The 56926-nt window shown below is 60.4% G+C and carries 55 protein-coding genes (1 of these 55 running past the window's edge); 17 read left to right on the top strand and 38 right to left on the bottom strand.

Annotation, left to right across the window (positions count from 1 at the left end; all coding sequences use genetic code 11):
• Nucleotides 1-149: 149 nt before the first annotated feature.
• From AC1Z36_RS07790 to pdhA, 3 genes are read right to left on the bottom strand one after another with little or no spacing between them, the layout of a single operon-like run.
• Nucleotides 150-1559, bottom strand: coding sequence for a dihydrolipoamide acetyltransferase family protein (locus AC1Z36_RS07790; protein ID WP_483561916.1), 1410 nt, complete (start codon nucleotides 1557-1559; stop codon nucleotides 150-152).
• Nucleotides 1560-2642 carry an alpha-ketoacid dehydrogenase subunit beta gene (locus tag AC1Z36_RS07785; RefSeq protein ID WP_105656918.1) on the bottom strand — a complete coding sequence of 361 codons (1083 nt, stop codon included), beginning with the start codon at nucleotides 2640-2642 and terminating at the stop codon, nucleotides 1560-1562. It lies immediately after the preceding gene.
• 1 nt (nucleotide 2643) lies between these two features.
• On the bottom strand, nucleotides 2644-3807 hold the full coding sequence (gene pdhA / locus AC1Z36_RS07780) for a pyruvate dehydrogenase (acetyl-transferring) E1 component subunit alpha (RefSeq protein WP_105656919.1): 1164 nt from the start codon (nucleotides 3805-3807) through the stop codon (nucleotides 2644-2646).
• Nucleotides 3808-4033: 226 nt separating this feature from the next.
• On the opposite strand from pdhA, the gene AC1Z36_RS07775 reads away from it, so the two are divergent.
• A complete protein-coding gene (locus AC1Z36_RS07775) occupies nucleotides 4034-4486 on the top strand; it encodes an Lrp/AsnC family transcriptional regulator (protein ID WP_013349765.1) in 453 nt (150 codons plus the stop codon).
• 76 nt (nucleotides 4487-4562) lie between these two features.
• On the opposite strand, the gene AC1Z36_RS07770 is transcribed toward AC1Z36_RS07775, so the two are convergent.
• The 9 genes from AC1Z36_RS07770 to AC1Z36_RS07730 form a co-directional block, all read right to left on the bottom strand.
• Nucleotides 4563-5348 (bottom strand): enoyl-CoA hydratase/isomerase family protein, encoded by a 786-nt coding sequence (locus tag AC1Z36_RS07770; RefSeq protein ID WP_332595042.1) that lies wholly within the window; start codon nucleotides 5346-5348, stop codon nucleotides 4563-4565.
• An 18-nt stretch (nucleotides 5349-5366) separates the two neighbouring features.
• Nucleotides 5367-6527 (bottom strand): 1,2-phenylacetyl-CoA epoxidase subunit PaaE, encoded by a 1161-nt coding sequence (paaE, locus tag AC1Z36_RS07765; protein ID WP_105656922.1) that lies wholly within the window; start codon nucleotides 6525-6527, stop codon nucleotides 5367-5369.
• Nucleotides 6524-7021, bottom strand: a complete 498-nt coding sequence (gene paaD, locus AC1Z36_RS07760) for a 1,2-phenylacetyl-CoA epoxidase subunit PaaD (protein WP_332489069.1) — start codon at nucleotides 7019-7021, stop codon at nucleotides 6524-6526. The genes paaE and paaD overlap by 4 nt, the downstream gene beginning before the upstream one ends.
• A 37-nt stretch (nucleotides 7022-7058) precedes the next feature.
• Entirely contained in the window at nucleotides 7059-7919 is an 861-nt protein-coding gene (paaC, locus tag AC1Z36_RS07755) for a 1,2-phenylacetyl-CoA epoxidase subunit PaaC (protein ID WP_483561915.1), read from the bottom strand.
• Nucleotides 7916-8206 carry a 1,2-phenylacetyl-CoA epoxidase subunit PaaB gene (paaB, locus tag AC1Z36_RS07750; RefSeq protein ID WP_105656924.1) on the bottom strand — a complete coding sequence of 97 codons (291 nt, stop codon included), beginning with the start codon at nucleotides 8204-8206 and terminating at the stop codon, nucleotides 7916-7918. Before paaB ends, paaC begins: the two co-directional genes overlap by 4 nt.
• A 1-nt stretch (nucleotide 8207) precedes the next feature.
• Entirely contained in the window at nucleotides 8208-9194 is a 987-nt protein-coding gene (gene paaA, locus AC1Z36_RS07745) for a 1,2-phenylacetyl-CoA epoxidase subunit PaaA (RefSeq protein WP_105656925.1), read from the bottom strand.
• A gap of 141 nt (nucleotides 9195-9335) precedes the next feature.
• A complete protein-coding gene (locus AC1Z36_RS07740; RefSeq protein WP_332489071.1) occupies nucleotides 9336-9785 on the bottom strand; it encodes a DoxX family protein in 450 nt (149 codons plus the stop codon).
• Nucleotides 9786-9980: 195 nt separating this feature from the next.
• Nucleotides 9981-10736, bottom strand: a complete 756-nt coding sequence (locus AC1Z36_RS07735; protein ID WP_105656927.1) for an amino acid ABC transporter ATP-binding protein — start codon at nucleotides 10734-10736, stop codon at nucleotides 9981-9983.
• Nucleotides 10733-12199 carry an amino acid ABC transporter substrate-binding protein/permease gene (locus AC1Z36_RS07730; RefSeq protein WP_483561914.1) on the bottom strand — a complete coding sequence of 489 codons (1467 nt, stop codon included), beginning with the start codon at nucleotides 12197-12199 and terminating at the stop codon, nucleotides 10733-10735. The genes AC1Z36_RS07735 and AC1Z36_RS07730 overlap by 4 nt, the downstream gene beginning before the upstream one ends.
• 202 nt (nucleotides 12200-12401) lie before the next feature.
• Between AC1Z36_RS07730 and AC1Z36_RS07725 the strand changes: the two genes are divergently transcribed.
• The 6 genes from AC1Z36_RS07725 to AC1Z36_RS07700 all read left to right on the top strand — a co-directional run bounded on the left by AC1Z36_RS07725 (nucleotide 12402) and on the right by AC1Z36_RS07700 (nucleotide 19083).
• Entirely contained in the window at nucleotides 12402-14555 is a 2154-nt protein-coding gene (locus AC1Z36_RS07725; RefSeq protein ID WP_483561913.1) for a S9 family peptidase, read from the top strand.
• A gap of 20 nt (nucleotides 14556-14575) precedes the next feature.
• Entirely contained in the window at nucleotides 14576-15589 is a 1014-nt protein-coding gene (locus tag AC1Z36_RS07720) for a GNAT family N-acetyltransferase (RefSeq protein WP_483561912.1), read from the top strand.
• Between the two features lie 116 nt (nucleotides 15590-15705).
• Nucleotides 15706-16152 carry a hotdog fold thioesterase gene (locus tag AC1Z36_RS07715; protein ID WP_134779684.1) on the top strand — a complete coding sequence of 149 codons (447 nt, stop codon included), beginning with the start codon at nucleotides 15706-15708 and terminating at the stop codon, nucleotides 16150-16152.
• 32 nt (nucleotides 16153-16184) lie between these two features.
• Complete coding sequence (locus tag AC1Z36_RS07710) at nucleotides 16185-17504, top strand: phenylacetate--CoA ligase family protein (RefSeq protein ID WP_483561911.1); 1320 nt, start codon at nucleotides 16185-16187, stop codon at nucleotides 17502-17504.
• Nucleotides 17505-17535: 31 nt separating this feature from the next.
• Nucleotides 17536-18153: a TetR/AcrR family transcriptional regulator gene (locus AC1Z36_RS07705; RefSeq protein WP_013349779.1), complete on the top strand. Its 618-nt coding sequence runs from the start codon at nucleotides 17536-17538 to the stop codon at nucleotides 18151-18153.
• A gap of 216 nt (nucleotides 18154-18369) precedes the next feature.
• Nucleotides 18370-19083 carry a nicotinamide mononucleotide transporter gene (locus AC1Z36_RS07700; protein WP_402470411.1) on the top strand — a complete coding sequence of 238 codons (714 nt, stop codon included), beginning with the start codon at nucleotides 18370-18372 and terminating at the stop codon, nucleotides 19081-19083.
• Between the two features lie 57 nt (nucleotides 19084-19140).
• On the opposite strand, the gene AC1Z36_RS07695 is transcribed toward AC1Z36_RS07700, so the two are convergent.
• From AC1Z36_RS07695 to AC1Z36_RS07685, 3 genes are all read right to left on the bottom strand, one after another.
• Nucleotides 19141-20916 carry a carbohydrate-binding module family 20 domain-containing protein gene (locus tag AC1Z36_RS07695; RefSeq protein ID WP_483561910.1) on the bottom strand — a complete coding sequence of 592 codons (1776 nt, stop codon included), beginning with the start codon at nucleotides 20914-20916 and terminating at the stop codon, nucleotides 19141-19143.
• 325 nt (nucleotides 20917-21241) lie between these two features.
• On the bottom strand, nucleotides 21242-23365 hold the full coding sequence (paaZ, locus tag AC1Z36_RS07690; RefSeq protein ID WP_483561909.1) for a phenylacetic acid degradation bifunctional protein PaaZ: 2124 nt from the start codon (nucleotides 23363-23365) through the stop codon (nucleotides 21242-21244).
• A 115-nt stretch (nucleotides 23366-23480) separates the two neighbouring features.
• Nucleotides 23481-24203: a tyrosine-protein phosphatase gene (locus tag AC1Z36_RS07685; RefSeq protein WP_483561908.1), complete on the bottom strand. Its 723-nt coding sequence runs from the start codon at nucleotides 24201-24203 to the stop codon at nucleotides 23481-23483.
• A gap of 139 nt (nucleotides 24204-24342) precedes the next feature.
• On the opposite strand from AC1Z36_RS07685, the gene AC1Z36_RS07680 reads away from it, so the two are divergent.
• Nucleotides 24343-25245, top strand: coding sequence for a serine protein kinase RIO (locus tag AC1Z36_RS07680; RefSeq protein WP_483561906.1), 903 nt, complete (start codon nucleotides 24343-24345; stop codon nucleotides 25243-25245).
• 80 nt (nucleotides 25246-25325) lie between these two features.
• On the opposite strand, the gene AC1Z36_RS07675 is transcribed toward AC1Z36_RS07680, so the two are convergent.
• The 3 genes from AC1Z36_RS07675 to AC1Z36_RS07665 are packed head-to-tail and all read right to left on the bottom strand — an operon-like array spanning nucleotide 25326 to nucleotide 28220.
• Nucleotides 25326-26198, bottom strand: a complete 873-nt coding sequence (locus AC1Z36_RS07675; RefSeq protein WP_013349785.1) for a 3-hydroxyacyl-CoA dehydrogenase family protein — start codon at nucleotides 26196-26198, stop codon at nucleotides 25326-25328.
• A gap of 2 nt (nucleotides 26199-26200) precedes the next feature.
• Nucleotides 26201-26995 (bottom strand): enoyl-CoA hydratase/isomerase family protein, encoded by a 795-nt coding sequence (locus AC1Z36_RS07670; RefSeq protein ID WP_441717902.1) that lies wholly within the window; start codon nucleotides 26993-26995, stop codon nucleotides 26201-26203.
• Between the two features lies 1 nt (nucleotide 26996).
• Complete coding sequence (locus AC1Z36_RS07665; protein ID WP_483561905.1) at nucleotides 26997-28220, bottom strand: thiolase family protein; 1224 nt, start codon at nucleotides 28218-28220, stop codon at nucleotides 26997-26999.
• A 336-nt stretch (nucleotides 28221-28556) separates the two neighbouring features.
• On the opposite strand from AC1Z36_RS07665, the gene AC1Z36_RS07660 reads away from it, so the two are divergent.
• Complete coding sequence (locus tag AC1Z36_RS07660; RefSeq protein WP_483561904.1) at nucleotides 28557-29984, top strand: MFS transporter; 1428 nt, start codon at nucleotides 28557-28559, stop codon at nucleotides 29982-29984.
• Nucleotides 29985-30056: 72 nt separating this feature from the next.
• Here AC1Z36_RS07660 and AC1Z36_RS07655 read toward each other — a convergent pair whose 3' ends face one another.
• Nucleotides 30057-31496, bottom strand: a complete 1440-nt coding sequence (locus AC1Z36_RS07655; protein WP_483561902.1) for an amino acid permease — start codon at nucleotides 31494-31496, stop codon at nucleotides 30057-30059.
• 185 nt (nucleotides 31497-31681) lie between these two features.
• On the opposite strand from AC1Z36_RS07655, the gene AC1Z36_RS07650 reads away from it, so the two are divergent.
• From AC1Z36_RS07650 to AC1Z36_RS07640, 3 genes are all read left to right on the top strand, one after another.
• Nucleotides 31682-32644, top strand: a complete 963-nt coding sequence (locus AC1Z36_RS07650) for a 1,4-dihydroxy-2-naphthoyl-CoA synthase (RefSeq protein WP_181148809.1) — start codon at nucleotides 31682-31684, stop codon at nucleotides 32642-32644.
• Nucleotides 32645-32671: 27 nt separating this feature from the next.
• On the top strand, nucleotides 32672-33799 hold the full coding sequence (locus tag AC1Z36_RS07645; protein WP_332728230.1) for an AMP-binding protein: 1128 nt from the start codon (nucleotides 32672-32674) through the stop codon (nucleotides 33797-33799).
• A gap of 75 nt (nucleotides 33800-33874) precedes the next feature.
• Nucleotides 33875-34759: a 1,4-dihydroxy-2-naphthoate polyprenyltransferase gene (locus AC1Z36_RS07640; protein WP_332502785.1), complete on the top strand. Its 885-nt coding sequence runs from the start codon at nucleotides 33875-33877 to the stop codon at nucleotides 34757-34759.
• A gap of 134 nt (nucleotides 34760-34893) precedes the next feature.
• Here the strand turns inward: AC1Z36_RS07640 and AC1Z36_RS07635 are convergent, their stop codons facing one another.
• On the bottom strand, nucleotides 34894-35184 hold the full coding sequence (locus AC1Z36_RS07635; RefSeq protein ID WP_105656947.1) for a DUF4229 domain-containing protein: 291 nt from the start codon (nucleotides 35182-35184) through the stop codon (nucleotides 34894-34896).
• A 53-nt stretch (nucleotides 35185-35237) separates the two neighbouring features.
• Between AC1Z36_RS07635 and AC1Z36_RS07630 the strand changes: the two genes are divergently transcribed.
• Nucleotides 35238-35681, top strand: coding sequence for a PLD nuclease N-terminal domain-containing protein (locus tag AC1Z36_RS07630; protein WP_332502784.1), 444 nt, complete (start codon nucleotides 35238-35240; stop codon nucleotides 35679-35681).
• A 265-nt stretch (nucleotides 35682-35946) separates the two neighbouring features.
• Here the strand turns inward: AC1Z36_RS07630 and ccsB are convergent, their stop codons facing one another.
• The 5 genes from ccsB to AC1Z36_RS07605 are packed head-to-tail and all read right to left on the bottom strand — an operon-like array spanning nucleotide 35947 to nucleotide 40688.
• Nucleotides 35947-37011, bottom strand: coding sequence for a c-type cytochrome biogenesis protein CcsB (ccsB, locus tag AC1Z36_RS07625; protein WP_105656949.1), 1065 nt, complete (start codon nucleotides 37009-37011; stop codon nucleotides 35947-35949).
• On the bottom strand, nucleotides 37004-38632 hold the full coding sequence (gene resB / locus AC1Z36_RS07620) for a cytochrome c biogenesis protein ResB (protein ID WP_483561900.1): 1629 nt from the start codon (nucleotides 38630-38632) through the stop codon (nucleotides 37004-37006). Before resB ends, ccsB begins: the two co-directional genes overlap by 8 nt.
• On the bottom strand, nucleotides 38632-39387 hold the full coding sequence (locus AC1Z36_RS07615; protein WP_105656951.1) for a cytochrome c biogenesis CcdA family protein: 756 nt from the start codon (nucleotides 39385-39387) through the stop codon (nucleotides 38632-38634). Before AC1Z36_RS07615 ends, resB begins: the two co-directional genes overlap by 1 nt.
• 8 nt (nucleotides 39388-39395) lie before the next feature.
• On the bottom strand, nucleotides 39396-39989 hold the full coding sequence (locus AC1Z36_RS07610; RefSeq protein ID WP_332485937.1) for a TlpA family protein disulfide reductase: 594 nt from the start codon (nucleotides 39987-39989) through the stop codon (nucleotides 39396-39398).
• A gap of 36 nt (nucleotides 39990-40025) precedes the next feature.
• Entirely contained in the window at nucleotides 40026-40688 is a 663-nt protein-coding gene (locus tag AC1Z36_RS07605) for a histidine phosphatase family protein (protein ID WP_483561899.1), read from the bottom strand.
• Between the two features lie 173 nt (nucleotides 40689-40861).
• Here AC1Z36_RS07605 and AC1Z36_RS07600 point away from each other — a divergent pair, with 173 nt between their 5' ends.
• Nucleotides 40862-41638, top strand: coding sequence for an AI-2E family transporter (locus AC1Z36_RS07600; protein WP_105656954.1), 777 nt, complete (start codon nucleotides 40862-40864; stop codon nucleotides 41636-41638).
• Nucleotides 41639-41744: 106 nt separating this feature from the next.
• Here AC1Z36_RS07600 and AC1Z36_RS07595 read toward each other — a convergent pair whose 3' ends face one another.
• Nucleotides 41745-42419 (bottom strand): redox-sensing transcriptional repressor Rex, encoded by a 675-nt coding sequence (locus AC1Z36_RS07595; protein ID WP_483561898.1) that lies wholly within the window; start codon nucleotides 42417-42419, stop codon nucleotides 41745-41747.
• Between the two features lie 27 nt (nucleotides 42420-42446).
• Complete coding sequence (locus AC1Z36_RS07590; protein ID WP_332485935.1) at nucleotides 42447-42692, bottom strand: glutaredoxin family protein; 246 nt, start codon at nucleotides 42690-42692, stop codon at nucleotides 42447-42449.
• Between the two features lie 62 nt (nucleotides 42693-42754).
• Here AC1Z36_RS07590 and AC1Z36_RS07585 point away from each other — a divergent pair, with 62 nt between their 5' ends.
• Nucleotides 42755-43561: an HAD family hydrolase gene (locus AC1Z36_RS07585; protein WP_105656956.1), complete on the top strand. Its 807-nt coding sequence runs from the start codon at nucleotides 42755-42757 to the stop codon at nucleotides 43559-43561.
• Nucleotides 43562-43663: 102 nt separating this feature from the next.
• On the opposite strand, the gene AC1Z36_RS07580 is transcribed toward AC1Z36_RS07585, so the two are convergent.
• The 5 genes from AC1Z36_RS07580 to AC1Z36_RS07560 form a co-directional block, all read right to left on the bottom strand.
• Nucleotides 43664-43762 carry a 30S ribosomal protein bS22 gene (locus AC1Z36_RS07580; protein ID WP_005504750.1) on the bottom strand — a complete coding sequence of 33 codons (99 nt, stop codon included), beginning with the start codon at nucleotides 43760-43762 and terminating at the stop codon, nucleotides 43664-43666.
• 139 nt (nucleotides 43763-43901) lie between these two features.
• Complete coding sequence (locus AC1Z36_RS07575; RefSeq protein WP_013349804.1) at nucleotides 43902-44126, bottom strand: helix-turn-helix domain-containing protein; 225 nt, start codon at nucleotides 44124-44126, stop codon at nucleotides 43902-43904.
• A 256-nt stretch (nucleotides 44127-44382) separates the two neighbouring features.
• Nucleotides 44383-45726, bottom strand: a complete 1344-nt coding sequence (gdhA, locus tag AC1Z36_RS07570; protein ID WP_105656957.1) for an NADP-specific glutamate dehydrogenase — start codon at nucleotides 45724-45726, stop codon at nucleotides 44383-44385.
• Nucleotides 45727-45916: 190 nt separating this feature from the next.
• Nucleotides 45917-46360 (bottom strand): ArsR/SmtB family transcription factor, encoded by a 444-nt coding sequence (locus AC1Z36_RS07565; RefSeq protein WP_353615988.1) that lies wholly within the window; start codon nucleotides 46358-46360, stop codon nucleotides 45917-45919.
• Between the two features lie 95 nt (nucleotides 46361-46455).
• A complete protein-coding gene (locus AC1Z36_RS07560) occupies nucleotides 46456-47625 on the bottom strand; it encodes an acetoin utilization protein AcuC (RefSeq protein ID WP_181148815.1) in 1170 nt (389 codons plus the stop codon).
• Between the two features lie 205 nt (nucleotides 47626-47830).
• Between AC1Z36_RS07560 and AC1Z36_RS07555 the strand changes: the two genes are divergently transcribed.
• Nucleotides 47831-49264 (top strand): TrkH family potassium uptake protein, encoded by a 1434-nt coding sequence (locus tag AC1Z36_RS07555; RefSeq protein ID WP_105656958.1) that lies wholly within the window; start codon nucleotides 47831-47833, stop codon nucleotides 49262-49264.
• Nucleotides 49265-49289: 25 nt separating this feature from the next.
• On the top strand, nucleotides 49290-49928 hold the full coding sequence (locus AC1Z36_RS07550) for a potassium channel family protein (protein ID WP_105657082.1): 639 nt from the start codon (nucleotides 49290-49292) through the stop codon (nucleotides 49926-49928).
• Nucleotides 49929-50003: 75 nt separating this feature from the next.
• Here the strand turns inward: AC1Z36_RS07550 and proC are convergent, their stop codons facing one another.
• From proC to AC1Z36_RS07520, 6 genes are all read right to left on the bottom strand, one after another.
• Nucleotides 50004-50846, bottom strand: a complete 843-nt coding sequence (proC, locus tag AC1Z36_RS07545) for a pyrroline-5-carboxylate reductase (RefSeq protein WP_426733754.1) — start codon at nucleotides 50844-50846, stop codon at nucleotides 50004-50006.
• Nucleotides 50847-50850: 4 nt separating this feature from the next.
• Nucleotides 50851-51675: a sugar phosphate isomerase/epimerase family protein gene (locus tag AC1Z36_RS07540; protein WP_105656960.1), complete on the bottom strand. Its 825-nt coding sequence runs from the start codon at nucleotides 51673-51675 to the stop codon at nucleotides 50851-50853.
• Nucleotides 51676-51729: 54 nt separating this feature from the next.
• Nucleotides 51730-52749, bottom strand: coding sequence for a Ppx/GppA family phosphatase (locus AC1Z36_RS07535; RefSeq protein WP_105656961.1), 1020 nt, complete (start codon nucleotides 52747-52749; stop codon nucleotides 51730-51732).
• Between the two features lie 32 nt (nucleotides 52750-52781).
• Nucleotides 52782-55571: a type I DNA topoisomerase gene (gene topA / locus AC1Z36_RS07530; RefSeq protein WP_105656962.1), complete on the bottom strand. Its 2790-nt coding sequence runs from the start codon at nucleotides 55569-55571 to the stop codon at nucleotides 52782-52784.
• A 149-nt stretch (nucleotides 55572-55720) separates the two neighbouring features.
• Nucleotides 55721-56371, bottom strand: a complete 651-nt coding sequence (locus AC1Z36_RS07525) for an ArsR/SmtB family transcription factor (protein WP_105657083.1) — start codon at nucleotides 56369-56371, stop codon at nucleotides 55721-55723.
• A 23-nt stretch (nucleotides 56372-56394) separates the two neighbouring features.
• A protein-coding gene (locus AC1Z36_RS07520; protein ID WP_483561896.1) for a DUF7059 domain-containing protein crosses the window boundary here: on the bottom strand, nucleotides 56395-56926 show its 3' portion. The gene runs 1058 nt beyond the window's last position; the window shows 532 of its 1590 coding nt (coding positions 1059-1590); its start codon lies beyond the right edge, outside the window; the stop codon is at nucleotides 56395-56397.

The following is a 56926-nucleotide window of genomic DNA, read 5'->3' as shown; positions in this document are numbered from 1 at the left end:
GGTTCAATTCTAGCAACCTATATTTGACATGCTGATAAATGATCGAACATAGAGGAAATATCAGCAAAAAGGGTGATGCCCGTCGATCCTCGTGAGGTTCGACGGGCATCAAGATCACTCGTGAGAGCGAGCACTGCGCACAGTAGGCGCTAGAGCGAAGCCAGCGCAGTCTTTGGATCCGTCATCGCGTCAGAAACATAGCGCATGAAGCCGGCAGCGGTTCCGCCATCGCAGACCCGGTGGTCAAAGCTCAGTGTCATCTCGCAGATGGAACGGACCTTGATCTTGCCATTGACCACCCACGGCTTCTCGATGATGCGCCCCAGCCCCAGAATGGCCGCTTCCGGGTAGTTGATGATGGCCGCGGAGCCATCAACATTGAACACGCCGTAGTTATTGATGGTGAAGGTGCTGCCGGACAGGTCGGCGACACCGGCCTTGCCCTCGCGGGCCACCGTAGCCAGTCGAGCGAACTCGGCTGACAGTTCCTTGGCGTTCAGCATGTGGGCGTTGCGCACATTCGGCACAACCAGGCCGCGATCGGTCTGGGCTGCGAACCCGAGGTTCACGCCCTCGAAGAGGGTATGGCGCAAGCCCCCATCAGCTTCAGCCTCAATGCGGCTGTTCAGTTCAGGGAAGCGCCGCAAGCCGGCCACCGCGAAACGGGAGATCAGTGCCATGACGCTTGGAGCTTGGCCTTCGGCTTCCTTGATCTTCGATCGCAGCTTCAGCAGCTTGGTGACATCGACATCCACCCACACGGTAGCCTCGGGGATCTCGCGGCGCGAAGTGCTCATCGCGGTGGCGATGGTCTTGCGCACGCCCGAGAGCACCTGGGAAGATGCGACCGGCAGGCCGGTCTTCGAATCCGCCTCGCCAGCCTGGGCTGGTGCAGCGGGCGCCGCGGCTGCGGAAGCCGGGGCCGGTGCTGCCAGTGCAGCGGCCGCCGCAGCTGCAGGCAGCCCCGCATCAGCCGACAAGGCAGCTTCCACGTCGGTGCGCAGAATCAGCCCTTCTGGACCAGAGCCTCGAACCGTTGTGATATCCAAGGCGTTATCCCGCGCCAGCTTTCGTACCAGCGGGTTGATCACGCGGGCCGCTTCGGCCGGTGCCTGTGCCGCTGGCGCGGCTACCCCGCCGCGCGGCTTGCGCCGACGGCTGGTCTTGCGCTGGGCAGAGGAAGTGCCGTAGCCAATGAGCACATTGCCGCTACCCTCATCGGCTTCTGCTGATTCTTCGGCAGGAGTCTGGGTGCCAGCACGCTCTTCCTCGCGGTAGGACTGCGCACGTTCGGCTTCAGGCGCTTCACCTTCTTCGCCGCCGGTGTTCACGGAGATGAAAGGCTCATCCACCAGCATCATCTGGCCGGCGTCCCCATGCAGGGTCGAGACTACGCCTTCAAACGGGCAAGGGATCTCCACCAGCGACTTCGCGGTTTCCACCTCCGCTATGGGCTGGTCAACTGCGACAACGTCACCGGCGGCAACCATCCAGCGCACCAGCTCGGCTTCGGTCAGGCCTTCGCCAAGGTCTGGCAAGAGAAAAGTCTTGATGCTCATTTACGCCTCCCACTGAAGCTGGTCAACCGCGTCGAGAATGCGTTCGGCGCTTGGAAGATGGAACTTTTCCAGCGTTGGGGCCGGGTATGGAATGTCGAATCCGGTCACGCGAAGCACTGGAGCGGCCAACGAGTGGAAGCAGCGTTCCTGCACCCGGGCCACGATTTCACTGGCTACCGAGGCGAAGCCCTGGGCTTCGGCAACCACGATAGCGCGTCCGGTCTTGCGCACCGATGCGCAGACGGTCTCGTCATCAAAGGGCACAATGCTCCGGATGTCGAGAACTTCCAGGCTGATGCCTTCCTCGGCTGCCAACTTGGCAGCTTCCAATGCAGTGGAAACGCTTGGACCATAGGTAATCAGCGTGGCATCGCTGCCCGGACGGGCGATGCGCGCCTGGCCCTCGGTCCTAGCGCTCTTCTTGGCCTCGTACTGCTCGGCCAGCTGCGCCAAGTCCACCTGCTCCTTGGACCAGTACAGCTTCTTCGGCTCGAAGAAGACCACCGGATCATCCGAATCGATGGCTTCGCGCAGCATCAGGTAGGCATCCTCTACGCACGAGGGCGTGAAGACCTTCAGCCCTGGAGTGTGGGCATAGTAGGCTTCCGAGGAATCGCAGTGGTGCTCCACGCCGCCCACGCCGCCGGCGTACGGAATGCGGATGACCATCGGCAGGTTCAGCTTGCCCTGGGTTCGGTTGCGCATCTTGGCGACATGCGAAGCGATCTGCTCGAACGCCGGGTAGGCGAATGCATCGAACTGCATCTCGATAACCGGGCGCATGCCGTTGATGGCCATGCCCACGGCCATGCCGACAATGCCGGATTCGGCCAGCGGGGTGTCAAAGCAGCGTTCGGAACCAAAGCGTGCGGTCAGCCCGTCGGTGATGCGGAAAACGCCGCCAAGGGTTCCCACATCCTCGCCGAAGATCACTACCGAGTTGTCGGCAACCAGCGAATCAGCCAGGGCGGTATTCAGCGCCTTGCCGAAGGTCACCGGCTGGTGCTCATTGGCGGCCTTGGCTGCGGCTCGTGCGGTGGCGGCGCTGACGTTCGGGTTCAAGCGCGAAGTAGTGGCAGTCATCCTAGGCCTCCTCACGGTCTAGTTCGTCGACGAGCATGGCTTGCTGTTCAGCCAGCTGCGGGGTCTTGGCCGAGTACACGTGCTCGAACAGCTCACGTGGATCGGTGTTGGCTTCCTGGTTCATGCCATCACGCAAGGTCTTGGCGACCGACTCGGCGTCTGCGGTGATCTTGGCGACGGTGCTATCGGTCAAGAGCCCGGCATCGTCCAGGTACGCCTTCATGCGGGTCACCGGATCCTTGGCGATCCATTCCTGGACCTCGGAGTCCTCGCGGTAGCGCTTGTCGTCATCTGCGTTGGTGTGCGCCTGCATGCGGTAGGTGTGGGCCTCGATCAGCAGCGGGCCGTTGCCTTCGCGGGCCATGCGCACCGCACGGGTCATGATTGCCATCAAGGCCATCAGGTCATTGCCATCCACGCGCTCGCCGGCCATGCCGTAGCCAACAGCCTTGTGGGCCAGGGACGGGGCGGCACTTTGCTGCGAGAGCGGAACCGAGATGGCGTACTTGTTGTTCTGCACGAAGAAGATCACCGGAAGGTTGAAGACCGCGGCGAAGTTCAGCGCTTCGTGGAAGTCGCCCTCGCTGGTGGCGCCATCGCCGCACATGGCCACCACTACGGTGTCTTCGCCGCGCAGCTTGGCAGCGTGGGCGACACCCACTGCGTGCAGCAGCTGGGTCGTGAGCGGGGTGGACATCGGTGCGCAGTTATACGCCTTCGGGTCATAGCCGCAGTGCCATTCGCCGCGGAAGCTGGTCATGACTTCCATCGGGGCTACGCCCTTGGTCAGCACCGCTACGGTGTCGCGGTAGGTTGGGAAAAGCCAGTCGTTCTCGCCCAGGCACAGGGCTGCTGCGATTTGGCAGGCTTCCTGCCCGTGGCTGGAGGGGTAGACAGCCATGCGGCCCTGGCGGACCAGTGCGGAGTTCTGGTCGTTGACGCGGCGGCCGGTGACCAGAGCCGCATAGGCTTCCAGCAGCCGGGCCGGGCTTGGCAGCGGGTACTCGTGGCCAGGTTCAGTGCCCTGCTGGTCCTCTGGGCGCAGGGTTCCGTCCGGGTTCAACAGGTTGATCATGTGGCGTGCTGGCAGCATGTAGTCTTCGGGGGTAATCCCGAATTTCTTGCTGACATCAGAGATGCGATCTGCATGCGCTTCAGTGCTCATGTTCTCCCACCTTTCGTGGTTCTGGCTCGGTCCATGAGCACAACTGCTTGTGACTCACTTCACCTAAACATCATTTGCAATCAATTATGGGTATGCGTGGCATTCTGTATCCAGTCCGGCGTGGAATCGTGGAAAGTTGCGATTGGTATCCTTATACTCGTAGACGAAAAGTTTCGATAGATTGTGTTTGGAACAGAGACGTCCGACACGTCAACAAGGAGTACCAATGGCCGCGGAAGCGGAGTTAAAACTCGATGATGTCGACCATGCGATCCTCGCTGAGCTAACCAGCGACGGGCGCCAGTCGGTCACCACCGTGGCACAAAAGGTGCATGTATCGCGTGCCCACGCCTATTCCCGTATCGCAAAGCTCCAAGATGCCGGGGTGATCACTCGTTATACGGCGGTGATTGATCCGGTGAAGGCAGGGCTCAAGGCCAGCGCCTACGTGACTTTGAAACTCCGCCAGCATTCCTGGCGCGAACTGCGCGATCACTTGGCGTCCATTCCCGAGGTGCATCATGTGGGCTTGGTCGGAGGCAATTTCGATGTGATCCTGCTGGTGCGAGCCAAGGACAATCTGGATCTGCGCCGCGTGGTCTTCGAGCAATTGCAGTCTTTGCCAACGGTCCTGGATACGCAGACCCTGCTGATCTTCGAAGACACCGATACCCGATAGGCAGTGATTCACCGGAAGACACGAGAAGAGCACCTGGATACCATTTCCAGGTGCTCTTCTCGTGTCTGCTGGGAAACTACTTCTGGCCGGTGAACACCGGCTTGCGCTTCTCCTGGAAGGACTTGAAACCTTCGGCGTAGTCAGCGGTGTCGCACAGGGCTGCCTGCGCCCGGTTCTCGGTACGCATCGATTCCCACAGCCCCGCACGCTGGTCACGGATTTCCTTGACCAGCTGCTTGGAAGCGATGAATGCCTGAGTTGCACCCTGGGCTACCTTGGCAATGATTTCTTCGCTGCGCTCCACCAGTTCCCCGGGCGCGAACGCACGCGAGAACAATCCCGAACGCACCGCTTCAGCACCGGAGATCAGTTCGGCGGTGTAGATCAGATCCAGCGTGCGGTGTGCCCCGAGACGCTCGGTGAACAGCCAGTGCCCGCCCGAGTCCAAGGTGGCACCGAGGTTCGCGAACGGCGAGCCGATCTTGGCGTTTTCCGCGACGTAGACTACGTCGGTAGCGATCGCCAGCCCCAATCCCACGCCCAGGCAGGCCCCCTGCACCAGCGCGAAGGTTGGCGCAGGGAAGCTGGACATCTTTTCCAGCAGCGGCTGGACCTTGCCGTCAAGATAGCCGATCACGTCATCGTCCGCGGGATCTACCCCGGAGATGTCGCGACCTGCGCAGAATCCGCGTCCCTCGCCGGTCAGCACCAGCGCGCGCACGGTGCCCGCAGCCACGGCGGCGGCCGCTTTGTCATAGGCTTCCGAGAGCTGCGCCAACGCAGCTTCATCCAGCGAGTTCATCTTCTGTGGAGCGTTGAGCACCACCCGCGCGATGGAATCTTCAATCGTCAGTTCGATCATGGATTCGTCCTGGCCTTTCTAGGCGTCGAAGTCGACGCTCAGCTTTTCGCTGGTTGGGTGCGACTGGCAGGTCAGTACGTAGCCGGCTTCGACTTCGTCGGGTTCCAGCGCGTAGTTCTCGGCCATGGTGACCGTACCGCAGGTGACCTTGGCACGGCAGGTGCCGCACACGCCGCCAGCGCAAGCGAACGGCACATCCGGACGCACGCGCAAGGCAGCGTTCAGCACGGTTTCGTTGGCCCGCACCGGCGACTTGACCTCGCCCTTCAGGCCGTCGAGGTTGAAGCTGATCTCGTAGCTTTCCTCATTCTCGTCCGCCACCACGGGACGGCCGATATGCCCTTGCGGCTTCGTCGGCTCGCCGGTGGTGAATAGCTCGAAACGGACCTTCTCGGCGGGAACGTCCAAGCTGGCCAGCTGGTCGCGGACCAACTGGACGAGCTCGAATGGGCCGCAAAGGAACCACTCGTCAACATTCGGTGCCTGGACCACGCTGGTCAGCAGCGTGGTGAGCTTCTCGGCGTCGATGCGGCCCGAAAGCAACGGCGAAATGCGCTGTTCGCGGCTGAGCACGTGGTGCAGTGCCAGCCGGGATGTGTAGCGGTCCTTCAGGTCGGCCAGTTCCTCCAGGAACATGACGTCCATGGCGGCCTTGTTCGCGTAGATCAGGTCGAAACGGGTGTGCTCATTGGCTTCGAGGATCGTGCGGGCAATGGCCAGCACCGGGGTAATGCCCGAGCCGGCGGCGACGGCCACGAAACGGTCCTGCGCTTTGGTGTCGATGGTCGACGGGTTATTGATCTGGGTGAGCTTGTGCTTGGAGATGAAAGCGCCGGCAGGGCTCATCACATCGATCTGGTCCCCTGCGGCCAGGGACTCGTTGGCCCAGGTGGAGAACAGGCCGCCCAGGTCGCGCTTGATCGCCACCTTGATCTCGTCGCCCGTCGGGGCGGCGCAGATCGAGTACGAACGGCGCAGTTCGACCAGCTCGCCTTCGGCGTTGGGGATTTCCTTGCGCAACGCCACGTACTGGCCTGCGACGTAGTCGTATTCCTCGCTCAAGTCGCCAGGGATGGCGAAGCTGACTTCAATTGAGTCCTTGGTCAACCGGCGCACGTTCGAGACGGTGAGCCGATGGAAGGAGGCCCGGCGTCGGGTGGGAGTGGTTTTTTCGGTCATGAGAGCACCTTGAAGTAGTCGAAGGGTTCCAAGCAGTCTTTGCAGGTGTAGAGCGCCTTGCAGGAAGTCGAGGCGAAGCGGGCCAACTCCCGGGTGTTCAGCGAGTGGCACCGCGGGCATTTCACGCTCATGCCCAGGGTGACGCGGCCTGCGTGGCCCTGGCCGGTCGGTGGGGCAATCCCGTACTCTTCGAGCTTGGCCTTGCCTTCCGCGGTCATCCAGTCCGTTGACCACGCCGGGCTCAGTACCAGCTTGACGTCAACCTTTTCATATCCGGCGTCTGCGAAAGCGGTGTACAGGTCGCCATTGATGGCATCCATCGCCGGGCAACCTGAATAGGTCGGGGTGATGACTACCTGCACGGTTCCGTCCTCGGCCATGTCCACCTCGCGCAGGATTCCCAGGTCCGCGATGGATAGCACCGGAATTTCCGGGTCGGTCACCTGGGAGGCGATAGCGAACAGGTCCTTGGCGCCAGCGATCGTCTTGCTCAAGACTGCTTCCCCCTTTTCGGGCAAAAATGTTGCGTAGTTACCAGCTGGCACCGGGATGCTTGCGGGCGAGAACTTGCATCTCTGCCAGCAGGTAGCCCAGGTGCTCCGAATGCTCGCCGCGGCGTCCGTAGGCCATGGCCTGTCCGGTAGCAGGAATCTCCAGTCCGGCGTCGGCCAGTACCGCAGTGATTTCTTCATCCCATGCAACGCGCAGGGTGGAGGGCAGCACGGCGATGCCCGCAAGGTCTTGGTGGACTTCCTCATCGCGGAACATCTCATCGACGTACGGCCAGAGGATTTCCAGGGCATGGCGCATCCTGGACGCTGATTCCTCGGTCCCCAGGCCCAGGCGGATGGTCCACTGGATGGCGTGGTCGCGGTGGTAGTCAACTTCCTTGACTGCCTTGGCCGAGATGGCGGCCAGGGTTTCGTCCTTGGACTGCGCCAGCTGCTTGTAGAGCAGGTTCTGGAAGATCGAAACGATCAGCTGGCGGATGATCGTCACGCCGAAGTGGCCGTTAGGCTGTTCGACAATCCACAGCGAAGTGAATTCTTCTTCCTCGCGCCAGTAGGCCAATTCGTCTTCGGTCTTGCCCCAGGCCAGTCCGGCGTAGGTCAGGAACGAGCGGGCGTGGCCCAGGATATCCAGGGCGATATTGCCCAGGGCAACATCTTCTTCCAGTTCCGGAGCCCGGGAAATCCAGTGCGACATGCGCTGCGCCAGGATCAGGGCATCGTCGCCCAGGGTCAGCGCGTAGCGCGCAACCTCTTCACTTGGCTTGACGCCGTCCACGGCGATGTCCTCCGGACGGAGGGCATTGCCCGGGGTGACGCGGGTGGCCGAGGCCAGCGCGTCGCCGAAGCTATCGAGCGCTTCGTCGAGTTCTTCGTGCTTCACAGGTGCTTCACTCCCTCGCTGGCCTTGTAATAGGTCGCGTGGCGGTAGTCCTTGCCCTGCGGGGATTCGAAGAAGGAATCCTTTTCACCGGGGTCGGAGCTGATGATGTCCGAGGACTTTACGACCCATAGCGAGACGCCTTCATTGCGGCGGGTGTACAGATCGCGGGCGTTGCGCAGTGCCATCTGCTGATCCGGTGCATGCAGGGATCCGGCGTGGACGTGCGAGAGTCCTCGGGACGAACGGACGAATACTTCCCACAGGGGCCAATTGCTCTGTTGGCTCATGCTAGGCGACCTCACTTCGTGCTTGTTTTGCTGCGTATGCTGCGGCGGCTTCTCGGACCCAGGCACCTTCGCGGTGCGCTTCACGGCGGCGTTCCAGCCGCTGCGCGTTGGCCGGGCCATTGCCCTTGATCACTGCCATGAATTCATCCCAGTTCAAATCCTTGTGGATCCACTGCTTCTTTTCTTCATCGAAGTGCAGCTGGGGATCCGGCAGGGTCAGGCCCAGGACCTTGACCTGCTCGGCGATCATGCCAACGAAGCGCTGGCGCAGTTCGTCATTGGAGAAACGCTTGATCTTCCAGGCCATGGACTGCTGGGAGTTCGGCGACTGGTCATCTGGCGGACCGAACATCATCAGCGAGGGCTCGTAGAAGCGGTTGATGGCGTCCTGGGCCATCTTCTTCTGCGCCTCGGTGCCACGGGAGAGCGAGAGCAGGATTTCGAAGCCCTGGCGCTGGTGGAAGGATTCTTCCTTGCACACGCGCACCATCGCACGGCCGTAAGGGCCGTAGGAGGCGCGGCACAGCGGAACCTGGTTGGCGATGGCCGCACCATCGACCAGCCAGCCGATAGCACCCATATCCGCCCAGGTGCGTGCAGGGTAGTTGAAGATCGAGGAGTACTTGGCCTTGCCGGAGAGCAGCTGCTCGTTGTACTCGTCGCGGGTGGTGCCCAGGGTCTCGGCAGCCGAGTAGAGGTAGAGCCCGTGCCCGGCTTCATCCTGCACCTTGGCCATCAGAATGGACTTGCGCTTCAGCGAGGGAGCGCGGGTGATCCAGTTGGCCTCAGGCTGCATGCCGATGATTTCGGAGTGCGCGTGCTGGGAGATCTGGCGGCTGAGGGTCTTGCGGTACTTCTCAGGCATCCAGTCGCGTGGCTCGACGCGGGAGTCCTGATCGATCAAGGCGTCGAAACGCGCTTGGGACTGCTCTTCTTCGTAGCTCGGGACGGCACTCAGTCCCGGCTCCTGCGGTGTGGTCGGGGCCATGGGTTCACCTCATCGAAAACAAATTACATACTGACCGTTCGTTCAGTATGTCAGAGTGCGCTCGATCACGTCAACACCAACCCCCTCCAGGCACAACAAAACCCCGGGAAAGAATTCCCGGGGTTTCCTTGAAGCTGGGGATTAGGCGTTAGCCAGCGCCTTTTCCGAGTTCTTGCCCTTGAATATCAGCGCATCAAGCGAGATGCGGCCTGGGCCAGTCAAGAGCAGTGCCAGCGCGCCGGCAGCCAGTGCCAGGACAAGCTCGAAGCCGCCATTTTCCACGAACACGCCACCTGAGGCATGAACCATGAACAGGGCGGCAATCATCTGCAGGCCCAGCAGGCCAGCGAAGACGCGGGTCAGCAGGCCAAGGATGATCGCGGCGCCGCCGGCGATCTCCAGGGTTGCCGCCACTGGAGCAATCAAGCCGGCAGCAGGAACGCCCATTTGACCAAAGGCCGCAGTGGTGCCCTCGATGGTGAACTGGAAGTACTTCTGCCAGCCATGAGCCAGGAAGAGGAAGCCGAAGGCCAAGCGAAGCAGGGTACGCGCAGCGGTCTGCAGACCCGGGTTGTTTTCCAGAGCGGACATATTTTAACTCCTAGGGATTGGGGCACGGGAAGATCCCGTGTGGCTACTGCTCCAACCCTACAAGGGAATAAGTTGAACCTTCAAGCATATGAAGGTTTTTGTCCCGTAAGCTTCGTCACGAAAAAACCGTGCTGCCCGCAACCAGTTTCATCTGGTCGTGGACAGCACGGTTTTCCGCTGGCTTGGCGGTACGGCTCAGAGAACCTTGGACAAGAAGTCCTGGGTACGCGCCTGCTGCGGGTTGCCGAACAGCTGTTCGGGCGCACCCTGCTCGCAGACAACACCATCAGCCATGAAGACCACGCGGTCAGCGACTTCGCGTGCAAAGCCCATCTCGTGGGTCACCAGAACCATGGTCATTCCGGTGTCGGCCAGCTCCTTGATAACCTGCAGCACTTCTCCGACCATCTCCGGGTCAAGAGCGCTGGTAGCCTCATCGAAGAGCATGATGCCCGGGGCCATGGCAAGCGCGCGGGCGATGGCCACACGCTGCTTCTGGCCGCCAGAGAGCGAGGCCGGACGGGCGTTGGCCTTCTCGCGCAAGCCCACGCGTTCCAGCAGCTCAAGTGCGCGCTCCCGGCCTTCCGCCTTGCTCATCTTCTTGAGCTCGACCGGCGCCAGCATGATGTTCTCTGCCACGCTCATATGCGGGAACAGGTTGAAGTGCTGGAACACCATGCCTACATGGCGGCGCACCTCATTGATGTCCACCTTGGGGTCGGTGACATCAAAGCCATCGACAACCACCTTGCCCGAGGTAATGTCCTCAAGCTTGTTCAGGCAACGCAGCAAGGTGGACTTGCCGGACCCCGAAGGGCCGATCACGCACACCACTTCGCCTTCGCGGACATCCATGTCGATGCCCTTGAGGACATTGTTGGAGCCAAAGGACTTGTGCAAGTCCTTGACCTGGATCTTCACGTTGGAGCTTTGCTCAGTTACGGTGCTCACTTGTTGAACCTCCGATCGGCATAATTTGCCAATTTGGTCAGCGCCATAATGGCAATGAAGTAGATAATGCCCACGATCAGCAGGGTCTCAGTGACACGGAAGTTCGCCGCGTAGATCTGCTGGCCCTGGTAGAGCAGCTCGGTGAAGCCGATAGCCAGCAGCAACGAGGAGTCCTTCAGGCTGATGATCAACTGGTTGATCAGCGACGGGGTCATCATCTTGAAAGCCTGCGGGATCACGACCTTCTGCATCGACTTGCCATAGCCCAGGCCCAGCGAACGGGATGCTTCAAGTTGCCCTGGATCCACCGACTGGATACCGCCGCGAACGATTTCGGCGACATAGGCACCGGCGTTCAGCGACAGCGTCAGCACGCCTGCGGTCCAGACGCTGATCTCCCAGCCGGTCAGCTGCGGCAGGCCGAAGTAGAACATGAAGGCCCAGAGCAGCAACGGGGTGCCGCGGAAGATGTTCACGAAGGTCGTGGCGATGCCGCGCAGCACGATGTTCCCGGAGATCTTCATGAAGCCGAAGACCAGGCCCAATGCCATGGCAATGGCGAAGGAAATCGCGGTCACCAGCAGGGTGTGCCACAGACCGGTCATCAATGCGGGAATGGACTTGACCAGCAGGTCGAAGAAGTTGCTTGGCGCCGCTGCGGTCGGGTCGGCAAGGTAGGAGTCCAGGATCTGCTGGTACTCGCCGTTGGCCTTCAGCTCGGCCAAGCCGTCGTTGAACGCTGCCAGCAGCGCGGTGTTCTCGCCCTTGTTCACGGCGAAGCCATAGGAACCGCCCGGGACCTTGTCGGTGACGGTCTTCAGGCCATTGCCCTGGGCAATGCCGTAGGCCAGCACCGGGTAGTCGTCGAAGACGGCAACTGCAGAACCGGCCTTGACCGATTCGTACATGGTGGCCGACTGGTCCAAGGACTTGACCTCGAAGCCGTATTCCTTGGCGATGGACTTTGCATAGCTTTCGCCCTCGGCGCCGGTCTTGGCGACAACGGTCTTGCCTTCCAAGTCCTCGTAACCGGTGATCTCGTCATTGCCGGCAGCGACAGCCATCTGCACGCCGGACTCGAAGTACGGCTCGGAGAAGTCGTAGATCTCCTTGCGCTCGTCGGTAATCGACATGCCGGCGATCACGCCATCCACCTGGTTGGAGGAAAGGGCGGCCAAAGCGGCGTTGAAGCCCAGGGACCTGATCTCGACTTCAAAACCCTGGTCTTCGGCAATGGCGCGCAAAAGATCCATGTCGATACCGGTCAGTTCGCCGTTCTGGCGGAACTCGAAGGGCGCGAAAGTCGTATCCGTGCCGATGACGTAGGTCTGGCCCTCGACGCTTTCACTGCCTTGGGCCACGGCCGAGGGTGCCCCGACGACCAGGGCCATCAAACCGATGGCAGCCGCGGCTATCCATCGGGCCAGGCGCCCTGTGGGGGCAGCTGTTCTTTTCTTTTCCACTGATGTATCGCTTTCTCGTACTGAAGGGCGAATGGCCCAAGTTGCAGATGATACGTTCTGCCTGCAAGCCTAGGACTTATAAAGCCTAGCCGGTACCCCGCGACTCGCCTGCACTTGCATCGTTATCGGTTTGAAACCGCTGTTCTGTCCGCGCTGAGCATAGCTGCACCCGCATAGCACGGTAGTGGGATTGAATAGGGGTATGACTCCAGAATCGTTGACCGCCAATGCACCGCGTGCCGCAAAGCTGCCCACCACCCGCAGCTTCCACGGCGATGACTTCATCGACAACTACGAGTGGCTGCGGGAGAAAGCCAACCCGGATGTCATCGCGCATCTGACCGCAGAAAACGAGTACACCGACACCATTACCGCTAGCCAGCAGCCGCTGCGCGATGCCTTGTTCAGCGAGATCAAGGCACGCACCGTTGAAACCGACTTGTCGGTTCCAGTGCGCCGCCGCGGCTGGTGGTACTTCACCCGTTCGGCCGAAGGCAAGCCCTACACCATCCAGTGCCGCGTCAAGGCATCGGACACCGGGGACCTTGTTGCCGACTGGACTCCCCCGGTCATCGACGCGGAAACTGCATTGCCTGCCGAAGAGGTGCTGCTTGATGGCAACGCCTTAGCCGAAGGGCAGCCGTTCTTCTCGCTCGGCGGCATGGCGTTGAATGAAGCAGGCAACTTGCTTGCCTACTGTGTCGATAATGCGGGCGATGAGCGATTCACCCTTTTCATCAAGGACCTGGACACCGGCCTGCTGCTGAGCGACACCATTGAAGGAGTGTTCTACGGCCTGGCCTTCTCCCCCGATTCTTCAACTGTCTTCTACACGGTGGTTGACGAAACCTGGCGGCCACACCAGATTCGTGCTCACCTGCTGGGGACCCTCCCAACGCAGGACAAGATCATTTTCGAGGAAAATGATCCTGGCATGTGGCTCGGCTTCGATCTGAGCCCGGACCGCAACACCCTGATGATCTCCAGCGGCAACTCCGAATACGCCGAAACCAGCATGCTGGATCTGGCCGATCCTTCGGCTGCCGTGACCTTGCTGGTGCCGCGCTCCTTGCGCCTGCTGCACGGAATCGACCTGATGCCGGGCGCCGGCCAGGCCTTGATCACCCACGACCACCAGGCACCGAACAACATGGTGTCGCTGGCATCCCTGGACCAGCTGGGCGAAAACGCCGCCCCGGCGCACTGGCAGACCGTGGTGGCCCACGAGGACACGGTCAAGATCGAAGGCACCGCGCTGACCGGTTCGCACGTGGTGCTCTCGGTGCGCCGAGATACCTGCGAGCGCGTGCAGCTGATCGCCTTGGACGGATTGGGCACCAAAGCCCAGCAGCCGGCCATTGAACCGGATTTCGATGATGAGCTGTTCACTGCCTCGGCGACCTTTGCCGAGCTGGATGCTCCGTTGATCCGCATCGGCTACACCGCAGACTTCACCCCGGCCCGCGTATACGACCTGTGGCTCCAGAACCAGTCGCTGGTGCTGCGCAAGCAGACCCCGGTGAACAACTTCGATCCTGCCAAGTACCTGTCCACCCGCGAGTGGGCCACCGCGGCCGATGGCGCCAAGATCCCCTTGACCATCATGCGCCGTGCCGACCTGGATACCTCGGTTCCCCAGCCGGTGCTGATCTACGGCTACGGTTCCTACGAGGCCTCCATGGATCCTGGTTTCGGCATCCCTCGCTTGAGCGTGCTGGATCGCGGAGTGGTCTTTGTCATTGCCCACGTGCGCGGCGGCGGCGAGCTGGGCCGCAACTGGTACCTGCAGGGCAAGAAGCTGCACAAGAAGAACACCTTCACCGACTTCATTGATTCCACACAGTACCTGCTCGATTCCGGGTGGGCCGATCCGCAGCGCATCGCCGCCCTGGGCGGTTCGGCCGGCGGACTGCTGATGGGCGCTGTCGCGAACATGGCTCCGCAGCTGTATACCGCGATCATCGCCCAGGTGCCGTTCGTCGATGCCTTGACCTCCATCCTGGATCCAGAGCTTCCGCTCTCGGCACTGGAATGGGAAGAATGGGGCAACCCGATCGAGAGCAAGGAGGTCTACGACTACATGAAGTCCTACACTCCCTACGAAAACGTCACAGCACAGGATTACCCGAAGATCGCTGCGGTCACCTCGCTCAATGACACCCGTGTACTGTATGTGGAGCCAGCCAAATGGGTGGCCAAGCTGCGGGAAGTCGGTACCGGACAGGCCCCGATTGTGCTGAAGACCGAAATGGATGGCGGTCACGGCGGCGCTTCGGGACGTTACGAGTCCTGGAAGGCCCGCGCGTGGGACTACGCCTTCGCCTTGGACGCCCTGGGATGCACCGACGAAATCTAAGTAGCAAAGGAACGGCGGCCATGCACCACATCAAGATCAGCGACTACCGCAATGACCCTGCGATTCGCCGCTTGCTGGTGCTGGCCGCCGAACCTGCCAACGAGCAGGCGCTCGAAGCGCTGCTCGATGAATGCGAAGGCCTTGAGGTGCTTTCCATCGCCACTGCCGCGGGCGATATTGCGGCACTGGCCGCCTACCGGCACAGCGGCAAATACGCGGTGTGCGTTGAATACCTGGCCGTGAAAACATCCCACCAGGGCCGGGGGCTGGGCTCGAGGCTGCTCGCTGAGCTGCGCGACTGCCATGAGAAGAACGTTTGGGCCACCACTGCAGAGGATGCGGTGGGTTTTTACCGCTCGCTGGGTTGCGTTGTTTCGCAGTCTTCTGCCGACCCGCGCTGGCCGGATGCCCGGCGGTACCTGTGCACCTTGCCCTTCTACCCGCTGCTCACCGGCCAGCCAGATGAAGATCCGGAATACGAGGCCGTGGGTGGAGAGCTGATGCGCGGCCTCATAGAGATTGCCGAGCCATCGAAGCAATGGGCCAGGGACTTCCACCGCCTGCACCATCGAATCGCCAGTGTCCTGGGGGCCACCGCGTTGGCCATTGAACACACCGGCTCGACATCCGTTCCGGACCTGCCCGCCAAGCCGATCATCGACATCGTCTTGCTGGTCCCCGACGCGGATCAGGAAGCGTCCTACGTTCCGGCGCTGGAATCCAGCGGCATGCTTCTTTGGCACCGTGAACCTGGCTGGTATGGCCACCGCATGCTCAAGCCCGCTGCCGGTTCGCGGCTCCCCGAGGCCAATATCCATGTCTTCAGTGCAGGAAGCCCCGAGTATCTGCGGCTCGTGCTTTTCCGCGAGCATCTGAAACACCATGAAGCCGACCGTTTGGCATACGCCGCGGTAAAGCGGGAAGCCGCCCGCGCACTGGCTGCAAGCGACGGCGAGAACGGCCTGGTCATGGACTACAACCGGATCAAGGAACCTTTCATCCTTGACGTCCATCAAGGGATATTCACTGCCTGAATCCGCTGCGCTTCATCGCTGAAACAGTACCGCCAATACGGTCGCATAACTTGACTTAGCTCACATAATGTTATTACCTAATGATCGTTCGGTAAATAATTCGGCGAAGGAAGACGATGAGCGAAACGCAGGTAGGGAATACGGTCCCACACGCCATTCTCCACAATGACTACGCGACCCAGTGGATGGGAATCGAAGTCGTCGAGGTCTCCGATGGGCACGCAGTCATCACGATGACGCTGCGCCAGGAAATGCTCAACGGCTTTGGTATTGGCCACGGTGGCATGATCTTCGCTTTAGCAGACACGGCATTTGCGTTGACCTGCAATCCGCAGGAGGGCTCCGATGAGACCATCACGGTCGCTTCGGGCGCTGACGTCAACTTCCTCAAGCCAGCAATACCCGGACGAGTGCTGACCGCCACCGGCAACCGAGTCTCGCAGCAAGGACGCAGCGGGATCTATGACATCACGGTGACCCAGCCAGCGGCCGACGGCTCAATTGAAACCGTGGCGCAGTTCCGCGGACGTTCGCGCACGGTCCCAAAGCCTCAAAGCCGCTAAGCACCCAGCCCACTCCACACGAAAGTTTCAGCATGTCTCAGAACACCGACCGCGACAGCCTTCCGAATCCGCTTGATCCAGAAGAGACCATGAGCCGCGAGCAGATCGAAGCGATCCAGCTGACCCGCCTGAAGGAAACGCTGCACCATGCTTATAACAACGTTCCGTACTACAAGGCGAAGTACGATGCCGCTGGGGTGCACCCGGATGATCTGAAAGAACTGGCCGATCTGGCCAAGTTCCCGTTCACCGACAAAGAAGACCTGCGCAAGAACTACCCCTTCGGCATGTTCGCGGTACCGCAGCATGAGATCGCCCGCATCCATGCCTCCTCTGGCACCACCGGGCAGCCGACCGTGGTCGGCTACACCAAGCAGGACCTGGAGGACTGGGCCAAGCTCGGTGCCCGCTGCCTGCGCATGGCCGGCGTGAAGCCAGGCTGGAAGGTGCACAACGCCTACGGCTACGGCCTGTTCACCGGCGGCCTCGGTGCCCACGCGGCAGCTGAATACCTCGGTGCCACCGTCATTCCGATGTCCGGCGGACAGACCGATAAGCAGATTTCCCTGATCCAGGACTTCGAGCCGGATGCTATCTTGTGCACCCCGACCTACCTGCTGACCATTGGCGATGCCATGCAGCGCAAGGGCCTGGACCCTCGTGCCACCTCGCTGAAGGTTGCCGTGCTCGGCGCGGAACCGTGGACCGAGGAAATGCGCCACGAGCTGGAAGAGATGTTCAACATCACCGCTTGCGACATCTACGGCCTGTCCGAAGTCATGGGCCCTGGCGTGGCTGGCGAGAACGGCGAACACAAGGACGGCAGCCACATCTGGGAAGACCACTTCCGCCCAGAAATCATTGACGCCTTCGACGAGACCAAGGTGCTGCCGGACGGCGAACACGGCGAGCTGGTCTTCACCTCGCTGACCAAGCAGGCACTGCCAATCATCCGCTACCGCACCCATGATCTGACCCGCCTGATGCCAGGTACCTCCCGCCCAGGTCACCGTCGCATGGGCCGGATCACCGGACGCAGCGATGACATGATCATCCTGCGCGGGGTGAACCTGTTCCCAAGCCAGATCGAGGAATTGATCCTGAAGGTGCCATCGCTTTCGCCGCACTTCCAGCTCATCCTTTCCCGTCCAGACCGCATGGACCAGCTGGCAGTGAAGGTGGAGCGCCGCATGGATGCCTCATCCGGGGACGCTGCCAACGGGGCCAAGGAGCTGGCCAAGCTGATCAAGATCCACGTCGGTTCTTCCTGCGCCATCGACGTGGTCGAGCCAGAATCCTTGGAGCGTTCCATGGGCAAGCTCAAGCGCATCTTTGATCTGCGCAACAGCTAACCCAGTGAGCACATGGGATAATCGATAAATCATGGAAACTACCGATATTGTGAACCGTCCGGCCAAGCGTGGCCGCCCCGGGTACGACCAGGAAACCGTATTGCGCATTGCCGTAGAGGCATTCAACGAATACGGCTACGACGCGACCTCCATGGGCAAGCTCGCTGACCGGCTGGGTATCAGCAAGTCCGCGATTTACCACCACGTCCCTTCCAAAGAGGACCTGCTGCGTCTGGCGTTGGATGAAGCGCTCATTCCCCTGGAAGCGGTGATCGCCGAGGTCCGCTCCCATGAGGGCAGCGCCGATGAGCGTTTGGAATTCTTCTTGCGCGCTACCTTCCGGATCCTGTTGGCCAAGCGTTCCTACGTGACACTGCTGCTGCGCTTGCGCGGCAACACCGAACTGGAACGCCAAGCTCTTCAGCGCCGACGGGCGATGGACCGCCAGCTCGCTGAGCTGGTCACCGCAGCCCAATCCGACGGCAAGCTGCGCGCGGACTTGGAACCGCGGGCCACGGCCAGGTTGCTGTTCGGCCTGATCAACTCTGTAGTGGATTGGTACCGCGCTGACGGTCCGATCAACGGACCAGAATTGGAAGACCAAGCCATTTCATTGCTCTTCAACGGATTGCACACCACAGCGGCTTAATCGCTGGATTGCATCTTGCGCTGGCTCCCACCTGATCGGTGGGAGCCAGCGTCGTTTAAGCGTGCCACAGGGCAAGCGGCAATGTGGCGTATGCCTCCTTGTAATCTTGTCTTCCTCACAGAAATCGCCGTTAGCATCGAAGGGGTGCTTTAGCACCAGTCATTCTCGATCAACCAAGTGAAGAGCGCTGTGGATTCCATCTTAGAAACCCTTTTCATGGCTACCGCCGAAAGCAGTAGTTCCTATGTCCAGATCTTGCTCTCTGCGGCAAGCATGCTGCTAGTTTTCATTTCTGCAGTACTGCTGGCGCACCGCAATGACCTGGGCTGGTGGACCTTGATCCTGGGCGCCTTCACCGGCCCCGTCATCACCTCGCTGCAGTACGACCTGATGGGCCTGCTCTACGCCGTGCCGCTGCTGTTGATCGCTGTCTTCGGCCTGTGGCGCTTCTCGCTGTTCAAGCTCAACGGCAAATTCACCCGCATAGTCACCAGCACCCCGGTAACCATTTGGTCAGCGGTCGGCCTGCTCATGGGCTTGATCCTGCTCGTTGCCCTGCGCTTCGGCCCGTTCCTCTTCAACGGCGGCTTCATGAGCGCAACCCCTGAAATCTGGGTCCTCTACTTCGCTGATGCAGCCATCTTCGCCTCTTTCGTGATGATCGCTCGCGGCGTGCGCACCGGCTGGCTGGTCTTGGCTCTGGCCGCCATTGCCGATCTGGTGATCTACTTCCTGATCTCCCCAATGCTGGGCATGATGGGCCTGTTCGTATTCATCGCTCTGGGAGCTGTGTATGGCTTCTTCCTGTGGCGCGGCCTTCCTGCCCAGGCTGCCGAGCCGGTGCAGGTCGAGCTGGACGAGGAAGAGCTGGCCTTGCAAAAAGCCAAGCAGGCAACCTTGGACAAGCTGAATGCCAAAACCGAAAAGTAGCTGAACCTAGAATGATCCCGCCCCAGTGTGAACTGGGGCGGGATCATTTTTTTGTGGCTAATTGCGCCAGCTGTCGTTCAGGTTCAGGGAACCGTCCGCATTCACGGTCGCGATGCGGTTGGCCCCTGATTCCCACGTGGCATTGCCGCTCTGGTCGTACTTGACGTACTTGTATTCGAACTGCGTTCCTGCCGGAAGGTCCACCGTTCCGCTCCAGCTCGGGTAGCTGGCAGCTGATAGCTGTGGCGCCTTGGCCGGATCCCAGCTGCCTAGTTCCGGCTGGTTGCCGACGATGCGGATGTTCTGCCCCATGACGGTTTGGGCGGTGACCGCGACGCTGACATCAACGGTGTCCTCGACCGGATCCGGCGTTCCTGATCCGCCATCGGATACGGCACCGATGTGCAGGGCCATGGCACCGTAGGCAGGCAGTGTCGCGGTGAACTTGCCGTCGGCTCCCACAGTGATGGTCTTCGAGCAATCGCCTCCGGACACCACATCACAATAGGTGCCACCGGCCAGCGAGCTGGTGTATTCGCGGGTGGTTGCCGCCGAGGTGTTGTTGATGGCTACGAAGCCCTTATTGCCGCGGCCGTATGCGATCTGGTTGCCGCCATCGTCCCACCAATTGCTGACAGCCGCGTCGCCGACGGCGTTGTTGAAGCCCACCATTCCGGTGATTTCATCTTGCCGCTGTTCGCAGGTCCAGGCGGAGGAGTCGCAGTCGGCATTGGGTACCGATGCGTCACTGGCGCCCGGAGCGCCTGCTTCCTTGTCGGTGAACGCGAATCCGGAATACACGGTGGGTGACCCGTAGGGCCAGGACAGCATGAAAACATTGGCCAGCAGGTACTTGGCGCCCCACTTGTAGTTCATGGATTCGCCGTTGCGTTCGGTGTCGTGGTTGGTGACAAAAACCCCGGCCCGGTCACTGGTGAGCTTGCCGTCGCCGATGAAGCGCAAGTTGGCGATTTGCGCGTCGAAATCATGCTTGAGCTGTCGCGAGTAGTCGAATTCGTGGGAGTCGCCGCTGCCCAAATATTCGCTTTCCTGGATTGGCTCTCCCGAGGCGCCGATGACTTCGTGCACCCAGTAGGCACCGGAGTTCTTCATCTTTGATTTGATGGCTTCCAGGTCTGTTGCCGGGATGTGCTTCGAGGCATCGATGCGGAAGCCGGAGACGCCGAGCGAAACGAGATCATCCAGGTAGTCGGCGATGTTTTGCTGGACGTAGCTGCTGGAGGTTTTCAGATCCTGCAAGCCAACGAGGCGGCAGTGCTGCACTTGCCAGCGGTCGGCATAGTTGGTGATGTTGGTGCGGCAATCGTTGAAGTCCTGGGCCGAATACTCTGGGAAGTTGTCATCGGAGAAAGCCGAGCCTGCGGTTCCAGTACCGGTCTGCCCGGCTCCGGTCATGTGATTGACCACGGCGTCTGCGATCACTTTCACGCCTGCGTCGTTGCAACTTTTGACCATGGCGGAGAATTCCTCGCGGTTGCCCAGTTTCGAGTCCACCTTGTAGCTCACCGGCTGGTACGAGGTCCACCATGCAGTGCCGCGCAGGTGCTCAGCTGGAGGCGAGACCTGGACGTAGCCATATCCTGCTGGGGCGATGCTGGACTCGCATTCCTGGGCTACCGAATTCCAGTTCCATTGGAACAGGTTGAGGATGACATCCTTGCCGTCGTTGGATGGGGTGGCGGCTTGGGCGGGTGCTGCGAACAACGGTGCAGCGAGCAGGGCGAGCGAGGCGCCGAGTGCTGCCACCGGCTTCACCGTCCTGGCTCCGTGCTGGCGTTGTGTTGATTTGGCGCGTGATGGCAAAAGTTCCACAGAAAAACTCCTTTGTTGTGATGATCGGGCTGCGATAGCTCGACGCGACAGCGTCGGGATCGCTCAACCACACGTTCCCCATCAACGCGTGACCTGCGACACAACTGTAAGCGTTTTCTTAGCTCTCTCCAATAAGTAAATTTCTGTAAATACATTAAACCCGCGAAAATGTCCGCGTAAATTGCCCTAAAATTTTTCACTCCGCGTCAAATCTTGCCAAAATTGGAAACGCTTTCATAGATATCCGGCAAAGCTGTCCTGGCTCCGAGCACGCAAAAGGGTGGATGCCGTGGTTGACGGCATCCACCCTTGCTGAAGTTGCGTTTTAGCCTTCGAAGTTGGCGTAGGTGAGGTTTTCTTTCTCCACCAAGGTCAAGACATCGTAGGTCGCGACAATCTCATCATTCTGGTTGTGCAAGATCGCATCCCATGCGACCTCGCCATATTCATCGGTGACTCGCGGCGTGATTTTCTTGGCCGTCAGGGTCACGCGGATTGAATCTCCGGCAGCCACCGGGGTGATGAAGCGCAGGGATTCCAATCCGTAGTTGGCTAACACTGGCCCCGGCGCTGGCTCTACGAAGAGGCCGGCAGCCCACGACACGAGCAGGTACCCGTGGGCGACGATTCCCGGGAAGAACGGGTTCGCTTCGGCTGCCTTTGCATCGGTGTGGGCGTAGAAGGTGTCGCCAGTTTTCTTGGCGAATTCGCTGATCTCTTCAAGGTTCACTACGCGCAGATCAGAGGCGAAGCCATCGCCTACTTGCAGCTCGGCCAGCGACTTGCGGAACGGGTGCGTGTATTGCTCCTGGCCGCCGAACTTTTCGCATCCGGCCAGGCGCTGTTCAGCACCGGCATGCCACACGCCGCTGAGCGCAGTGAGCATATTCGGCGAGCCCTGAACGGCAGTGCGCTGCATATGGTGCTTCACTGATCGGATTCCGCCCAGCTCCTCGCCGCCGCCGGCGCGCCCTGGGCCACCATGGACCAGGTGTGGCACTGGTGAACCGTGACCGGTCGTTGATCGCGCGGTTTCCCGGTTCAGGATGTGCACGCGGCCATGGTGGGCGGCGATTCCCAGGGCCAGTGAACGCACGGTGTCGGTGTCATTGCTGCACACGGTGGCTACCAGCGACCCTGCACCCATGGCGGCCAGCCGCACGGCTTCGTCAAGATTGTCGTAGCCGATGACGGAGCTGACCGGTCCGAACGCCTCGCGGGAGTGCACAAGCGGGTTGCGGGCATCGGCCCATCGCAGAACCACCGGAGACATGAAGGCACCGAATTCGGCCACGGCGTCGCGTTCTGGCGCCACGCGTACGGCTGGGGCATCCAGGCGGCCAAAGGCCAGCTCGCCACCAGCGTCAATCATGTCCTGCACTGCAGCACGCACATCAGCCAGCTGTTCCAGGGAAGCCAAGGCACCCATGGTCACGCCCTCGACGCGGGGGTCGCCAATGACAACCCGCTGCTCGATTCGCTGGCCGATGGCGGCAATGACCGGTTCTACCAGATGGGAAGGCACGATATTGCGGCGGATCGCGGTGCATTTCTGGCCGGCCTTGGAGGTCATCTCGGTGACGACGACCTTGACGAAGGCCTCGAATTCCGCTGTTCCCTCCTCTGCATCAGGGCCGAGGATGGCCGCGTTCAGGGAGTCGGTTTCTGCTGCGAAGCGCACTCCCCCGTCGATGACATTTGGATGGGACTTCAGCTTGCTGGCCGTGGCGGCCGAGCCGGTGAAGGCGAACATATCACGGTAGTCGAGGTGGTCCATCAGGTCGCGGGCTGATCCCGAGAGAAGCTGCAGGGACCCTTCGGGAAGGATGCCTGATTCCAGCATCATCCTCACGGCTGCCTCGGTGAGGTACCCCGTTGGAGTCGCTGGCTTGACGATGGTGGGAACACCAGCGATAAACGCCGGGGCAAACTTTTCGAGCATGCCCCATACCGGGAAGTTGAACGCGTTGACCTGCACCACGACACCACTCATTGCGGTGTAGATATGCGTGCCGATAAAAGAGCCGTCCTTGCTCAGCGGTTCCGTTGGCCCGTCCAGGATGACATTGCTATTGGGAAGTTCACGGCGGCCCTTGGATGAGAATGTGAACAGAACACCGATTCCGCCATCGATATCCACCATGGAATCGATTTTGGTGGCCCCGGTCTTGAAGGAAATCTCGTAAAGGTCTTTGCGTCGCTCGTTCAGATACAGCGCGAGTTCCTTGAGCTTGAGTGCGCGCTCATGCAAGGAGAGCTTGGCCAGCTCCTGATGCCCGGTGCCACGGCCATAGTCCACCGCCACTGCAACATCCAGCTTGTCATTGGTGACAGTGGCTAGAAGTTCTCCGGTGTTGGCGTCGCGGACTTCTGTTCCGCCCTCGGACTGCGGGGTCCGCCATTCTCCGGCGATAAAGCTGGGTACCACTCTGATCTGTTTTGTCGACATCGACATAATTCCTTCCTGAACGGTCGGTCAGTATTAACCTTAACCTTATCAGCAAGAGCGTGACCGGGAACACCTCAAATTGTTGATCGCGAGAATTCTCCACCCCGCCCGCTACTCAGGAATTCCGTGCGAGATCACTCAGGTGATCGAGACCCTCCTCGCTCATGCCCTGGGACAGCAGATAGGAGCGGGCCGTACCAAGCCATGCACAGAATTCCGACAGGGCCGTGGCTCTTTCTTGAATGATTTCCCGCAGCTCTTCTTCACCCCGATAGCTCTCGTAGGGATGCTTTCGCGGCGAGACACGATGCCATTCATTGATACCCCGCACCGCCAGCTCATCATGGACGAGAATCTGATCCCGGGAACCTGCGAGATCCAGCAGCATGGTGGCAATCACGCCGGAGCGGTCGCGGCCTGCCGAACAGTGGATCACGGTTGACCCTTGGGAGTTCGCCAAATTCTCGAAGACTGCACGCAGTTGGTCGCCGAATTCTTCGCACACCAACCTGTACATGGCGGTGTGTTTCATATATGGCACGGCAATCGATTCGAACCTCGGATTGCCGGGCGTCTCCAGCGGCAGGTTCACCAGTTCAATGCCGGAGAACGCTGCCTGGGGTACGGCGGGGTCATGCTCCCGCCGGCGGATCTCGTTGGGGTTGCGCAGGTCCACGACCTTGCTGACTCCGCCCTCGTGCATTTGCTGCCAGCCCCGGGCACTAAGCCACTCGTGGCGACCCATTCGATAAAAGGCTCCGCAAATATGCCGCGCATTCACGGATCCATCCCATTCCAGATCTCCGCTTTGCTTTTGATAGTTCAGGCCCTGGCTCATTTACCCATTGCAACATATTGATTCTCTGTTGTAGAGTTCTACTCATTGGCAACTGCCAATCAGTCTATTGAAGGAGGGTAACGATGATTGCTTACCGCAGTTCCCGGTCATTGATCTCTTTTTCTAAGGACTTATCCCCATGCATTTTCCTGCTGGAGAACCAACCACCAGCTCACAGGTAACCTCGTCCAACTTCGCTGACGCAGATACCAAACTCAAATACCGCAGGCACAAGCCCGTATGGAACGAATCATCCTCGGATGAGCCACCGGCTGGCCAGCGCTACTCCACCTGGCCGTTTATCGAAAAGGGCATGCGCGGGCCGCAACCATACCCGCTATGGCTGATTGAGGACGCCGGTGCCGTAGACACCGAATTAGGCATCCTCAAAACCGGCAAAGAAGGCGACGTCTTCCTGTTGGAACGAGCAACACAGGAGCGCTCAAGCTTACTGGCCGCCAAACGCTATCGCTCCCGCGACCACCTTCAATTCAGCCGTTCGCAAGCTTATAGCGATGGCAGGTCTGCCCGGCGCTCGCGCGATAATCGAGCCATCAGCAACAATTCCGCCTACGGCCGGGACATCGCCGCTTTGCAGTGGGCCAACGCGGAATGGACCTACCTCTTGCGCTGTTACGAAGCCGGCATTTCGGTGCCGTATCCGGTACAGATTGACGGCACCGAAATCCTCATGGAATTCATTGCCGACCCGGACAATTCGCTGGCGGCAGCACCCCGCCTGCAACAGCTTGCGCGCTTTGATCCACGGCTTCCCGCACTATGGGATCAACTCACTGACGCCCTTGAGAAGTTCGCTGGATTGGGCATTGCCCATGGCGACCTGTCCGCCTACAACCTCCTGGTTTCCGGCGAGCGCCTAGTGGTCATCGATGTTCCGCAGTGCGTGGATTTGGCGGGCAATCCGCAAGGCATGGACTTCTTGCACCGCGACTGCGTCAATTTGTGCGAGTGGTTTGATTCCAAGGGACTGTCACATGATCCAGATGAGCTCTTTGCTTCACTGCTAGAACATCTCTTCTAGGATCCAGAGGGACAATGGCCTCCGCCAGTCATTCCTGACCGGCGGAGGCCGTTGTCGCTGAAGGTTATATGGCGGGTTTCCTACCAGCTGTAGAAGCCTTGGCCGCTCTTGCGCCCCAGCTTGCCCTCGGCCACCATATCCCTGAGGATCTGCGGTGGAGCAAACCGGTCACCCAAGGTCTCATGGAGGTATTCTGCGATTCCCAGGCGCACATCCAAGCCGACAATGTCGGTGGTTTTCAGCGGTCCGGTTGGGTGCTTGTAACCCAGGACCATGGCATTATCGATGTCTTCGGCGCTGGCTACGCCTTCTTCCACCATGCGCATGGCTTCCAGGGCGATTGCCACGCCCAGGCGCGAAGAAGCGAAGCCCGGAGCGTCATTGACCACCACGGCGGTCTTCCCCAGCGCCTGTACCCAGCTGCGCGATGCATCAACCAGGTTCTTATCAGTCTGCTCGCCGATGACCACCTCGATGAGCGTCGAGGCGGGCACCGGGTTGAAGAAATGAAGCCCGAGGAACTTGCCGGGCCGAGCCAGTTCCTTAGCCAGCCCGCTGACCGACAGGGAGGACGTATTCGAGGCCAGCACGGCCTCGGCGTCCAGCACCTGCTCCACAGCCTGCAGCGAGGAGACCTTCAAATCCCAGATTTCCGGAACTGCCTCGATCACCAATTGAGCGGTGGCGAATTGCTCGTAGTCCGTGCTCACCGAGAAACGCTGCATGAGCTCATCTTTGGATTCGCACACGACGCCGCGCGCGATGGACTTGTCGACGGACTCGGCGACCCTCTCATAGGCAGCCTGCGCAGAGGCCTCATCGCGCTCAACGACAACCACCGTGCTGCCGCTGGTCAGCAGGGCGTGGGCGATTCCCGCGCCCATGCGGCCGCCGCCGAGTACCCCGCTGTACTTAGGCAGCTGGCCCATCACAATTTCATTGGTTGCACTCATGGTTACTTCTTCTTTCGATCAAGGAATGCCTGCATGCGTTCAAACTTGGCTTGGGATTCGAACAGCATCCCCTGGGCCAAAGTGTCGATGACCGGATGGGCTTCACGCGGAGCGTGGAATACCGACTTGGTGATCCGCACAGCCAAGGGATCCTGGGCCGCAATGCGATCAGCCAGCGCCTCAGCCGCCGCATCCAGTTCGTTGGCCGGATGCATTTCCGTGATCAGTCCTGTTTCCAGGCACTGCCGGCCGGTGAGCACCTTGCCAGCCAGGAGGATCTCCTTGGCCATCGGTTCACCCACCAGCTCCTTGAGCCTCCAGGTCGCGCCGGCCGCGGCGATGATGCCGAGGTTGGTTTCGGGATTGCCCATGCGCAGCTCTTCGGTGCCGATGCGGAAGTCCGCGGCGTAGGCCAGTTCTGCTCCCCCGCCCAAAGCAAATCCGTCAAGGGCGGCGATCACGGGCATCGGCAGCTTGGCGACGCGATCGAAGATCCCAGAGTTGATCCCGGCGAGTGCATCATCGCGGCGGCGTTCTCGCAGCTGCGAAATGTCGGCACCGGAAGCAAAGATCCCCTTGCTCCCCTTGGGATTCGCGGCGCTGGGCGCTTGGCTGGCAGTGCCGGCTAAGATCAGGATTTTGGGATTCCTTTCCAGGTAATCGCAGACGGCATGCAGTTCGTCGACCATCGCCTGGTCGATCGCATTGCGCACCTCGGGCCGGTGGAGCCGGACCCATAGTCGATCATCGGTTTCGCTGACCTTGAGGGTCTGGAATTCGCTATCGAGGCTTTCCACTCTAGGCTCCTTCCAGCAAGATGGCCGAGCCTTGACCCACGCCGACGCACATGGTGGCGACCGCCAGCTTGCGCGGCGCTGAGACCAGTTCGCGTTCCATGCGGCCCAGCAGGGTGATCACAATGCGTGAACCGCTGGATCCCAGCGGATGGCCCAATGCGATGGCTCCCCCGTCGCGGTTCACGATCTGCGGATCCACGCCGAGCTCGCGCATGCTGGCCAGCGACTGGCTGGCGAAGGCTTCATTGATCTCCATGGCGCCGATCTGCTCGATGCCCAGCCCGGCACGTTCCAGCACCTTGCGGGTGGCTGGAACTGGGCCCATGCCCATGATTTCCGGCTCCAGGCCGGCGGCCTGGCCATCGACGATGCGGGCGCGCGGGGTCAGCCCGTACTTCTTCAGGGCGCGTTCGGAAACCACCAGGATGGCCGAGGCGCCGTCGTTCAGCGTGGAGGCGTTGCCGGCGGTAACTACGCTGCCGCCCTTGACGACCGGGCGCAGTCCGGACAGCACGTCCATGGTGGTGCCGGGGCGCGGGCCTTCATCGGTGTCCACGATGCTCTCGCCCTTGCGGTGCTTGACGGTCACCGGGACGATTTCATCGACGAAGCGGCCAGCTTCAATGGCGGCGATGGCCTTTTCGTGGGACTGCACGGCGAACTGGTCGCAGTCCTCGCGGGAGATGTTGTAGACGCGGGCGACTTCCTCAGCGGTCTCCGGCATGGAGAAGGTGGCCTTGCCATCACGCGAGTATTCGCCGGAGAGGAACTGCGGGTTGGTGAAGCGCCAGCCGATGGAGGTGTCGAAGGTTGCTCCTGGCTTGGCGAAGGCCTTGGATGGCTTTTCCATCACCCAGGGGGCGCGCGACATGGATTCGGTGCCGCCGGCGATCACGATGTCCGCAGCTCCTGCCTTGATCATATGGCTGGCCATCGTAATGGCGCTCATGCCCGAGGCGCAGAGGCGGTTGACCGTGATGCCCGGGACGGTCACGGGCAGGCCGGCCAGCAGCGCAGCCATGCGGGCAACATTGCGGTTCTCTTCGCCCGCGCCGTTGGCGTTTCCGTAGATGACTTCATCAACGTCGGCCGGATCGATGCCCGCGTCTTCAATGACTCGGCGAATAGTCAGCGCTGCCAGGTCATCGGGGCGCACGGCACTGAGCGCACCTCCATAACGGCCTACCGGCGTGCGTGCTCCACCTACGAGAAATGCCTCGGTCATCTGTGCTCCTTATGCCAAAATGGTTAGTGACCCTCAACACCTAAACTTACCGACCATTCGTTCAATAATAAAGTCGCGGGTCGCCGGATTTTCACAATTGAGCATTTCAAGGCCGCCGAGACCACATGGCCGGGCCACGGGCCAACCCCCGTTCTGTCCGCAATTGCGGGCAATCAATTCCATGTCAGTGGTTGATTTTAGAAATTGATTCGAATAGCCTCTGGTATTTAACCGACTCCGGGGAACTCCCGGATCGTGGACCGCGGCCAAGGCGATGAATTCCTATCTGGCCTTAGGGCGATCGGTCGACGGAAAGCTGAAAACAACGGAGCAGCAATGCAACCGGAACATAGCCAGCCAAACGACAACTCGAATGCACATAATTTCACTCCCGACCTGGACCATGACATCGGGCCGGACATGAACACGCAAGAAGGCCGGCAAGAAGTTCGCAAGGCCACTGCGGCATCGGCCATGGGCAACATGACCGAGTGGTTCGACTACGGTGTCTATGCCGTGGCCGTCACCTACATCACCGCCCACTTCTTCCCCACCGAGGGCGGCACCTTCATGGCCTTGGCCACCTTCGCCCTCTCCTTCCTGGTCCGCCCGATTGGCGGCCTGGTCTGGGGCCCGCTGGGCGACAAGCTGGGCCGCAAGAAGATCCTGGCCTTGACCATCATCATGATGTCGCTGGCCACCTTCCTCATCGGCATCCTGCCAACCTTCGAAGCCATTGGCGTCGCCGCGCCAATCCTGCTGGTGCTGCTGCGCATGATCCAGGGCTTCTCCACCGGTGGCGAGTACGGCGGCGCGGCAACCTTCATGGCCGAGTATGCGCCGGATCGCAAACGCGGCTTCTTCGGTTCCTTCTTGGAATTCGGCACTTTGGGCGGTTTCGCCCTCGGCACCGCCGTGATGCTGGGCCTGCAGGTGGTGCTCAGCGAGGAGGCCATGATGGCTTACGGCTGGCGCATCCCATTCTTCCTCGCTTTGCCCATGGGCCTGATCGGCCTGTACCTGCGTAGCAGATTGGAGGATACACCGGTCTTCCAGGAGATGGAAGAATCCGGCGAAGCCCAGCAGGGCGGGTCGCTCAAGGAACTGGTGTTCACCTACTGGCGCCCCATGCTGACCATGACCGGACTGGTCATTGCGCTGAACGTCGTGAACTACACGTTGCTCAGCTACATGCCGACGTACCTGGAAACCCAGTTGGGGCTGGCCCCCAACGCTTCGCTGGCCACCATCCTGATCGGCGAGGTGGCCATGATGGCCGTAATTCCATTTGCGGGCTCGCTTTCGGACAAGGTCGGACGCAAGCCAATGTGGTACGCCTCAGTCATTGGCCTGTTCGTCTTGGCAATACCGATGTTCTGGCTGATGGGCAAGTCCTTCGCCTGGGCCATTGTCGGCTTCGCCGTGCTGGGTCTGCTCTACATTCCGCAGTTGGCCACGATTACCGCGACGTTCCCGGCGATGTTCCCTTCGCAGGTGCGCTTCGCAGGATTCGCGATTACCTACAACATCGCTACGGCGGTCTTCGGCGGCACCGCCGCGATGGTCAATGAAGCGGCCATCAATGCCACCGGTTTCCTGCTCTTCCCGGCCATCTACATGATGGCAGCGTGCGTGATTGGTGCGATCGCCATCAAGTTCATGCCGGAGACCGCCGGCGCGTCGCTGCGCGGCACCGCGATTCCCGATGCCTTGGACACCGGCATCCTCGCTGCGGTGCAGCGCGATGAAAACCGAACGTCCTGAGCCATCCAGCCGCCAAGGGGGCGCATCAGTTGCACTGCTCCCCTTGGCGGCTGGCGCATAATCGCTGGCGGCCTAGAAATCGATGCCCACCCGGGCGTGCTTGCGAGCAAAAAGCCATCCGCCCCACAACAGCAAGGCGAACACCGGAATTGTGGCGATCGTGTACAGCCCCACCGGGAAGACCTCGCCGCTTTCCCCGGTCAAGGTATCGAAAGAAATCAGGACGGTGATAACCAGCAAGGAAATCAATCCGACCCAACCGGTAATAGGCGACCCGGGCATGGGCAGCGAGGAAACAGAGCCCTTTTTCTTGCGCAGTATGAGCTGGCATCCGAAAATCGAGGCCCAGGTGAACAGCACGCCGATGGATGCGGTATTCAAGGCAAGGTCGAAGGCGAAAGAATCACCGAGCCAGATGTTCAGGATAACGCCGGCAAGATAGACCACGCCCACGGTGATAATGCCGGTGGAGGGAACAAAGTGCTTGTTCATCTTCGCGAGCCACTGCGGAGCATGCCCATTGCCGCTCATGGTGCGCAGGATGCGGCCGATGGAATACAGGCCCGAGTTGCACGAGGACAGCGCAGCGGTAATCACCACCAGGTTCATCGCGCTGCCAACCCAGCCCAGGCCCATCTTCTCGAAGACCGTGACAAACGGGCTGACCCCGGATTCGTATTCGTTCCATGGCAGCACCATGGCCAGCAGGGAGACGCTGCCTACGTAGAAGACCAGGATGCGAACAACCACCGCACGGATTGCCGATGGAACTTCCTTTTCCGGGTTCTCCATCTCGCCGGCGGCAATGCCCACCAGTTCAATGGCGTTATAGGCGAAGATCACCGAGTTCAGGACCAGGATGCTGACGAAGAAACCACGGGGGAACATACCGCCCTCGCCGTTCTCATCGCCGATGAAGAGGTTGGCCACCGACGCGGTGTGGTCTCCCACCTGTGCGTTGGTCACCACCATGTATGTACCCACGGCCAGGAACAGGACGATCGCGGCCACCTTGATGCAAGCTGCCCAGAACTCGAATTCTGCGAAAGCCTTGGCGCTGAAGAGGTTGATGGCCACCAGCAGCAGCAACGCGCAGAACGCGGAAACGGTTACCGGAACATTCGGGAAGAAATACTGGAAGTACAGGCCGATGGCGATCAGCTCGGCAATGCCGGTCATGATCCAATTCAGCACGTACATCCATCCGGAGATGAAGGCGCCTTTGGGACCGAAGAGCTCAGCCGCGTACGAGACGAAGGAACCGGAAGTCTGGCGGTACATGATCAGTTCGCCCAGTGCCCGCATCAGCAGGTAAGCCAAGGCGCCAGCTACCAGATAGGACAGCACCAGCGCCGGACCGGTCGAGGCCAGGCGCCCGCCGGAGCCCATGAACAGGCCTACACCGATGGCTCCGCCGATCGCGATCATCTGGACGTGGCGGCGGCTCAGGGATTTCTTGTAGCCCTCGGCACTGATTTCCGGGGTTGCCGGGCGATGCTGACCAGATGGCATAGATGAACTCCTGACCTACGGACGCGTTCAATGGATCCGTGCAAAAATCGTGAAATGAATCCGGTGATTCACTGGATGGTCCAAGTCGTACGGGCGGGGATTCCACGCGCAACCGCGAGTCGGGCCGTGAAAAGTCTACTCCTCCTTTCTTAGAGTTCCGGACGAAACCGACTAGCATTCATAGGGTGAGTAGCCTGAATAATTCCGCATTGCCCGAGAAGGTCTCCGATGTCTTCGACCCAACGCGCTGGCGCGTGGTCGAGGGATTCGACTTCACCGACATCACTTACCATCGCCAAGTCCAGCGAGCGGCGGATGGAAGCATCGTGCGCGACCTTCCGACCGTGCGCATCGCTTTCGACCGCCCCGAGGTGCGCAACGCCTTCCGCCCGCACACCGTGGACGAGCTGTTCCGCGCCATGGACCATGCCCGCATGACCAGCGACGTGGCCACCGTCCTGCTGACCGGCAATGGCCCCTCCGAAAAGGACGGCGGACACGCATTCTGCTCCGGCGGCGACCAGCGCATCCGCGGCCGTGACGGCTACCGCTATGCCGAAGGCGAGACCCGCGAATCCATCGACCCGGCGCGTGCCGGGCGCCTGCACATCCTGGAAGTCCAGCGCCTGATGCGCACCATGCCCAAGGTTGTCCTCTGCGTCGTCAACGGCTGGGCTGCCGGTGGCGGCCATTCGCTGCACGTGGTCTCGGATCTGACCATTGCCTCGAAGCAGAACGGCAAGTTCAAGCAGACCGACGCTACCGTCGGTTCCTTCGATGCCGGATACGGTTCGGCATTGCTCGCCCGCCAGGTCGGGCAGAAGACCGCCCGCGAAATCTTCTTCCTTGCCCGCGAGTACTCGGCCGATGACATGGTCCGCATGGGCGCCGTCAACGAGTCGGTAGAGCACGAACGCCTCGAAGAGGTGGCCCTGGAGTACGCAGCCGACATCGCCCGCCAGTCCCCGCAGGCCATCCGCATGCTGAAGTTCGCTTTCAACTTGGCCGATGACGGCTTGGCCGGCCAGCAGGTCTTCGCTGGCGAAGCCACCCGCATGGCGTACATGACTGATGAGGCAGTAGAAGGACGCGACGCGTTCCTGGGCAAGCGCGACCCGGATTGGTCCAACTACCCTTACTACTTCTAATCTTCCGCGACGGAACGAGGACCGGATATGCACGAACAACTCTCTGAACTGCTCGCAGCGTTGGCCACGGCGGCCAACGACGGGGGGCCGGCCGTTGAGGTATTGCTCGATGAGGCCAACCCCAACGGCTGGCGCATCGAGTACTTGGCGCCACAGGACCTGCCAGGTTTCGAGCAGCCCATGGCAGTGGTGCGGACTTCCGGTTCCACCGGCCGGGCCAAGCGCACGGTGCTCAGCGTTTCGGCGTTGGCATCCAGTGCGCAGGCCACGGCCGAGTTCCTCGGCTTCGAAGGCCAATGGCTGCTGGCCTTGCCGGTGCACTATGTCGCGGGACTGAGCGTGCTGACGCGTTCATTGTTCGCCGGCACCAAGCCTGTGGTGATGGACACCGAGGGCAGTTTCTCGGCCACGGCATTCACCGAAGCCGCCAATCAAATGATCGACTCCCGCCGGATCACCTCGCTGGTTCCAACCCAGCTTGCCCGGCTGCTGGATAACCCGGCGCCGGAAACCTTGCAGGCGCTGAAGCGTTTCGACGCCATCCTCTTGGGCGGCGCGCGAGCCAGCAAGGACCTGCTGGTCAGCGCCCGCCATCATGGGCTGAAGATTTTCCAGACCTATGGGTCCTCGGAAACTTCCGGCGGCCTGGTCTACAACGGCACGGCCCTTCCCGGCGTGCAGCTGGCAGCGCATGAGGGGCGCATCTGGGTCGCCGGCCCCATGCTCGCCGACGGATACGCCAACTCCCCCGAAGCCACCGCCGAGCACTTCATTGAACGCGATGGTGTCCGCTGGTACGTCACCGATGACCTGGGCACCGTTGAAAAACAGCGGTTGAAGATCATTGGACGCATCGATGATGTGATCAATACCGGGGGCATCAAGCTTTCGGCATCGAAGATTGAAGGGCTGCTGGAAGAATTCTTCACGCAGGCAATCGTGGTCCCGGTGCCCGATCCGCAATGGGGCCACAGCGTTGGCCTGGCCTATGCGGGCCCGACCAATACCGCCGATGCCTTCGAAGCGGTGCGCCGGACCTTGGGCAAGGAAGCGGTGCCCAAGCACGTGCGCCACTACCCTCTTGGCTTGCCGCAGCTGCCTAATGGCAAGTTCAATCGACAGCTGGTCATCGAAGAACTAGGCGTTCGCGACTAGTCTCGATTCGCCTTGCACGCCTAATCGCGGGAAACTAGAGGGTACGAGTTTCCGTTTGCCCTGAAAGGACAGAAAGTGGCCACACTTTCCCAGTGGGTTTCTGGGGCGCGTTTGCGCACCTTGCCTATCGTCATTGCCCCGGTTGTCATCGGTACCGCAGCCGCGCTGGGCGAAACTGGAACCGTTCATTGGTTCCGTTTCGTCTTGGCTCTGCTGGTGGGCCTGCTGCTCCAGGTCGGAGTGAACTACTCCAACGACTACTCGGACGGCATCCGAGGCACCGATGACGAACGCGTCGGCCCGCTGCGCCTGACCGGTTCCAAGCTCACCGAGCCGAAGAACGTGCGCAATGCCGCTTTCGGCTGCTTCGGGCTAGCCGCCATCTTCGGCCTCGTGCTGGTCATCATTTCTTCCTCGTGGCCGCTGCTGCTGGTAGGCGTCGCCGCGATCTTCGCCGCTTGGGGCTACACCGGCGGCAAGAACCCCTACGGCTACCGCGGCTTGGGCGATATTTACGTTTTCATCTTCTTCGGCTTGGTCGCCACCTTGGGTACCACCTTCACCCAGATCAACCAGCTGACCATGGCTTCGCTGTGGGGTGCCATCGGCACCGGCCTGATTGGCTGCGCCCTGCTGATGGCCAATAATGTGCGAGACATTCCTACCGATAAAGAGGTGGGAAAGATTACCTTGGCGGTGCGCCTTGGCGAACACAATGCCCGCTTGAGCTACGTGCTGATGCTGGCGGTAGCCATCCTCCTCCCTTTGCTGGCCACCAGCGCCTTCCCATGGATGTGGCTGGTCCTGCTCACCTTCGTTCCTGCAGTGGCTCCATCGCTGCTGATGCTTCGCGAGCAGCAGCTGCCAAAGCTGGTGCTGGTGCTTAAGCAGACCGGCATGGTCAATGTCGTATATGCGGTGCTCTTCTCCTTGGCTATCGCCATCGAGGTTTTGGCCTAGCCACCGCTGCAGAAGGAAAAACGAGATGGGCTGGCCGGATCAATTGATCCGGCCAGCCCATCTCGTTAATTGTCATGCCGGCCATGCGCTAATGGCTGGGCTATGCAGTTCGAGGTGAACCTGCGTGGGGAAATTTACTCGGCGCCAGGGGTCTGCTTGCGCTGTGATTCGTCGAATTCATCCTCAACGGCTTCATCAGCTAGCTGCATCCTGGTCTTGTTTGCCGAGGTCTTGCTGAAAGCGTTGCGGATATCTTCGTTCGCCTTTAGCCGAAGTTTATTGAAGAAAAGGTAGGCCACCGCGAAGGCCACGACCAGGCCAATAATTCCGGAAACGAAGATTGGCCACTTCATACCTAACCAGAGGCCCAAGAAAACGGCTAGGAATATGCCTAGGCGGATAACGGTATATTTCACAAACTGCATAGTCTCAATTCTACCGGTGAACCTGTGAACAGGATTATCACTAGAATGGAAGCATGGTCCGCTTATTGATTTTCGCCGCAGTGGTTTCGGTTGCTTTGACGATTTATACCCTGATCGAATGCGCTCGTGCAGAGCGCCGCAGCATTCGTTCATTGCCTAAGCCTGCGTGGATTGCGGTCGTCATCCTCCTTCCGCTAATCGGAGCCGGTTTGTGGTTCCTCCTAGGTCGCCCTGTTGCGTCAAATGGAGCCCCTGCGCAGAAGTCCATGGCTCCGGACGACGATGAGGATTTCCTGCGCCAGCTGGAGGTCTGGCGCCGCCAGCAGCAGCGTGAAGCCGACTCGAAGGCGCGTGAGCAAGACCTCACTAAACGTGAAGACGTGCAGAAGGCCGATGGCGAGAAACCAGCCAAGCCTGAGGCCAAGGAACCGAAGCCAGGTGCAGAACGCAAGAACAAGCCAGAAGGCACCGACAGCTCTTCGTCTGAAACCGAATAACCACCTAGTTCTGCCGGGATTCCGGCAACCAGCCCAGCACGCGTGCCAGCGCCGCTGGGCTTTTTTCATGCCTCGTGGGAGCTTCGGGCATTCTTGCAGGCGGCCCGGGGCGCGGGGCTTCCTCTACGGGCGCTGGAGGGACGGACGGGGCAGGCGCCCGTCAGTGCCCCGCACTTGAGTACCAGGGCCTGCAACGAACGCTTAAAGTACTGCGAGCGGCCTCCCCGCTAAAGGGAAACCGCTCGCAGTGCTGGATTCTTAGGAACTAGACTCCGGCGTAGGAGTGCAGACCGTCGAAGAAGATATTCACGATGGTGAAGTTGAAGACCACGCACAGGAAGCCGATGATCGACAACCAGGCCGAGCGTGGGCCCGTCCAGCCACCGGTGGCACGGGCGTGCAGGTAGCCTGCGTAGACAACCCAGATCACGAAGGACCAGACTTCCTTTGGATCCCAGCCCCAGTAGCGGCTCCAAGCGGCCTCAGCCCAGATCGCACCAGCGATGACAGTGAAGGTCCACATCACGAAGCCGATGGTGTTGATGCGGTAGGCGAAGTTCTCCAATGCTCCGGCACCTGGCACCACGCGCATGAAGGGCAGCTTGTCGTCCTGGCCAGCGGCCAGCCGGTTCATGCGAGCATGCTGTACCAGCTGCAGCACATTCATGGCGAAGCTGATGGCGAACAGTGCCGACGCCAGGACGGCGATGGAGACGTGAATGACGATCCATGGCGACTGCAGGGCAGGAACGAGGTGGCCAACCGGTGTCGGGAAGCCGATGGTGGCACCGCACAGCATCAAGGTGACCAGGCCGGAGATGAAGGATCCCATGAAGCGCAGGTCCTTGAAGATCAGCACCAGCAAGAAGACCAGAGCCACCAGGAATGCACCGGTGGACAGGAACTCGTACATGTTGCCCCAGGGCACTCGGTGCGCGGCTATCGCACGGGAAACCACGGCACCGCCGTGCAGGGCAGCGGCCAGCCACATCAGCACCACGGCAATGCGAGCCGTGGGGCGCTTGGCCGACAACTGCGTGTACTCCATCTTGTCGGTCACGATATGCTCGCCGACGTTGTCGGCACGCACAGCGGCACCCCGGCGCGAACGGGGCTTGGTGCCCACGGCGCCGCCGGCGCTAACCAGCAGTTCCTCGTCGCGCTTGAGCGCTTCGGAATCCATTTCGCTGATGGACTTGTTGGTCTTTGCCAGGTCCAAGGCGAAAATGATGAAGACCACTCCGTAGACCATGGCGGCCAGCAGCATGAACAACTGGCTGTATTCACCCAGCGTTTCATTGATTGGCGCTAATGCCCCAGCGTTATCCATTTACTGCTCCTTGGTTCTGCTCCTGGCTTGCCAATGGCCAAGCCTTGTCAAAGATCTTCTGTAGTTCTGCAGCTTCGCGTTCCAGACGCGGATCCTCGCCACGTGCCAGCAGTGCGTACTCGATACTACGCTTGCCGTTTTCTTGTTTCAGCTTCACCCAGACGCGGCGTCGCGGGGTGAACAGCGAGACCGCAAGGCCGATTAGCGCCAGACCTGAGAAAATGCCGATTGGCAGCTTGCCCGGGTCATGATTGATGTCCAATGCGACGAAGCGCTTGAGGTCTTCAAAGGTAATCGAGCCCTTGCCGTCGGGCAGTTCGTAGGTCTGCCCCGCTTCGAGGATGATGCCGCCGGCATCCAAATCACGGCTGTTCAGCGGTTCCATCTTCTCCGTGTCCAGCACGAACACGTTTTGCGGGTTGCCGTCGTCAAGGCCCAGATCCCCGGAGTACGAGTTCAGGTGCAGCTGGGGGTTGATGGCGTTGGGGTCGCCCGACATGCCGAAGCCGTTCTCATCCACTAGTGCGGTTGGCAGCAAGAAGCCCTGGAAGCCCAGCTGCGATGGCTCGGCGTCCGGAACCTTCAGCACGAACATCGAGGTGTAGACCGAATCCTGCGGAATGGAAACCGCCGGGCCGGAATAGGAGACATTGCCGTTGCCATCCTTGACGGTGATCACCGGGGCGTAGCCATTGCCGACCAGGTACACGTCACCGCCGCTGATCCGCAGCGGATGGTTGACCTTCAGCTCCTGCTTCACTGGCTCGGCATCGGGCGATTCGCGCACCTTGACGTGGGCGGTGAAGTCCAGCGGCTGTCCGAAATGCGATTCGGATTCGCGGTCGAAGATGATGTCGAATTTGTCCAGCGTCACAGCAAAGGGCGGCAAATTATCGGCATTGAAGCCGGTGCCCGGGGTGAAGGAGTCGTAGGCCACCAGCGAATTCACGAAGGTCTCCCCCTCGACAACCACGCGCTGCCCGGTGTAGCCCAGGGCTCCGCCGATCGCGGCCGAAGCCAGTACGCCCATCAGCGAGATGTGGAAGAGCAGGTTGCCGATTTCGCGGGTATACCCGCGCTCTGCGGCAACCGAGGCCCCGGTGGCATCCTCGCGGCGCTCGACACGGTAGCCGCGCTTCTTCAGGATCCTGAACGAATCCTCGATGACCTGCTGGTCATCGGGCGTATCCGTCTCGCCTTCCAGAATTTCATGCGAGCTGTACTGGGGAAGTCGTTCCAGGCGCACCGGGGTCCTCGGCGGCGGGGTGCGCAAGGCTTTGGCGTGCTTCTTCACACGCGGGATGATGCAGCCAATCAGCGAGACGAACAGCAAGATGTAGATCGCGGAGAACCACACCGATGAATACACTTCGAACATCTGGAAGCGATCCAGCCATGGACCAGCGGTGGTGTGCTGTTCCAGGTACTGGGCTACAGATTCGGGGTTGGCGTCGCGTTGCGGGAAGATCGATCCCGGTACCGCAGCGACGGCGAGCAGCAACAGCAAGAACAAGGCTGTTGGCATCGATGTCAGCTGGGTCCAGATCCAACGCATGGAACCCATGAATCCCAGAGCAGGCGCGTCGCCAGTTCCCTTGGAATTCCGTTGTTGTTTCGCCATTAAATTGGCAACCTCACTTCATTGGCAAACCAGTTTTGCAGTTCTGCTACCCATGTTCCCCACAGACCGGTCACCATGACCAGTCCCAAGGCAATGAGTAGTACCCCGCCCAAACGCATGATGAAAACCTGGTGCTTGCGGAAGAACGCCAGCGCCTGCATGCCGCGCTGCAACCCCATTGCAATCAGGATGAAGGGCAAACCCAATCCGAGGCAATAGAACACAGTCAGGAGCGTTCCACGCCCTACGTTCGCGTCCACACCGGTGGACATGATCAGTACCGCACTCAAGGTGGGGCCGATGCACGGTGCCCACCCCAGGCCGAAGGTCAGCCCCAGAACCGGGGCACCCCACAGGCCTGCAGGCGGTTTCCTGTGGATCTTGCGGTCACGCTGCATCCAGGAGAAGCCGCCCATGAACACGATGCCCATGAAGACCACGACCAGGCCCAATGCCTGGGTGACCCAGGAGCCGTTGAACCTGAGCCACGCGGAGGCCTGGCTGAAAAGCACGCCCGCTGCGATGAAGACCACGGAGAATCCCAGGACAAAGAGCAGTACGCCGGAGACCACGCGGCCGCGCCGGTGCTCCTTCAGATCCGCACCAGTCAACCCGGTGACGTAACCGAGGTAGCCCGGCACCAGCGGCAGGACGCAAGGCGAAAGGAAGGAGACCAGCCCGGCCAGCAGTGCTACTGGGGCAGCCAGCAGCAACGACCCGTCCAGGACGATGTCGGCAAAGGGATTAGTGGTCACTGATCAGCTCACAACTCTTCGGTCAGAGCGGAGTCGATCAATGACTTCAGGGTGCCAGGCTCTACGGCACCGATCACGCGGGCACGGACACGGCCCTGGCGGTCCAGCACCAAGGTGGATGGAACCGCTTGCAACGGGACGTACTTGGTCATCGCCAGCTGGATGTCCCCGGAGGTATCCTGTACCGACTCATAGGGAATCTCGAAAGTGCGCTCGAAGGCCTTCGCCGCTTCGGCTTCATCGCGTACGTTGACGCCAATGAATTCGACTTTCTCGCCGAAGCCTTCAGCGATTTCCTTCAGATCCGGTGCCTCGATGCGGCACGGAGCGCAGGCGGCATACCAGAAGTTCATGACTACGGGCTTGCCCTGCCACTGCGTGAAGTCGATATCGGTGCCATGGTAGGTGGTGGCCTTGAGGGCAACCGGTTCGCTGCGCTTGGAAACTTCGTACTCTTCCACGGCGCCGTCGCCAGCGATGTAGTTCTTGCCGTCGCCGCTGTTTGCTTGCGCGGTCAGCGCATCTTCCTTGCCGCTGCAGGCAGCCAAGGGCACCACGGCGGCGGCAACCATGAGCGAACGCAACATGGTGCGGCGGCTCAAGTGGCGAGGATTAGGCACAGGATCTGTCATTTTGCTTTAGGCTCCAGGGATATTCGCCGCGCCGGCAAGCAGCTCGGGGCACGGTTCGGTGTAACGCACGGAGACCAATTCGTCTCCCTCAAAATCAAAGCTGGTGATGGAAGCCAGGGTGCACTCGCGCTGGAGCGGATCGTGCCACAGCGGCTTCTTCTCGGCGGCGCGGCGCGTAACCCAGATCGGCAGCTGGTGGCTGACGATAATGACTTCCGCTCCTTCGCCGTGCTCGGCGAGGGCGGCCTTGCGGTGCTCATCCATGGCCAGGCGCATGCGAGCAACCTGCTGGGCATATGGTTCGCCCCATGAAGGCTTCAGCGGGTTGACCAGCAGCGGCCAGTACTTCGGCTGACGCAGGTGCTCCGCAACCTTGGACAGCCCTTCCAGCTTGTTGCCGGCTTCGATAACCCGCTCGTCGGTGTGGACCTGCAGATCCAGAGCATTGGAGGTCGGCGCGGCTGTCTGCTGGGCTCGCAGGAGCGGTGAGGCCACCAGACGCACCACGTTGCCGCCTTCTGCTTGGCGCTTGGCAAAATATTCTCCTGCCCCATCGGCCATCTGGAATCCGAGTTCCGAGAGCCCGAAGCCGGGGATCCTGCCGTAGAGCATACGGTCAGGGTTGAAAACTTCCCCGTGGCGCAACAAATGGACGGTCGATAAAGGCATGCCTCCAGTGTCTCAAATATTCGGTGCAAATTAGCCATATTGTGGCCACCGTCAACTATTCACAGGACACGCATTGGAATCCCATATGGAAAAACCATCCTTTCGGAGGGGTTGCTCACAATCGACTGCCATTACGCTTAGTCAATAAGACAGTTCGACCAGAAGGACGCATCATGAGCGACAACGATCCTAACCAGCCGGGCCAGCCCTACAACCCGGGCCCTTCCGGCCAGGGTTCATCGCAGAACCCGTACGGCGAAAACCCCTACGGCCAGCAGCCCTCGCCGTACGGCCAGAACCCGTACGGCCAGAATCCGAATCCTTACGGGCAACCGCAGGCACCGGGCTACGACCAGTATGCCCAGCAGGGAGGTTACGCCGGCGTGCAGCCGCCGACCGAGCGGCCACGGACCTTGGCTATCGCCTTTGGCTTGATCATGCTCGCGGGCATCTTCAGTGCCCTCGCCAGCTGGCTGATGACCAACTCCAACATGATGGCCAACATGATTGGCCAGCAGTGGTCGCTGGTGCAAGAAGAGTTCCAGAACCAGATGCAGAGCACCCCGGGCATGGAGCAGGATCCACTGGTTGAACAGATGATGGCAAGCCCTGAGGCCTTCATGGCCCAGGTCAATTCCATGATGTCGACCTTCGTGATTATCTCCATGATCATCACCTTGGCCCTGTATTTCCTGGTGGGCTTCTTCGTTGGCCGCGGCGTGGGCGCCATGCGAATTATCGCCACGATCCTCGGTGCGCTTTCACTGCTGAATCTGGTGACTATCGTTCCAATGATCAGCATGTTCGCTGACACTCAAGCCGGAATTATCAACGCTGTCTACGTTGTGGGCATCTTGTTGGGCATTGCAGGCGTGGTCTTCGCCTGGTTGCGCCCTTCTTCGCAATACATTGCGCAGCGCCGCCAGGCTCGCCTGGCCGGCTTCCGCTAAACGCATGGCCGAGCCTCTTCGCGAGGCCCTGCAGGGACAATAAAGGCGTAGCCGCTCCATCCACCCAAGGGATGACGCGGCTACGCCTTTTCTCGTCTGCGCGGCTTCAGCCTTGAACGGCGAGGTATGCCAGGATCTGCAATTCAGTGGAAAGATCAACGCGCCGCAGGTTCATGCCCGCGGGTACGCGAAGCGGCATCGGTGCGAACGAGAGCACCGAGCGGACCGAAAGCGCGGCCAGTTCGTAGACCAGGTCCTGCGCAGCATCGCCCGGAATTGCCAGAACAGCGATGTTGATTTCTTCGCGTTCAACCACTGCGGCCAAGTCCGCGATCGCTTCCACGTGCAGCTCGCCGACCGGGCTGCCGACCAGTGCGGGGTCGATATCCAGGATCGCCTCGACGTTGAAGCCACGAGTCCTGAAGCCTGCATATCCGCTGAGCGCGCGCCCCAGGTTACCGGCGCCGAGGATGGCCACACGCCAGTCCTGGTTCAGGCCGAGGGTGCGGCTGATATGTTCTGCCAGTTCGCGGACCACGTAGCCCACCCCGCGGGTTCCGTAGGAACCCAACCAGGAAAGGTCTTTGCGCAGGATGGAGGGGTTCACTCCAGCTTCCTTGGCCAGCACCCCGGAACTGGTGCGTTCCAGGCCCTGGGCTTCCAAGGCGTTCAGCGCGCGCAAGTACTGGGTCAGTCGAGCCAGCGTGGCCTCAGGCAGGACCCGGGCTTCAAGCTCTGACATCTTCGTTCTCCCGCACTTTTCGGTGCTCTTGAAGAGCACAACGCATTTTCATTTATTCGGCAGCGGCTAGCTGCTCAGTAGTCGTTCCAGACGCTGTGCGTCGATGTGCCAGAAGTCGCGGACTTCTCCGTTGATCAGCAGAACCGGCACTTCCTCGTGGTGCTTGGCCAGCAATTCAGGGTGCTGGTCAATATCCAGTTCGGAAAACTCCATATTCAACCGGCCAGTCACCTCGGCCACGGTTGCGCGTGCGGCCTGGCACAGGTGGCAGCCTTCTCGAACCAACAGCTGGATCTGATTCAAAGTACTCACCTGCCTATAATCTCACGAGCCGTAACCGCCCTTAAACTTGGCAATGAAATAAACTGGATCAAATGTCTTCCATCGATCATCACCCCAGCCCGAATTCCGCCCTGGCTCCGGACACGGTCGCCGCTTTCTTCGATGTAGATAACACCCTTGTGCGCGGTGCATCGCTGTATCTGCTGGCCCGGAAACTGCATGAGCGCCGCTTCTTCCAATTCCGCGAAATCCTCTGGTTCGCGCTCAAGCAGTTGCGCTTCGCCGCGCGCGGTGAGCACCTAGGGGACATTCACCAGATTCGCGACCGTGCGTTGATGATGGTCCGAGGGATCCCGGTGTCCGAGATCGAGAAGATCGGCAACGAGATCTATGACGAATACATCGAACCCAAGCTATGGACCGGTACGGTAGCCATTGCTCGCCAGCATCGGACGGTGGGCCGTGAAGTCTGGCTAGTCACTGCCACTCCCCTGGAAGTGGCGAATGTCATCTCGCAACGTCTCGAACTTACCGGTGCATTGGGCACTGTAGTGGCCAGCGAAGACGGTTTCTACACCGGAGCGCTGGCCAGCCCGATCCTGCACGCTGCGGAAAAAGCGCAAGCGGTGCGCACCCTGGCGAAGGCTCGCGGCATCTCGCTGTCGAAATCATGGGCATACTCGGATTCCTACAATGATGTTCCCTTGCTTGAAGCTGTGGGACACCCCGTATGCATCAATCCCGATGCGCGGCTTCGCGCCTACGCCAAGCGCCGCGGCTGGCAGGTCTACGATTTCCGCACCGGCCAGCGAGCTGCCAAACTAGGCCTGAAGGCCGCTGGAGTGCTTGGTGCGCTCTGGGCGGCGCGACGGTCCATTCTGCGCCGTTCCGGCTCTTAGGCCGGCGCTGGGCGGCTTTGGATAAAGCAATCGCCACCGTTCAACAGTTTCACTGTGAAGCGGTGGCGATGATTGCCAAGCGGCAAATGCTCAGAAGTAGATTTACTTCTTATTACGACGCTGGTGGCGGGTCTTACGAAGCAATTTGCGGTGCTTCTTCTTCGACATACGCTTGCGGCGCTTCTTGATAACAGAGCCCATAGTGGTTCCTCACAAACTAAATAAATGCGTCAACCCCAAATGCCTGCTTGCGCGCGAGCCCAAGGACAAGGTTGACCGGACGTTAAACGTTCCTTAACAGATTACCCGCTTTTCGGTCATGCTCTGACCATCGCGCGGACTATCGACCGTAAGAACCGGTACCGTGCTGCGGATCAATGGCCGCGGCATTCAGATATGATTCCACGGCGTTTTCCGGAACGCGATAGGAGCGACCGAACTGAACAGCAGGCAAATCACCGGCGTGGATCAGCCGATAAACGGTCATTTTGGAAACGCGCATCATGTCGGCCACTTCGGCCACAGTCATGAAACGGGCTCCGGCAAAATTCTGTTTATCCGTCATGCGGGATATTCTCCTGACGCTGATCTCTTATTCGTCGCGTTAATTTAGCGAAGATGAACTTACACGACTTTGGATCAACATCGGCGGTTCAGGTTCACGTTCGCTTTGTACTAGTCTAATCGCACTTTTGTAACTTTTGCATCACGAAACACACACGTGACCATCTGAATCACATTTTTTGATGCCTGAACGAGACAATCCGCGTGATTTCACCGGGTCCCCAATGAATTCACGCGGATTGCAGCGCTGCAGATTATTAGATGACGCCCTGTGCGAGCATTGCGTCTGCGACCTTCACGAAGCCCGCGATGTTGGCGCCGGCGACGTAGTTCCCCGGCATGCCGTACTCGTCTGCAGTAGCAGCACAGCTGGTGTGGATGCCGACCATGATCTCAGTCAGGCGACGCTCGGTGTGCTCGAAGCTCCATGCATCGCGGCTGGCGTTCTGCTGCATCTCCAGAGCGGAGGTAGCAACACCACCAGCGTTGGCTGCCTTGCCCGGGCCGAAGAGCACCCCTGCATCCTGGAAGATCGAGGTCGCTTCAGCGGTAGTAGGCATGTTGGCGCCTTCGGCCACTGCGATGGTGCCAGCAGCAACCATCTTCTTTGCGGCCTCAGCGCCCAATTCGTTCTGGGTTGCGCAGGGCAGCGCCACGGTGCCTGCAACGTCCCAGACGCTGCCACCGGCAACGTACTTCACCTTCTTGGTGCCACGGCGTTCGGCATACTCGGAGATGCGGCCGCGCTCAACTTCCTTGATCTGACGCAGCAGATCCAGGTCGATGCCGCCCTCGTCAACGATGAAGCCGGCCGAGTCGGAAGCCGTAACGACCTTCGCTCCCAGTGCCTGCGCCTTCTCGATGGCGTGGATTGCCACGTTGCCCGAACCGGAAACGACCACGCGCTGGCCATCGAAAGTCTGGCCGCGGGTCTTGAGCATTTCTTCAGTGAAGATCACTGCGCCGTAGCCGGTGGCTTCCGGGCGAACCAGGGAACCGCCCCAGCTCAAGCCCTTGCCCGTCAGCACACCGGACTCGTAGCGGTTGGTGATGCGCTTGTACTGGCCGAAGAGGTAACCGATTTCGCGGCCGCCAACGCCGATATCGCCGGCTGGCACGTCGGTGTATTCGCCAATGTGGCGGTAGAGCTCAGTCATGAAGGACTGGCAGAAGCGCATGACTTCGCCATCGGACTTGCCGCGCGGGTCGAAGTCCGAGCCGCCCTTGCCGCCGCCGATGGGCATGCCGGTCAGGGAGTTCTTGAAGATCTGTTCGAAGCCCAGGAACTTGACGATGCCAAGGTAAACCGATGGGTGGAAACGCAGACCGCCCTTGTATGGGCCCAGAGCCGAGTTGAATTCAACGCGGAAGCCGCGGTTGATCTGCACGCGGCCTTCGTCGTCAACCCATGGCACTCGGAAGATGATCTGGCGTTCAGGTTCGCACAAACGCTGCAGGATTGCGGCTTCGGCGTATTCAGGATGCTTGACCGATACAGCTTCAAGGCTGTCGAATACTTCCGTGACGGCCTGGTGGAATTCTGCTTCGCCGGGATTGCGGCGGAAGACTTCGTCGCGAATCGTCGCTAAGTGCTTATCCAAGTTTTTCTCCTCATCACTTGGGGCAGGCACAGGCGCACAAGGGGCCTCATTGCCGGCGTCACTGCCCCGCACACGAGAATGCCATGCTGGGCATTCTGAACAAAATTTTCATGTTATAAAACAGGATTGCGCGCGTAACTTAAAAGATTGACCATATTGCACGGTTGCAGCGCCGAAGACTGGACAAGAGCTAGCGCCGACGCCCGAACCGCGGAAGTTTCTCGAAAAACTCTTGCGCACGTCCAGTAACTTGTTCCAGGCCTTGGCCAACGCGCCGCCCGATCTGCTGAGCCGTTGGATTCGATACCGCTGCCAGCTGCCCCTCGGCTTCGGCCTGCGTGGTTGCCAGCTCCTGGCCCTCCGGTTGGGCAGGTACCAAATCGGCGCACCAGCGCACGAGATCTTCCAGCGCTGAGGTATCAATGCTGTAGATGCGCCGCTGCCCGGCAGCGGCCATGCTCACGAGTTCAGCTTCGCGCAGCACCTTCAAGTGCTTGGAAACAGTCGGCTGCGAGATCTCCAGTTCAGTGACCAGAGTGCCCACTGCTTTCGGCTCGTTCTTGAGCGCTTCTATTATCTTTCGTCGGGTTGGTTCAGCCAACGCCGAAAACACTTCATCAATTGCCACACACATAACCCTAACGGCATATGAACGGTTGGCAATCGATTTCCATGCCTAAAATGCTGTGAGGTCTCGCCTCTGTCTCCGTTGGCCGCAGCCATGCGAGGCTAGTCGAACCATGGATCGAGCCCGAAAAGCGGGAATATCTCCTTGCGTGTAGCAATGATGGTTCGGTCTACCGGATCGGCCGGATCATAGCCGACTTCCCAATTGCGCCACCACAGCTGGGCGTCATCGCCCATGAGGTAAGGCATGGCACGGCCGTACCTTTCCAGAACGTAGCGGCGGAAGGTCTCGGGAACATAGGTACGCAACGGCACCGGCTTGCCGGCAACAATCGCCGTCAGATGGGTCCAGGTACGCGGCACGACGGCGGTGACGTTGTATCCCCCGCCTCCGGTAGCCAGCCACCGGCCTTCGCACAGCTCATCTGCCAACTGGGATATGTCCAGGGCCGCCTGGCGTTGCGCATCAACAGACAGCTTCAAGTTGGTCATGTCATCATCACGGTGCGCATCGCAACCGTGCTGGGAGACGATGATTTCGGGCTTGAAGGCGCGTACCAGCTGCGGAACGATCGCATGGAAGGCACGCATCCACCCGGAGTCCCCGGTCATTGCCGGCAGAGCAACATTTACTGCGCTGCCTTCGGCGTTCTTGCCGCCAATTTCATTGGCGAATCCCGTACCGGGGAACAGTGACAGCCCGGATTCATGGATGGAAATGGTCAGCACGCGTTCGTCATCCCAGAAGATCGACTCGGTGCCATCCCCGTGATGCGCGTCCACATCGATGTAGACCACGCGTTGGGCACCCTGTTCCAGCATGCGATGGATCGCGGCAGCAGCGTCATTGTAGATGCAGAAACCGCTGGCCTTGCTTTTCGCGGCGTGGTGCATGCCGCCGGCGAAGTTCACCGCACGGACCACCTCTTGGTCCATGATGGCTTGGGCCGCTGCTACCGAACCGCCAACAATGCGCCCGGCGGCTTCATGCATCCCGGCGAATACCGGGTCGTCTTCGGTGCCCAAGCCGAATTCTTCGGCAACGAGTGTTGGATCCTGGCTCACCCGCCGCACCTGATCGATATAGCTCTGGTCATGGACGGAGCCGATGACCGCATCGTCGGCAATATCCGGAGCCTGTATCGTGACGTTCGGCGCATCGAAGATATCCAGCTCATCGCTGAGTCGATAGGTCAGTTCTAGCCGTGAAGGGTGCATGGGATGCCAGTCGCTGAATTTGTACTTCAGATACTCTTCATCCCACATCACCATGGTGGGCCGTGGGGCATGCTGCGGATCTAACACGATTTCAGGCTACCCGATAGTGACCCAACTCATGAATTCATGGCAGTTTGCGCGGCTTGTCGGGTCTTTAGCCGGGCAACACAAGCGTTTAGCGGTGGAAACGCGTAAATTACTAGAAGGACTTCAAATCCTCATGGCAAAGAACTGTTCCCCAGGAAACGGCGAGTAATAAATGAGCACAGCCAGTGCATCGGGCCCCAGCGCCCGGGCAGCTGAAATGCGCGAACAGCGACGCAAGAAATGGCTGACCGTTCGCATCGCAGTTGCGGACTTCACCGTGCGCTCCCCCGCGCGCTTGACTCTTGGCGCCTTCTTGCTGGCTATCACGTTGTTCACCTCCCTGCTCGCGGCGCCGTTTTCCTCGGCCACAGGGGAAGCCACCGCGCTGCATGACGCATTATTCACCGCTGTGTCGGCAGTTTGCGTTACTGGCCTAACGACCGTCTCCACCGCTGTGCACTGGTCATTCGCCGGTCAGCTGATCATGCTGGTCGCAACGTTCATGGGCGGCCTGGGCATTTTGACCCTGGCCTCCATCATGTCCCTGGCGGTATCCCGCAAGCTGGGCGTGCGAGCCAAGCTGATGGCGCAGAATTCGATGAACAGTTCTGGAGCCTCAGCGCTGGGTGAAGTAAGCTCATTGCTGCGCATCGTGATCCTCACAGCGATCAGCCTGCAGGCGGTCATCGCGCTCTTTCTGATCCCGCGCTTCTACATTCTGGGTGAAAGCGTCCTGTCCGCCATCTGGCATGGAATCTTCTATGCCGTCTCGGCTTTCAACAATGCAGGCTTCACCCCGCACTCCGACGGATTGGTTCCCTACGAAACCGACCTGTGGATCCTGGGCCCATTGATGGCCGGCGTGTTCACCGGTTCCTTGGGTTTCCCGGTGATCATGGTGCTGCTGGCGCACAAGTTCAATATGAAGAAGTGGAACCTGCACACCAAGCTGACCATGCTCACCACCACCATCCTGCTCTTTGCCGGATCCTTCCTGTGGCTGATTTTCGAATGGGCCAATCCCAAGACCATCGGTGGCTTATCCATCAGCGACAAGCTCATTCATGGCTTCTTCGCCTCCACCATGACCCGTTCTGGCGGCTTCAACCTGGTGGATCAGAACGACATCCACCAGGTGACCATCTTGTTGACCGACGCATTGATGTTCGCCGGTGGCGGTTCAGCTTCTACTGCTGGCGGCATCAAGGTCACCACCATTGCCGTGATGTTCTTGGCGATCTTGGCCGAGGTCCGTGGCGATACTGACGCGAAGGCCTTTGGCCGGCAGATTCCGCAAGGCACCATGCGCGTGGCCATCTCCGTGGTCGCCATGGGTGCTTCGCTGGTGATGGTCGCTACCGGCGCACTCGTGACCATCGACGAATCGGTGGGCTTCTCGCGAGCCCTGTTCGAGTCGATCTCGGCCTTTGCTACCGTGGGCCTGAGTAGCGGGGTTTCGCAAGAAGTGCCTCCGGCCGGCAAGTATGTGCTCAGCGCGTTGATGTTTGCCGGACGCATCGGCAGTATTACGCTCGCCAGCGCGTTGACCATGCGCCACCGCAATACGCTGTTCAGACTCCCAGAAGAAAGGCCGCTCATTGGCTGACAAGAACATAGACCACAATGCCCCGGTGCTGGTTATCGGCCTGGGCCGCTTCGGTGCATCTGTCGCTGAAACGCTGGTCAAGCAGGGGCGCGAAGTGCTGGCCATTGAGCGCAGCCCGGAGCTCGTTCAGCAGTGGGCCAGCACCTTGACCCACGTGGTCGCGGCCGACGCGACCAATATTGACGCCCTGCGCCAGCTCGGCGCCCAGGAATTCTCCTCGGCCGTCGTGGGCGTGGGTACCTCCATCGAATCATCCGTGCTGATCACCGTGAACCTGGTGGATCTGGGCATTGAGCATCTGTGGGTCAAGGCCATTACGCCCTCCCATGGCAAGATTCTTACCCGCATTGGTGCCAACCACGTCATCTACCCGGAAGCCGATGCCGGTGTGCGTGCCGCGCACCTGGTCGGTGGCCGCATGCTCGACTTCATTGAATTCGATGACGGCTTCGCCATCGTGAAGATGTACCCTCCGAAGGAGACCCAGGGCTTCACCTTGGCCCAGTCCCAAGTCCGCTCCAAGTACGGGGTGACGATCGTTGGTGTGAAGTCCCCGGGCGAGGATTTCACCTACGCCATGCCGGATACCATGGTGACTCGCCGAGATGTCCTGATCGTCTCGGGGCACGTGGACCTGCTCGAGCGTTTCGCAGCACGCCCGTAGGGCACGAGGATCGGGAATACGGCGGTGGCCGGCAACCAATTGGTTGCCGGCCACCGCCGTATTGAATGCTCGTTCCTAGCCGAGCTCTTCACTCAGCTGCGCTGCACGGGCGGCTGCCGCTTGCGTGCCCGCAGCAATAATCTTTGGAATTCCCTGCTCATCGAAGGTGGCGATAGCCTGCTCGGTGGTGCCCTTCGGGCTGGTTACTGCCTTGCGCAGGGTCGCGGGATCCGCGTCAGGGTTCGAGAGCATCTTGCCGGCACCGGCCACAGTGGCACGTGCCAGCGCGATTGAAAGCTCTTCATCCAAGCCCATGGCCACACCGGCATTGGCCATGGCCTCAGCCAGGTAGAAAGCATAGGCCGGACCGGACCCGGAAATTGCCGAGAGCGCATTTTGCTGCTCTTCGTCGATGACGTGCACGTCGCCGGATCCGGAGAGCAGATCGGTGACCAACTTGGTCTGCTCGTCGCTCACGCTTGCCGCCGGGCTGATTCCCACCACGCCGGCACCGACCATCAAAGGGGTGTTCGGCATGGAACGGATGACCGGCTGGCCAGCTGGCAGATGAGACTGCATGCTGCTCAGGGTGATAGCGGCGGCTACGGAAACAACGACCTTCTGCGCGTCCAGCGATCCGGAAATCTCCTCGCACAGTTCGGTGATGCCTACCGGCTTCACGCCCAGGAAGATAATGTCTGCGCTGGCGGCAGCCCGGCGGTTGGCTTCGGGATCTTCCTCGCTGACCAAGACGTTGATGCCCAATTCGCGCAGTTCCGCTACGCGGTTATCGCTTCGCACGGTAGCGGTGATGAGCTGCGGGTCATGGCCCGAGGCGATGATGCCACGCAGGATGGCGCCGTTCATGGAGCCGGCGCCGAGGAAGGACAGGGACAGATTCTTTGTTGCTTCACTCATATGGCTATTGTGTCATTGGCTTGGGGTCGCTGCCGACTGTTAAGTGCTGGCGGGCAAATTCTAGGGTCTTTCCCAGCCATTCTTCTTTTTGCCCGGTGTTGCGAGCTTTGCGTGTGGAGACCTCGACCGCTACGGTTCCGCTCCAATTGGCATCACGCAGATATTGCAGCGTTTCGGCCACCGGTTGGGTGCCCAGGCCTGGCACAAGGTGCTCGTCTTTGCCGTTATCCAAACCATCGCACAGATGAACGTGCGCCAGTCGCTGGCCCAGGTCCTCGACGGCTTGGCGCGAATCCATATTGGCAATCGCCGCATGGGAGAAATCCCAGGTCACATGCTGGTAGTGCTGCGGGACTGGGTTCCAGTGCGGAAGGTACATTTTCGCTTCACGGCCCCGGGCACGCCATGGGTACATGTTTTCCACGGCGATTTTCATCCCCGTGGTCTCAACCAATCGCTGCACGCCTTCGGCGAATTCTTCGGCGTAGGCGCCCTGCCACCTGAATGGCGGATGGGCGACAACCACATTTGCGCCGACCGCTTGGGCCAGGATGACCGAACGTTCGATCTTGGCCCAAGCAGAGCCCCACACCTGCTGGGTGAGCAGCAGTGTCGGTGCGTGGATGGCCATGATCGGCAGTTGGTACTTGTCCATCAAGGCTTTGAGCGCGGTCGCAGATTGGCTGGCTGCGTTGCCGGTAATCAGCACTTCCAGCCCGTCGTATCCCACGTCCTTGGCCATCGCGAAGGCGTCATGGACGGTCAGCGGATAAACTGACGCGCTAGAGAGGGTGACTGGCACCTTCATTGTGCTCTTCTGGTCTTCCATGCTCTTGCCTCCTGTTACCGTGTCCACTGTGCGGGCACCGCTTAGCCAAGAAGGTTAGCTGCTGGGTTTGGCGAGAAATTTGTACTTCTCGTTATCCAGAGCTACTTCCCCAACTCCAACGCTACTACTGAGCGGTGTCGCAGAGTCAAACATCACGTGATCAAAACGTCGCAGCATCAAGCCTTCACGAATCGCCCAAGGGCAAATCCGCACAGATTTCAGTTTCAAGGCATTCATCGCTTCGTGAGCGACAATCGCCCCGGCAAGCAGTTGCGGGGCGCGAATCTCCGAGACACCGGGCAGTTCTGCCCGTTCAGCCCAGCTCATCGCGGTCAATCGGTTGGTCCACAATTTCAATGCGTCACGATTGAGCACGCGCTTAACATAGGGGCCTTCCGTGCTCGGCGCGGCTCCGGTGATGCGAGCCAGCGAGCGGAAAGTCTTGGAAGTAGCGGTGGCCAAGGTGGGCTTGCCATACTGGCGCAGCTCGGTAGTCGGGTCCGTGAGAACGTCGCGCACGTACGTACGCAGTTCCTTGACTTCCTTAATGGACGGCAGGTCGTTAGGAAGCCATTCGCGGGTCAGACGGCCGGCGCCCAGGGGCACGGAGAAGGCTGTTTGCGGGAACTCGTCAACGCCCAAGGCCAGCTCCAGCGAGCCTCCGCCCATATCCAGGTTCAGGATGGATTCCGAAGACCAGCCAAACCAACGGCGTACGGAGTAGAAGGTCATGCCGGCTTCTTCTTCGCCGGTCAGTTCCATCAAGCTCACGCCCGTCTCGACTTCGACGCGTTCCAGGACGGCAGCACCGTTGGAGGATTCGCGTATCGCTGAAGTGCAGAAAGCCATGAAGTCCTCAACCTGGTGGTTTTCGGCGAACTTGGCGGCTTCCTTGATGAAGGAGATCAGCTCGCGCTGGCCCTCTTCAGTTATGGCGCCATACTCATTGAGGTAGCGCACCAAGGACAAGGGTCGCTTGTGCGAGGCATAGGGAACCGGGCGGGCTCCCGGATATGCATCGACGAGCAACAGGTGAACGGTATTCGAACCGATATCCAATACACCGAGTCTCATGGTGCGCTCCTCGTTAGGCCTGGCAAGAAAGACTAGTCAGTCTTTTTCGCGGTCGTCTTCTTGGCCGTAGCCTTCTTCGCCGGGGTCTTCTTGGCTGCTGGCTTCTTGGCCGGCGCCTTCTTTGCCGTGCGCTTCACCGGTCCGCGGGCACGTTTGTCGGCCAGCAGCTCGATAGCCTGCTCGCGTGTCAGTTCCTCCAGGGAGGTAGTGCGCGGAACGGTGATGTTGGTGACGCCGTCGGTGATGTATGGACCGAAGCGGCCATCCTTGACCACGATGTTCTTCTCGCTGGTCGGGTCCACTCCGAACTCGGCCAATGGCGGTACCGCGGCACGACGGCCACGCTGCTTCGGCTGCGCGTAGATCGCCAGCGCTTCGTCCAAGGTGATCGTGAAGATCTGCTCTTCGCTCTCGATCGAGCGCGAATCGCTGCCCTTCTTCAGGTACGGACCGAAGCGGCCGTTCTGCACGGTGATCTCTTCGCCGTCAGCGTCAGCACCCAGTACACGAGGCAGGCTCATCAGCTTCAGGGCATCTTCCAAGGTCACTGATTCGACAGTCATGGACTTGAACAGCGACGCGGTGCGCGGCTTGACCTTGGTTGGCTTCTTCGGCGGCTTCGGCTTGCCATTCTTGTAGTACTCGACCGGCTGGGCCGCCAATTCTTCTTCGGTTGGCTCCGGGATGATCTCGGTGACGTAGGCGCCGTAGCGGCCATCCTTGGCTACGATCTGGCGACCGGTTTCCGGATCAATGCCCAAGTGCATTTCGGAGACCTGCGAGTTGGCAAAGAGCTCCTCTGCCTTTTCGGCAGTCAGCTCATCCGGGGCCAGATCCTCAGGCACGTTGGCGCGCTGCGGCTCGGTGCCTTCCTCGGCGCCTTCCGGGATGGCACGTTCCAGGTACGGGCCGAACTTGCCCACACGCAAGGTGATGTCGTCGGTGACCTTGATCGAGTTGATCGCACGGGCGTCGATGTCGCCGAGGTTATCGACCACATGCTTCAAGCCTTCGGATTCGGTCTCCGCGCCCTTGCCGAAGTAGAACAGGTTCAGCCAGTCGGTGCGGGCACGATGGCCCTTGGCGATCTCATCGAGATCATCTTCCAGGCGGGCGGTGAAATCGTAGTCCACGTACTTCGCGAAGTGCTCTTCGAGCAAGCGGATCACCGAGAAGGCGATCCAGCTCGGCACCAGGGCGCCGCCTCGCTTGGTGACATAGCCGCGGTCCATGATCGTGGAGATGGTTGGCGCGTAGGTCGACGGGCGGCCGATCTCGCGCTTTTCCAGCTCGGCCACGATCGAAGCTTCGGTGTAACGAGCCGGCGGGGAGGTTTCGTGGCCCAGAGCGGTCAGTTCATCGCCGGCCAGCTGCTGGCCCACAGCCAGCTGCGGCAGGCGGGCTTCGGCATTCTCTGCCGCGGCTTCCAGGGCCTGTTCGTCCTTGCCCTCCTCATAGGCGGAAAGGAAACCGCGGAAGGTGATTACGGTGCCGGAGGCCGAGAACTCGGCCACGCGCTGATCGCTGGCGGTGCCCTGCAGCTTGATGGTGGCGGTGAAGCCCTTGGCATCGGCCATCTGCGAGGCGACGGTGCGCTTCCAGATCAGCTCGTACAATGCGTACTCGTCCTTGGACAACGAGGAACGCACGTCCTTCGGGCGGCGGAACATGTCACCGGCCGGGCGGATTGCCTCGTGGGCTTCCTGCGCGGCATCGTTCTTCGCCTTGTAGACGCGCGGCTTGGCTGGAACGGAATCCGCGCCATACAGTTCGGTTGCCTGCTTGCGCGCGGCATTCACTGCCTCGCCTGAGAGGAAGACCGAATCGGTACGCATATAGGTGATGTAGCCGTTTTCATACAGCCGCTGAGCGATCTGCATGGTGATCTTGGAGCTCCAGCGCAGCTTGCGGGATGCTTCCTGCTGCAGCGTGGAGGTGGTGAAAGGGGCGGCCGGACGACGGGTGTACGGCTTGTCCTCGACGGAGGTCACCGCAAAGCCGGTGTCCGACAGGTTCGCCACCAGCGACTGGGCCGACTCCTGATCCAGGTGGGCCAGCTTATTGCGGGTGGTCTTCAGCTGGCCGCGGTCATCGAAGTCACGGCCGGAGGCGACACGGGCGCCGTCCACTGCCGAGAGCTTCGCTGCGAAGCCTTCGCCTTCACTGGTGGCGAAGTTGCCCTTCACATCCCAGTATCCGGCGGGGATGAAGGCCATGCGTTCGCGTTCGCGCTCGACGACCAAACGGGTTGCCACGGACTGCACGCGGCCTGCGGACAGCCCGCGAGCCACCTTGCGCCAGAGCACCGGTGAAATTTCGTAACCATAGAGGCGGTCCAGGACACGGCGGGTTTCCTGGGCGTCGACGAGGTCGGTATCGAGCTCGCGCATGTTTTCCAGTGCGCGGGCGATGCCTTCCTTGGTGATTTCGGTAAATGCCAGGCGGCGTACCGGAACCTTTGGCTTCAGGACCTGCAGCAGGTGCCACGCGATGGCTTCGCCTTCGCGGTCCGCATCGGTTGCGAGGTAAAGTTCGTCAGCTTCTTTGAGCTTCGCCTTCAGTTCGGAAACGCGCTTCTTCTTGTCCGGGTAGACCATGTAGTAAGGCTCAAAGTCGTTGTCCAGATCGACAGCGAACTTGCCTACTGAGGTCTTTTTCAGCTCGGTTGGCAGTTCTGAGGGCTGCGGAAGGTCGCGGATATGGCCCACTGAGGCATCCACGTCAAAGCCTTCACCCAAATATTTGGCGATCGACTTCACCTTGGCAGGAGACTCCACGATTACGAGTTTCTTACCAGTCTTTTCCTTGGCCTTGGGGGGCACAGCACTCCTTTAGACAACACGGACCTTGGACACCCATTTCCGGGCCCTGATCGATCCGCCATCGCAGCTTCGTTCTTCATGCCTACTCTATAAGCACATTTCCCGATGATCTTACACCGAAGAATCTGCGCTCCCTGAGCCGGGCATACTTATGATGATGCCTCCCCCATGCTCTGGTATTCGGGAAGCAATGAGATTAAGTAGAACATACGCCGCGAATCAATACTGCGTTCCTCGGCTGTTGCCTGTGCCTCGTATTCGTAGACCAGATCCAGCATTCTGCGGTTGAACTCGCGTTGCTTGGCTTCCGAGAGGAAGACCAAACCGCTAGTCAGCATCGGCGGACGATCCGGGTCCGGAGCGATTCCGGTCTTCGCTTCTGCCTCGCGCCGCTGGACTTCAGCATTGAGCCGGGTGCGGAATGCGTTCAATTGCACGTTCAAGTACGCAGTTTTGGCGTTCGCCGAGTCGATCTGCGTGTTCAGCTCTAGCCGTTCACCAGCCGCTCGCCACCGCCGCTCGCGTGCGTCTCCTTCGCTGGCAGCACGAATCACGTACCCGTACTTCTCCAGGGCCCGGAGGTGATAGCTCATGGCGCTAGGTGTCAGCGCACACAAGGATGCAAGTTCTGTAGCGGTGCGGGTGGTCTGCGAAGCAAAGAGCTCATCCAAGACGATCAGTCGAGCGTCATGGGCCAACGCTCGAATCGCCTGGGGGTCAGTGATCGAGACAACTTGTGGGATTTCCGCCTCATCGCGCGAGGCGGCCCCACCTTGTTCCTCAATTGTGTTCCGTGTCATAGGGAAAAACTTTAGCGCTTGTTTCACATTTTCTGAAGCAGGCCATGTCGCAAGAGTCGCTTCACTGCTTCATAAAGCAGGTCCGCGAAGTCTTCTTGCCCTTCTCCAATCAAGGAATCCAACGCGTTGACTAGTTGCGATACCGACAAATCACCATCGCAGGCGGAAACAAATCCTGCCTGCGCGGTATCAAGCAATTCAGTACGGCGCAGCCCTGCCCCCTGCCGCAGCAAGATCACGCCGGGGTGCTCCGCCCCCGGACGCTGATGGCGCTCCTCAGTAACATCCTCGGCCGCCAGCAGGTGCCAATCCTTGAACCCTTCATTGGCGGCGGCCAGCTGGTCGGACATGGCAATGTCCCGCTGCAGGGTCGGGGCCAGCGGCTGTTCCACCTGGTGCGAGATCTGCTCGTAGCGCTGCAGTACCGGATGGCCTGCGGCTGGACGGCGGAAGTACACCAGACCGAAGCCGATGGCACCCACGCCGCGGGACTCGAAGTCATCGAGGTATGCGTTGTAGGCGGAGATGTATGAAGTGCTGTCCTCGGTCTGGGAA

This window comes from Glutamicibacter sp. BS14 (assembly GCF_056934375.1).
This window is presented reverse-complemented; position numbering and strand designations above follow the sequence as displayed.

Coding starts and splice junctions, on each gene's coding strand:
- AC1Z36_RS07565 (WP_353615988.1), bottom strand. CDS start 46,360: ATGTGTGTGGCAATTGATGAAGTGTTTTCGGCGTTGGCTGAACCAACC.
- AC1Z36_RS07675 (WP_013349785.1), bottom strand. CDS start 26,198: ATGAGTGCAACCAATGAAATTGTGATGGGCCAGCTGCCTAAGTACAGC.
- paaZ (WP_483561909.1), bottom strand. CDS start 23,365: ATGTCGACAAAACAGATCAGAGTGGTACCCAGCTTTATCGCCGGAGAA.
- AC1Z36_RS07740 (WP_332489071.1), bottom strand. CDS start 9,785: ATGTCCGCTCTGGAAAACAACCCGGGTCTGCAGACCGCTGCGCGTACC.
- AC1Z36_RS07655 (WP_483561902.1), bottom strand. CDS start 31,496: ATGCCATCTGGTCAGCATCGCCCGGCAACCCCGGAAATCAGTGCCGAG.
- AC1Z36_RS07555 (WP_105656958.1), top strand. CDS start 47,831: ATGAGCACAGCCAGTGCATCGGGCCCCAGCGCCCGGGCAGCTGAAATG.
- AC1Z36_RS07715 (WP_134779684.1), top strand. CDS start 15,706: ATGAGCGAAACGCAGGTAGGGAATACGGTCCCACACGCCATTCTCCAC.
- AC1Z36_RS07725 (WP_483561913.1), top strand. CDS start 12,402: ATGACTCCAGAATCGTTGACCGCCAATGCACCGCGTGCCGCAAAGCTG.
- AC1Z36_RS07635 (WP_105656947.1), bottom strand. CDS start 35,184: ATGCAGTTTGTGAAATATACCGTTATCCGCCTAGGCATATTCCTAGCC.
- AC1Z36_RS07720 (WP_483561912.1), top strand. CDS start 14,576: ATGCACCACATCAAGATCAGCGACTACCGCAATGACCCTGCGATTCGC.
- AC1Z36_RS07705 (WP_013349779.1), top strand. CDS start 17,536: ATGGAAACTACCGATATTGTGAACCGTCCGGCCAAGCGTGGCCGCCCC.
- AC1Z36_RS07540 (WP_105656960.1), bottom strand. CDS start 51,675: ATGGAAGACCAGAAGAGCACAATGAAGGTGCCAGTCACCCTCTCTAGC.
- AC1Z36_RS07770 (WP_332595042.1), bottom strand. CDS start 5,348: ATGATCGAACTGACGATTGAAGATTCCATCGCGCGGGTGGTGCTCAAC.
- AC1Z36_RS07575 (WP_013349804.1), bottom strand. CDS start 44,126: ATGACGGATAAACAGAATTTTGCCGGAGCCCGTTTCATGACTGTGGCC.
- AC1Z36_RS07580 (WP_005504750.1), bottom strand. CDS start 43,762: ATGGGCTCTGTTATCAAGAAGCGCCGCAAGCGTATGTCGAAGAAGAAG.
- AC1Z36_RS07560 (WP_181148815.1), bottom strand. CDS start 47,625: ATGGTGATGTGGGATGAAGAGTATCTGAAGTACAAATTCAGCGACTGG.
- AC1Z36_RS07525 (WP_105657083.1), bottom strand. CDS start 56,371: ATGACACGGAACACAATTGAGGAACAAGGTGGGGCCGCCTCGCGCGAT.
- proC (WP_426733754.1), bottom strand. CDS start 50,846: ATGAGTGAAGCAACAAAGAATCTGTCCCTGTCCTTCCTCGGCGCCGGC.
- AC1Z36_RS07775 (WP_013349765.1), top strand. CDS start 4,034: ATGGCCGCGGAAGCGGAGTTAAAACTCGATGATGTCGACCATGCGATC.
- AC1Z36_RS07645 (WP_332728230.1), top strand. CDS start 32,672: ATGCACGAACAACTCTCTGAACTGCTCGCAGCGTTGGCCACGGCGGCC.
- AC1Z36_RS07700 (WP_402470411.1), top strand. CDS start 18,370: ATGGCTACCGCCGAAAGCAGTAGTTCCTATGTCCAGATCTTGCTCTCT.
- AC1Z36_RS07680 (WP_483561906.1), top strand. CDS start 24,343: ATGCATTTTCCTGCTGGAGAACCAACCACCAGCTCACAGGTAACCTCG.
- pdhA (WP_105656919.1), bottom strand. CDS start 3,807: ATGAGCACTGAAGCGCATGCAGATCGCATCTCTGATGTCAGCAAGAAA.
- AC1Z36_RS07685 (WP_483561908.1), bottom strand. CDS start 24,203: ATGAGCCAGGGCCTGAACTATCAAAAGCAAAGCGGAGATCTGGAATGG.
- paaB (WP_105656924.1), bottom strand. CDS start 8,206: ATGAGCCAACAGAGCAATTGGCCCCTGTGGGAAGTATTCGTCCGTTCG.
- resB (WP_483561900.1), bottom strand. CDS start 38,632: ATGGCGAAACAACAACGGAATTCCAAGGGAACTGGCGACGCGCCTGCT.
- AC1Z36_RS07605 (WP_483561899.1), bottom strand. CDS start 40,688: ATGCCTTTATCGACCGTCCATTTGTTGCGCCACGGGGAAGTTTTCAAC.
- AC1Z36_RS07660 (WP_483561904.1), top strand. CDS start 28,557: ATGCAACCGGAACATAGCCAGCCAAACGACAACTCGAATGCACATAAT.
- paaA (WP_105656925.1), bottom strand. CDS start 9,194: ATGGCCCCGACCACACCGCAGGAGCCGGGACTGAGTGCCGTCCCGAGC.
- paaE (WP_105656922.1), bottom strand. CDS start 6,527: ATGACCGAAAAAACCACTCCCACCCGACGCCGGGCCTCCTTCCATCGG.
- ccsB (WP_105656949.1), bottom strand. CDS start 37,011: ATGGATAACGCTGGGGCATTAGCGCCAATCAATGAAACGCTGGGTGAA.
- AC1Z36_RS07785 (WP_105656918.1), bottom strand. CDS start 2,642: ATGACTGCCACTACTTCGCGCTTGAACCCGAACGTCAGCGCCGCCACC.
- AC1Z36_RS07600 (WP_105656954.1), top strand. CDS start 40,862: ATGAGCGACAACGATCCTAACCAGCCGGGCCAGCCCTACAACCCGGGC.
- AC1Z36_RS07585 (WP_105656956.1), top strand. CDS start 42,755: ATGTCTTCCATCGATCATCACCCCAGCCCGAATTCCGCCCTGGCTCCG.
- AC1Z36_RS07630 (WP_332502784.1), top strand. CDS start 35,238: ATGGTCCGCTTATTGATTTTCGCCGCAGTGGTTTCGGTTGCTTTGACG.
- AC1Z36_RS07710 (WP_483561911.1), top strand. CDS start 16,185: ATGTCTCAGAACACCGACCGCGACAGCCTTCCGAATCCGCTTGATCCA.
- AC1Z36_RS07665 (WP_483561905.1), bottom strand. CDS start 28,220: ATGACCGAGGCATTTCTCGTAGGTGGAGCACGCACGCCGGTAGGCCGT.
- AC1Z36_RS07535 (WP_105656961.1), bottom strand. CDS start 52,749: ATGAGACTCGGTGTATTGGATATCGGTTCGAATACCGTTCACCTGTTG.
- AC1Z36_RS07790 (WP_483561916.1), bottom strand. CDS start 1,559: ATGAGCATCAAGACTTTTCTCTTGCCAGACCTTGGCGAAGGCCTGACC.